53 protein-coding genes are annotated in these 53,283 nt (G+C 71.7%); 31 read left to right on the plus strand and 22 right to left on the minus strand.

The genetic code is table 11. The annotated features are described in order from the left end of the window. The coding region (locus tag MBSD_RS02090; RefSeq protein ID WP_425478087.1) for a hypothetical protein at positions 1-287 on the minus strand (287 nt) is incomplete at its 3' end. Beyond that, positions 263-841 (minus strand): RNA polymerase sigma factor, encoded by a 579-nt coding sequence (locus MBSD_RS02095; protein ID WP_062534604.1) that lies wholly within the window; start codon positions 839-841, stop codon positions 263-265. The genes MBSD_RS02095 and MBSD_RS02090, both read right to left, overlap by 25 nt. A gap of 191 nt (positions 842-1,032) precedes the next feature. Between MBSD_RS02095 and MBSD_RS02100 the strand changes: the two genes are divergently transcribed. The 13 genes from MBSD_RS02100 to MBSD_RS02160 all read left to right on the plus strand — a co-directional run bounded on the left by MBSD_RS02100 (position 1,033) and on the right by MBSD_RS02160 (position 15,144). Next, complete coding sequence (locus MBSD_RS02100; protein ID WP_062534606.1) at positions 1,033-1,725, plus strand: MarR family winged helix-turn-helix transcriptional regulator; 693 nt, start codon at positions 1,033-1,035, stop codon at positions 1,723-1,725. Next, entirely contained in the window at positions 1,722-2,462 is a 741-nt protein-coding gene (locus MBSD_RS02105; protein ID WP_062534608.1) for a hypothetical protein, read from the plus strand. Before MBSD_RS02100 ends, MBSD_RS02105 begins: the two co-directional genes overlap by 4 nt. 1 nt (position 2,463) lies before the next feature. After that, a complete protein-coding gene (locus tag MBSD_RS02110) occupies positions 2,464-2,943 on the plus strand; it encodes a redoxin domain-containing protein (RefSeq protein WP_062534611.1) in 480 nt (159 codons plus the stop codon). Between the two features lie 168 nt (positions 2,944-3,111). Then, positions 3,112-4,386, plus strand: a complete 1,275-nt coding sequence (locus MBSD_RS02115; RefSeq protein ID WP_062534613.1) for an efflux RND transporter periplasmic adaptor subunit — start codon at positions 3,112-3,114, stop codon at positions 4,384-4,386. Positions 4,387-4,430: 44 nt separating this feature from the next. Then, positions 4,431-5,147 carry an ABC transporter ATP-binding protein gene (locus tag MBSD_RS02120; RefSeq protein WP_062534615.1) on the plus strand — a complete coding sequence of 239 codons (717 nt, stop codon included), beginning with the start codon at positions 4,431-4,433 and terminating at the stop codon, positions 5,145-5,147. A gap of 10 nt (positions 5,148-5,157) precedes the next feature. Further along, on the plus strand, positions 5,158-6,465 hold the full coding sequence (locus MBSD_RS02125) for an ABC transporter permease (protein WP_062534617.1): 1,308 nt from the start codon (positions 5,158-5,160) through the stop codon (positions 6,463-6,465). A 10-nt stretch (positions 6,466-6,475) separates the two neighbouring features. Then, positions 6,476-7,690, plus strand: coding sequence for an ABC transporter permease (locus MBSD_RS02130; protein ID WP_062534619.1), 1,215 nt, complete (start codon positions 6,476-6,478; stop codon positions 7,688-7,690). A 119-nt stretch (positions 7,691-7,809) separates the two neighbouring features. Then, positions 7,810-9,630, plus strand: a complete 1,821-nt coding sequence (locus MBSD_RS02135) for a DUF885 domain-containing protein (RefSeq protein WP_062534621.1) — start codon at positions 7,810-7,812, stop codon at positions 9,628-9,630. A gap of 124 nt (positions 9,631-9,754) precedes the next feature. Continuing rightward, complete coding sequence (locus MBSD_RS02140; protein ID WP_062534623.1) at positions 9,755-11,110, plus strand: sigma-54-dependent transcriptional regulator; 1,356 nt, start codon at positions 9,755-9,757, stop codon at positions 11,108-11,110. A gap of 24 nt (positions 11,111-11,134) precedes the next feature. Further along, positions 11,135-12,451 (plus strand): sensor histidine kinase, encoded by a 1,317-nt coding sequence (locus MBSD_RS02145; RefSeq protein WP_062534625.1) that lies wholly within the window; start codon positions 11,135-11,137, stop codon positions 12,449-12,451. A 53-nt stretch (positions 12,452-12,504) separates the two neighbouring features. Beyond that, positions 12,505-13,461 (plus strand): SPFH domain-containing protein, encoded by a 957-nt coding sequence (locus MBSD_RS02150; RefSeq protein ID WP_062534627.1) that lies wholly within the window; start codon positions 12,505-12,507, stop codon positions 13,459-13,461. 10 nt (positions 13,462-13,471) lie between these two features. After that, positions 13,472-13,921 (plus strand): NfeD family protein, encoded by a 450-nt coding sequence (locus MBSD_RS02155; RefSeq protein WP_062534629.1) that lies wholly within the window; start codon positions 13,472-13,474, stop codon positions 13,919-13,921. Then, on the plus strand, positions 13,918-15,144 hold the full coding sequence (locus tag MBSD_RS02160; RefSeq protein ID WP_062534631.1) for a threonine/serine exporter family protein: 1,227 nt from the start codon (positions 13,918-13,920) through the stop codon (positions 15,142-15,144). The genes MBSD_RS02155 and MBSD_RS02160 overlap by 4 nt, the downstream gene beginning before the upstream one ends. Before the next feature lie 79 nt (positions 15,145-15,223). Here MBSD_RS02160 and MBSD_RS02165 read toward each other — a convergent pair whose 3' ends face one another. The 5 genes from MBSD_RS02165 to MBSD_RS02185 form a co-directional block, all read right to left on the minus strand. Next, positions 15,224-15,547, minus strand: coding sequence for an H-NS histone family protein (locus tag MBSD_RS02165; protein ID WP_062534633.1), 324 nt, complete (start codon positions 15,545-15,547; stop codon positions 15,224-15,226). 200 nt (positions 15,548-15,747) lie between these two features. Continuing rightward, positions 15,748-16,968: a beta-ketoacyl synthase N-terminal-like domain-containing protein gene (locus MBSD_RS02170; protein ID WP_062534635.1), complete on the minus strand. Its 1,221-nt coding sequence runs from the start codon at positions 16,966-16,968 to the stop codon at positions 15,748-15,750. A 2-nt stretch (positions 16,969-16,970) separates the two neighbouring features. Continuing rightward, the gene (gene fabA, locus MBSD_RS02175) at positions 16,971-17,486 is read right to left on the minus strand and encodes a 3-hydroxyacyl-[acyl-carrier-protein] dehydratase FabA (protein ID WP_062534637.1); all 516 of its coding nucleotides are present in this window, start codon (positions 17,484-17,486) and stop codon (positions 16,971-16,973) included. Between the two features lie 178 nt (positions 17,487-17,664). Then, on the minus strand, positions 17,665-19,380 hold the full coding sequence (locus MBSD_RS02180) for a proline--tRNA ligase (protein ID WP_062534639.1): 1,716 nt from the start codon (positions 19,378-19,380) through the stop codon (positions 17,665-17,667). Between the two features lie 105 nt (positions 19,381-19,485). Further along, positions 19,486-19,920, minus strand: a complete 435-nt coding sequence (locus MBSD_RS02185) for a DUF4124 domain-containing protein (RefSeq protein ID WP_062534641.1) — start codon at positions 19,918-19,920, stop codon at positions 19,486-19,488. Positions 19,921-20,046: 126 nt separating this feature from the next. On the opposite strand from MBSD_RS02185, the gene MBSD_RS02190 reads away from it, so the two are divergent. From MBSD_RS02190 to rimI, 3 genes are read left to right on the plus strand one after another with little or no spacing between them, the layout of a single operon-like run. Then, on the plus strand, positions 20,047-20,835 hold the full coding sequence (locus tag MBSD_RS02190; RefSeq protein WP_062534643.1) for a CDP-alcohol phosphatidyltransferase family protein: 789 nt from the start codon (positions 20,047-20,049) through the stop codon (positions 20,833-20,835). 13 nt (positions 20,836-20,848) lie between these two features. Next, complete coding sequence (locus tag MBSD_RS02195) at positions 20,849-21,346, plus strand: hypothetical protein (RefSeq protein ID WP_062534645.1); 498 nt, start codon at positions 20,849-20,851, stop codon at positions 21,344-21,346. Positions 21,347-21,371: 25 nt separating this feature from the next. After that, positions 21,372-21,827 carry a ribosomal protein S18-alanine N-acetyltransferase gene (gene rimI, locus MBSD_RS02200; RefSeq protein WP_062534648.1) on the plus strand — a complete coding sequence of 152 codons (456 nt, stop codon included), beginning with the start codon at positions 21,372-21,374 and terminating at the stop codon, positions 21,825-21,827. A gap of 3 nt (positions 21,828-21,830) precedes the next feature. Here the strand turns inward: rimI and MBSD_RS02205 are convergent, their stop codons facing one another. From MBSD_RS02205 to MBSD_RS02225, 5 genes are all read right to left on the minus strand, one after another. Beyond that, positions 21,831-24,644 (minus strand): valine--tRNA ligase, encoded by a 2,814-nt coding sequence (locus MBSD_RS02205; protein WP_062534650.1) that lies wholly within the window; start codon positions 24,642-24,644, stop codon positions 21,831-21,833. Positions 24,645-24,758: 114 nt separating this feature from the next. Next, complete coding sequence (gene hemE, locus MBSD_RS02210) at positions 24,759-25,838, minus strand: uroporphyrinogen decarboxylase (protein ID WP_062534652.1); 1,080 nt, start codon at positions 25,836-25,838, stop codon at positions 24,759-24,761. Next, a complete protein-coding gene (locus tag MBSD_RS02215) occupies positions 25,828-26,088 on the minus strand; it encodes a WGR domain-containing protein (protein WP_062534654.1) in 261 nt (86 codons plus the stop codon). Before MBSD_RS02215 ends, hemE begins: the two co-directional genes overlap by 11 nt. A gap of 193 nt (positions 26,089-26,281) precedes the next feature. Continuing rightward, complete coding sequence (gene aroB / locus MBSD_RS02220) at positions 26,282-27,379, minus strand: 3-dehydroquinate synthase (protein WP_062534655.1); 1,098 nt, start codon at positions 27,377-27,379, stop codon at positions 26,282-26,284. After that, the gene (locus tag MBSD_RS02225; protein WP_062534657.1) at positions 27,376-27,924 is read right to left on the minus strand and encodes a shikimate kinase; all 549 of its coding nucleotides are present in this window, start codon (positions 27,922-27,924) and stop codon (positions 27,376-27,378) included. The genes aroB and MBSD_RS02225 overlap by 4 nt, the downstream gene beginning before the upstream one ends. A gap of 56 nt (positions 27,925-27,980) precedes the next feature. On the opposite strand from MBSD_RS02225, the gene MBSD_RS02230 reads away from it, so the two are divergent. The 3 genes from MBSD_RS02230 (at position 27,981) to MBSD_RS02240 (ending at position 30,207) form a co-directional block, all read left to right on the plus strand. Further along, entirely contained in the window at positions 27,981-28,832 is an 852-nt protein-coding gene (locus MBSD_RS02230; protein ID WP_062534659.1) for an NAD-dependent epimerase/dehydratase family protein, read from the plus strand. Between the two features lie 332 nt (positions 28,833-29,164). After that, positions 29,165-29,863, plus strand: coding sequence for a response regulator transcription factor (locus MBSD_RS02235; protein ID WP_201797442.1), 699 nt, complete (start codon positions 29,165-29,167; stop codon positions 29,861-29,863). 26 nt (positions 29,864-29,889) lie between these two features. Next, complete coding sequence (locus tag MBSD_RS02240; protein ID WP_114693183.1) at positions 29,890-30,207, plus strand: YbjQ family protein; 318 nt, start codon at positions 29,890-29,892, stop codon at positions 30,205-30,207. Here MBSD_RS02240 and MBSD_RS02245 read toward each other — a convergent pair. After that, complete coding sequence (locus tag MBSD_RS02245) at positions 30,158-31,078, minus strand: kinase (RefSeq protein WP_237071725.1); 921 nt, start codon at positions 31,076-31,078, stop codon at positions 30,158-30,160. The two genes, MBSD_RS02240 and MBSD_RS02245, sit on opposite strands and share 50 nt — an antisense overlap. A 64-nt stretch (positions 31,079-31,142) precedes the next feature. On the opposite strand from MBSD_RS02245, the gene pdxH reads away from it, so the two are divergent. The 3 genes from pdxH to MBSD_RS02260 are packed head-to-tail and all read left to right on the plus strand — an operon-like array spanning position 31,143 to position 32,983. Further along, complete coding sequence (pdxH, locus tag MBSD_RS02250) at positions 31,143-31,730, plus strand: pyridoxamine 5'-phosphate oxidase (protein ID WP_062534663.1); 588 nt, start codon at positions 31,143-31,145, stop codon at positions 31,728-31,730. Then, the gene (locus MBSD_RS02255; RefSeq protein WP_062534665.1) at positions 31,727-32,167 is read left to right on the plus strand and encodes a secondary thiamine-phosphate synthase enzyme YjbQ; all 441 of its coding nucleotides are present in this window, start codon (positions 31,727-31,729) and stop codon (positions 32,165-32,167) included. The genes pdxH and MBSD_RS02255 overlap by 4 nt, the downstream gene beginning before the upstream one ends. A 3-nt stretch (positions 32,168-32,170) precedes the next feature. Next, entirely contained in the window at positions 32,171-32,983 is an 813-nt protein-coding gene (locus tag MBSD_RS02260; RefSeq protein WP_062534667.1) for an ABC transporter substrate-binding protein, read from the plus strand. 12 nt (positions 32,984-32,995) lie between these two features. Here MBSD_RS02260 and MBSD_RS02265 read toward each other — a convergent pair whose 3' ends face one another. The 4 genes from MBSD_RS02265 to MBSD_RS02280 form a co-directional block, all read right to left on the minus strand. Beyond that, positions 32,996-33,451: a DUF4426 domain-containing protein gene (locus tag MBSD_RS02265; RefSeq protein WP_062534668.1), complete on the minus strand. Its 456-nt coding sequence runs from the start codon at positions 33,449-33,451 to the stop codon at positions 32,996-32,998. 88 nt (positions 33,452-33,539) lie between these two features. Further along, the gene (locus MBSD_RS02270; protein ID WP_062534671.1) at positions 33,540-34,115 is read right to left on the minus strand and encodes a YggT family protein; all 576 of its coding nucleotides are present in this window, start codon (positions 34,113-34,115) and stop codon (positions 33,540-33,542) included. A gap of 32 nt (positions 34,116-34,147) precedes the next feature. Beyond that, entirely contained in the window at positions 34,148-34,966 is an 819-nt protein-coding gene (proC, locus tag MBSD_RS02275) for a pyrroline-5-carboxylate reductase (RefSeq protein WP_062534673.1), read from the minus strand. A 31-nt stretch (positions 34,967-34,997) separates the two neighbouring features. Then, positions 34,998-35,669 carry a YggS family pyridoxal phosphate-dependent enzyme gene (locus tag MBSD_RS02280; RefSeq protein ID WP_062534674.1) on the minus strand — a complete coding sequence of 224 codons (672 nt, stop codon included), beginning with the start codon at positions 35,667-35,669 and terminating at the stop codon, positions 34,998-35,000. Positions 35,670-35,765: 96 nt separating this feature from the next. Here MBSD_RS02280 and MBSD_RS02285 point away from each other — a divergent pair, with 96 nt between their 5' ends. Both MBSD_RS02285 and MBSD_RS02290 read left to right on the plus strand, forming a co-directional pair. Then, the gene (locus MBSD_RS02285) at positions 35,766-36,803 is read left to right on the plus strand and encodes a type IV pilus twitching motility protein PilT (RefSeq protein WP_062534676.1); all 1,038 of its coding nucleotides are present in this window, start codon (positions 35,766-35,768) and stop codon (positions 36,801-36,803) included. A 160-nt stretch (positions 36,804-36,963) separates the two neighbouring features. After that, on the plus strand, positions 36,964-38,112 hold the full coding sequence (locus MBSD_RS02290) for a PilT/PilU family type 4a pilus ATPase (RefSeq protein ID WP_062534678.1): 1,149 nt from the start codon (positions 36,964-36,966) through the stop codon (positions 38,110-38,112). Between the two features lie 223 nt (positions 38,113-38,335). On the opposite strand, the gene MBSD_RS02295 is transcribed toward MBSD_RS02290, so the two are convergent. The 5 genes from MBSD_RS02295 to gshB form a co-directional block, all read right to left on the minus strand. Beyond that, positions 38,336-39,250, minus strand: a complete 915-nt coding sequence (locus tag MBSD_RS02295) for an aspartate carbamoyltransferase catalytic subunit (protein ID WP_062534680.1) — start codon at positions 39,248-39,250, stop codon at positions 38,336-38,338. Next, positions 39,247-39,669: a Holliday junction resolvase RuvX gene (gene ruvX / locus MBSD_RS02300; RefSeq protein ID WP_062534682.1), complete on the minus strand. Its 423-nt coding sequence runs from the start codon at positions 39,667-39,669 to the stop codon at positions 39,247-39,249. Before ruvX ends, MBSD_RS02295 begins: the two co-directional genes overlap by 4 nt. Next, the gene (locus MBSD_RS02305; RefSeq protein WP_062534684.1) at positions 39,666-40,229 is read right to left on the minus strand and encodes a YqgE/AlgH family protein; all 564 of its coding nucleotides are present in this window, start codon (positions 40,227-40,229) and stop codon (positions 39,666-39,668) included. Before MBSD_RS02305 ends, ruvX begins: the two co-directional genes overlap by 4 nt. Positions 40,230-40,372: 143 nt before the next feature. Next, on the minus strand, positions 40,373-41,233 hold the full coding sequence (locus tag MBSD_RS02310; protein WP_062534686.1) for an energy transducer TonB: 861 nt from the start codon (positions 41,231-41,233) through the stop codon (positions 40,373-40,375). After that, positions 41,230-42,177, minus strand: coding sequence for a glutathione synthase (gene gshB / locus MBSD_RS02315; RefSeq protein ID WP_062534688.1), 948 nt, complete (start codon positions 42,175-42,177; stop codon positions 41,230-41,232). The genes MBSD_RS02310 and gshB overlap by 4 nt, the downstream gene beginning before the upstream one ends. A gap of 286 nt (positions 42,178-42,463) precedes the next feature. Between gshB and MBSD_RS02320 the strand changes: the two genes are divergently transcribed. From MBSD_RS02320 to MBSD_RS02350, 7 genes are all read left to right on the plus strand, one after another. Then, positions 42,464-42,820 carry a response regulator gene (locus MBSD_RS02320; RefSeq protein ID WP_062534690.1) on the plus strand — a complete coding sequence of 119 codons (357 nt, stop codon included), beginning with the start codon at positions 42,464-42,466 and terminating at the stop codon, positions 42,818-42,820. 33 nt (positions 42,821-42,853) lie between these two features. Then, on the plus strand, positions 42,854-43,225 hold the full coding sequence (locus MBSD_RS02325) for a response regulator transcription factor (protein WP_062534692.1): 372 nt from the start codon (positions 42,854-42,856) through the stop codon (positions 43,223-43,225). A gap of 13 nt (positions 43,226-43,238) precedes the next feature. Further along, complete coding sequence (locus MBSD_RS02330; RefSeq protein ID WP_062534700.1) at positions 43,239-43,784, plus strand: chemotaxis protein CheW; 546 nt, start codon at positions 43,239-43,241, stop codon at positions 43,782-43,784. 29 nt (positions 43,785-43,813) lie between these two features. Then, positions 43,814-45,847, plus strand: a complete 2,034-nt coding sequence (locus MBSD_RS02335) for a methyl-accepting chemotaxis protein (RefSeq protein ID WP_062534694.1) — start codon at positions 43,814-43,816, stop codon at positions 45,845-45,847. Between the two features lie 146 nt (positions 45,848-45,993). Next, positions 45,994-46,866, plus strand: coding sequence for a CheR family methyltransferase (locus MBSD_RS02340; protein WP_237071727.1), 873 nt, complete (start codon positions 45,994-45,996; stop codon positions 46,864-46,866). Positions 46,867-46,875: 9 nt separating this feature from the next. Then, positions 46,876-52,875 (plus strand): hybrid sensor histidine kinase/response regulator, encoded by a 6,000-nt coding sequence (locus MBSD_RS02345; RefSeq protein WP_062534696.1) that lies wholly within the window; start codon positions 46,876-46,878, stop codon positions 52,873-52,875. Further along, on the plus strand, positions 52,868-53,283 hold a 416-nt coding region (locus MBSD_RS02350; RefSeq protein WP_484502471.1), incomplete at its 3' end, for an ANTAR domain-containing protein. The genes MBSD_RS02345 and MBSD_RS02350, both read left to right, overlap by 8 nt.

The following is a 53,283-nucleotide window of genomic DNA, read 5'->3' on the forward strand; positions in this document are numbered from 1 at the left end:
GCGGCGCCGGCATGCGCCGGGGCGGGCGCGGCCGCGGTCGCCGGCAGGGACGGCCGGACCCCGGGGCCAGGGCCGCGCAGCGCGGCGGGAAGCACCAGCGCCAGCGCGAGCGCCGCGGCGAGCGCCGCCGGCACGGCGAACAGGGCGAGGCGCCGGTGCTGCCGGCGCCGGCGGACGCGCGCGGCCAGCAGCGGCCACGGGTCGCGTTCGGGGGCGGGCGGCGGCAGTCCGCGCAGCGCGGCGGCCAGCGCGGCGTGGGCGCTCAGGCGGTCGGTGCGATCAGACATGGCGATGCCTCCGGGGTGTTCACCAGCAGCTCGCGCAGACGGCGGGTGCCGCGCGCGAGCTGCGACTTCGAATAGCTGACCGTGCGCGCGCAATGCGCCGCGATCTCGACGTGGGTCAGGCCCTCGACGTGGTACAGCCAGAGCACCGTGCGCGTTGCCGGCGGCAGCGCGGCCAGCGCGCGCTCGAGCGCGCCGCGGTCGGCCAGCGCCCACGCCGGCGGCGCGTCCTCGTCGATCGGCTCGTCATCCAGCGGCTCCGGCCCGAAGCGGCGCTCGCGGCGCAGGCGCATCAGCGCCTCGTTGATCGCCAGCTGGCGCAGCCAGGCCCAGAACGGCGCCTCGCCGCGGTACTGGCCGACGCGCTCGTAGGCTTTCAGCATGGCGTCCTGCAACACCTCGTGCGCGGCGTCGCGGTCGCCGAGCAGACGGCAGGCCAGCGCGTACACCGGGCGCTCGAACAGGCGGTAGATGCGCTCGAACGCGCCGAGGTCGCCGCGGCGCAGCGCATCGACGGTGCCGGGGTCGACCTCGTGCTGGAACGGGGATGGCTCCATGCCGGATAGATGCGCACGCGCCGGCGATGGTCGCAAGCGCCGATGCGGGCGACCGGCCTCGTGCCGCGAATGCGGTCGTGGCGGCGTGCCAGCGGCTACGGGGCGGGCTTGCCAGGGGTCTTGCGGATCTGTAAATTAGGACTCCTAATTATTTGCCGCCATGCGATGCGCCGCCTCGGCGCAGGACCGCGATGAAATCGCCGCGCTACTTCGACCGCCATTCCGTGCCGCTGCCGCAGCGCACCGTCGCCGCGCTGGAGCGGCTGGGCCGGGTGCTGCGCCAGGACGCCTGGCGCCGCGGCGGCGCGCTCGATCTCTCGCCGACCCAGCAGCGGGCACTGGACGAGCTGGCCGCCGTCGGCGCCGAGGGGCTGGGCCTCGGCGCGCTGGCGCAGCGCCTGGCGGTGAGCGCGCCGACGGCCAGCGACGCCGTCGCCGCGCTGGCGCGCAAGGGCCTGCTGGAGAAGCGCGCGGACGCCGCCGACGCGCGCCGCAAGCGCCTGCTGCTGACCGCCGCCGGCCGCGCGGCGGCGGCCGCGCACGCCGGCCCGGCCGAGGTGGTGCTGGCCGCGCTCGGCGCGCTGGACGCGACCACGCAGGAGGCCGTGTATCGCGCGCTGCTGCTGACCATCCGCCGCCTGCAGGCCGAGGGCCGCATCGAAGTGGCGCGCATGTGCCTCGATTGCGCGCACTTCCGCCCCTTCGCGCACCCCGGCCTGCCGGCCACGCCGCACCACTGCGCGCTGGTCGACGCGCCGTTCGGCGAGCGCCACCTGCGCATCGACTGTCCCGATCACCACGCTGCCGCGCCGGCGCAGCGGGCGCGCAACTTCGCCCGCTACGCCGGCGCGGCGGATTCCACCACGGAGGAGCAGCCGTCATGAGCAAGACCACCCTCGCACTGGCCTGCGCGCTCGCGCTCGGCGCCGGCGCCGCCGCGGCGCACGGCATCGACGCCAGGCCCGGCAACGCCCAGGCCGCCGACTTCGACATCGTGCGCACCAGCGTCAGCGCCGGCGACCGCTATCTCGTCTTCGACATGCAGGTCAGCGGCAGGGCCGGCGCCACGCATCCGGCGAAGAGCGGCAAGCTGGCCGGCAGCACGGTGTTCTCCTACGTCTGGCCGACGAAGATCGACACCGCCGAGGTCGGCTTCGACGCCGACCAGGGCACGCTGGCGCTGGCGGTGACCGCGCATCCCGATTTCGACGACACGCCGTGGATCGACGAGAACGGCGACGGCAACCCCGACAACGACGGCGACGTCTGGCACTCGCACTGGGTGGTGCTGGTGCCGGACGACGCCTGCGGCAAGGGCATGCTGAAGGTGAAGGACATCGCCGAGGGCAGCCACCCGAAGCTGCCGCCGACCTGGCCGGGCCTGCCGATCCTGATCGACTCGCCGGGCTACACGCCGCTGATCGACGGCCGGCACGTGCGCGTGCGCGTGCCGTTCCGCGACCCCCAGCGCATGCTCGGCAGCGCCTTCGACGGCGTCACCGCCGGCCTGCGCGTCAACGCCAATGTGCACGCGCCGCTGCTGTGCGTGGTCGACGTCAAGGACGTGGCTTCGGGCGATCTGTCGCTGCCCGGCAAGATCGAAGCGGCATCGGCGAAGTGAGATGGCCGCGCTGCAGGCAGCGCCGGAATGGCAGGTGGCGCGCTGGTTCAACGGCGCGCCGCCGACGCTGGCCGGACTGCGCGGCCGCGTGGTGCTGCTGCACGCCTTCCAGATGCTGTGCCCGGGCTGTGCGATGCACGCGCTGCCGCAGATGCAGCGCGTGCATCGCGCCTTCCCGCGCGAGCGCCTCGCCGTGATCGGCCTGCACACGGTGTTCGAGCATCATGCGGCGCAGGGACCGGCGGCGCTGGCGGCGTTCCTGCACGAATACCGCTACGAATTTCCGGTCGGCGTCGACGCGCACGACGCCGGCGATCCGCTGCCGCGCACCATGCGCGCCTACGCCATGCAGGGCACGCCGACGCTGGTGCTGATCGATGCCGCCGGGCGCCTGCGCCGACAGCACTTCGGCGTGCTCGACGACCTCGCCCTCGGCGCCGCCCTGGGCGGCCTGCTGGCCGCGGCGTCCGCGGACGCCTGACCGCTGTCCGCACTGTCCGCGGCGCTGTCCGCGGACACCGCCGCGGGACCGGGCCGCGCGCAACGAAGGCTTGCCGATCAGCGGCTTGCGCGCGGGCGGCGGGCTGGCATGCCCGTTGCTGAGACAGGCTCGACATCGCGCCGCGCGTCGCGGCGCCCGGGAGCCTGCATGATCCGCGACACCTCCGCCCAGGACCGCCTGATCGTCCCCGAACGCAGCTCGAAGCTGCGCCGCTGGCTGTGGCCCGGCGTGGCCGCGGCGGCGGGCCTCGTGCTGCTGCTGTGGCTGCTGCCGGCCGCGCTGCGCACGCTGGCGGCAGGCGCGTCGGTCAGCGCCACGCGCCTGCGCATCGCCACCGTGCAGCGCGGCACGCTGGTGCGCGACGTGTCGGTGCAGGGGCGCGTGGTGGCGGCGGTCAGCCCGACGCTGTACGCGCCGGCGCCCGGCACGGTGACGCTGGACGTGGTTGCCGGCGACAAGGTCGAGAAGGGCCAGGTGCTGGCCGAGCTGTACAGCCCCGAGCTGACCAACCGCCTCGCCCAGGAGCAGGCCGCGTTGCAGGGCATGGAGGTCGACTACGAGCGCGCGCAGATCGAAGCGCGGCGCAAGCGCCTCGACACCCAGCGCGCGCTGGACCAGGCGGCCATCGACCGCAAGACCGCCGAGCGCGAGGTCGAGCGCACCACCAAGGCGTTCAAGCTGGGCGCGCTGCCCGAGATCGACGTGCTGCGCGCGCAGGACGCGCTGGAGAAGGCCGACATCGCGCTGGACAATGCGCGCAAGGGCGTCGCGCTGGACCACGACGGCCTCGCCTTCGAGGTGCAGGCGAAGAAGCTGGCGCGCGACCGCCAGCAATTGCTGGTGGCCGAACTGCAGCGCCAGGTCGATGCGCTGAAGATCCGTTCGCCGGTGGCCGGCCAGGTCGGCCAGGTGCAGGTGGCGCAGAAGGCCAACGTGGCGCTGAACGCGCCGCTGCTGAGCGTGGTCGACCTCTCCGCGCTGGAGCTCGAGGTGCAGGTGCCGGAGGTGTTCGCGCACGACATCGCCATCGGCATGCCGGCCGAGATCCAGGACACCAGCGGCATGTACAAGGGCGAGGTCGGCGCGGTGTCGCCGGAAGTGGTCAACGGCCAGGTCACCGCGCGCGTGCGCTTCGGCAAGACCAAGCCGGCCGGCCTGCGGCAGAATCAGCGTCTCACCACGCGCATCTTCATCGACACGCATCCGAACGTGCTGATGGTCGAGCGCGGCCCGTTCGTCGACGCCGGCGCCGGCCGCGTCGCCTACGTCGTGCACGGCGACGTCGCCGAACGCACGCCGATCCAGGTCGGCGCGATGAGCCTGAACGCGGTGGAGATCGTCTCCGGCGTCAAGCAAGGCGACCGCATCGTGATCTCCGGCACCGACGAGTTCAACGGCGCCGAGCGCGTCACCATCCACTGAAATCCCGCCCCCCGACAGCCCCCTTTGCCCCGAGAGGAATCGCCATGCTGGTCATGACGCATCTGCAGAAGGTCTACCGCACCCACCTGATCGAGACGCACGCGCTGCGCGACTTCTCGATCCATGTCGGCGAGGGCGAGTTCGTGGCGGTGACCGGTCCGTCCGGCTCCGGCAAGACGACTTTCCTCAACATCGCCGGCCTGCTCGAGGAGTTCACCGGCGGCGAGTACAAGCTCGACGGCGTCGACGTCGGCGGCATGAACGACGCCGAACGCTCGCGGCTGCGCAACGAGAAGATCGGCTTCATCTTCCAGGGCTTCAACCTGATCCCCGATCTCAACCTGTTCGACAACGTCGACGTGCCGCTGCGCTACCGCGGCTTCGACGCCGCCGAGCGCAAGCGCCGCATCGAGGAGTCGCTGACCCGCGTCGGCCTGGCTTCGCGCATGAAGCATTACCCCTCGGAGCTGTCCGGCGGCCAGCAGCAGCGCGTGGCGATCGCGCGCGCGCTGGCCGGCTCGCCGCGCCTGCTGCTCGCCGACGAGCCCACCGGCAACCTCGACTCGCTGATGGCGCGGGGCGTGATGGAACTGCTCGAGGAGATCAACCGCCAGGGCACCACCATCGTGATGGTCACCCACGACCCGGAGCTGGCGGCGCGCGCGCAGCGCAACGTGCACGTGATGGACGGCCAGGTCACCGATCTCGGCGAGGCGCCGCGCTTCCGCAAGACGCCGCACGCCGCGGCGGCCACGGCCTGAGGAACGCGCCATGTTCGGCTACTACCTGCAGCTCGGCCTGAGGAGCCTCAGGCGCAACCCGGTGCTGACCGCGCTGATGGTGCTGGGCATCGCCCTCGGCATCGCCGCCAGCATGACCTCGCTGACCCTGTTCCACATGATGGGCAGCGACCCGATCCCGTGGAAGAGCGACAAGCTGCACTACGTGCAGATGGACAACTGGGATCCGAACCAGCCCTACGGCAGCGACGGCAGTCCGCCGGACCAGGTGACCTACCGCGACGCCGTCGCGCTGATGCAGGCCGGCAAGGCCGACCGGCAGGCGGCGATGTTCCGCGTGATGCTGCCGGTGCAGCCGGAGAACCCCGAGGTCAAGCCCTACCTCGCCGTCGGTCGCGCGACCTTTGCCGATTTCTTCGCCATGTTCGAACCGCCGTTCGAGTACGGCGGTCCGTGGGACCACGGCGCGGACGCGCAGCACGCGCGGGTGATGGTGCTCAGCCACGACACCAACGAGAAGCTGTTCGGCGGCCAGAACAGCGTCGGCAGGAAGGTGCGCGCCAACGACGTCGACTACACCGTGGTCGGCGTGCTGAAGGAGTGGCGGCCGCGCGTCAAGTTCTTCGATTTGAGCAGCGGTCCCTTCTACGAAATGGAGGACGCCTACCTTCCGTTCAACACGGCGATCGAGCTGCAGATGCAGTCGGTCGGCAACAACAGCTGCTGGAACAACTTCGGCGACGGCTGGGACGCCTACCTGCAGTCGGATTGCATCTGGATCCAGTTCTGGGCGCAGCTGGACTCGTCGTCGCGACTCGCCGAGTACAAGTCGTTCCTGGACAGCTACGTCGGCGAGCAGAAGAAGCTCGGCCGCTTCCAGCGTCCGCTGAACAACCGCCTCCCCGACGTCAACCAGTGGCTGGCGAACCAGAAGGTGGTGCCGAAGGACGTCACCGTGCAGGTCTGGCTGGCGTTCGCCTTCCTCGCGGTCTGCCTGATCAACACGGTCGGCCTGCTGCTCGCCAAGTTCATCCGCAAGTCCGGCGAGATCGGCCTGCGCCGCGCGCTCGGCGCCAGCCGCGGGCAGTTGTTCGCGCAGCACGTGGTCGAGTCCGGCGTGATCGGCATCAGCGGCGGCTTGATCGGCCTGCTGTTCACGGCCTTCGGCCTGATGCTGGTGCGCGCGCTGTACGAGAACTACCAGAACGTCGCCCATCTCGACTGGACCATGGTGGCCACCACCGTGCTGCTGGCGATCGGCGCCGCCGTGCTGGCCGGCCTGTTTCCCACCTGGCGCGCATGCCAGACCGCGCCTGCGGCGCAGCTGAAGACGCAGTGAGGTGAGCATCATGGAGATCCGTCCGATCCTTTCCGCGCTGATGCGCAGCAAGGTGGCGCTGGTGCTGATCGGCGTGCAGATCGCGCTGACCCTCGCCATCGTCTGCAATGCGCTGTTCATCATCAGCCAGCGCATCGACAAGATGGGCCGCCCGTCCGGCATGGACGAGGCCAATACGTTCGAGGTCGGCAGTCTGGGTTTTGGCGCCGCGTTCGACATGCGCACCACGGTGCAACAGGACCTGGCCACGCTGCGCGGCCTGCCCGGCGTGCAGGACGTCACGCCGATCAACCGCGTGCCGATGGGAGAGGCCGGCTGGTCGACCGGCATTCAACTGCAGCCCGCGCAGAAGACTGCGACCACGTCGACGGCGATCTACTTCGTCGACGAGCACGCCCTCGACGCGATGGGGGTGAAGCTGGCGGCGGGACGCAACTTCCGCGCCGACGAGATCGGCTTCGAACCCGACTTCCGCAACAACGGCTGGCCGCCGGTGGTCATCATCACCAAGGCGCTGGCCGAGCGCCTGTTCCCCGGTCAGGACGCGGTCGGCAAGCAGTTCTACCTCGGCAAGGACCAGCCGCCGCAGACCGTGATCGGCGTGGTCGAACGGCTGCAGGCGCCCTGGCTCGACTGGAAGGAGGTCGAGTATTCGACGCTGATCCCGCAGATCCGGCCGTACTCCACCGACATCCGCTACGTCGTGCGCGCGCAGCCGGGGCGCCGCGACGAGGTGATGAAGCTGGCCGAGGCCAAGCTCGGCGAGATCAACCGCAGCCGGCTGGTGCGCAACGTCGAGAGCATGGAGAAGGTCCGCGCCGAGGGTTATCGCGCGGACCGCGCGATGACCATCATCCTCTGCATCGTGATCGTCTGCCTGCTGACCATCACCGCGCTCGGCATCGTCGGCATGGCGAGCTTCTGGGTCACCCAGCGCACCAAGCAGATCGGCACGCGGCGCGCGCTGGGCGCCACCCAGTTCGACATCCTGCGCTATTTCCTGACCGAGAACTTCCTGATCACCTCGCTCGGTCTGGCGGCGGGCGCGGTGCTGACCTACGCCTTCAACGTCTGGCTGATGACCCACTACGAGGCGCCGCGCCTGCCGTGGTACTACGTGCCGGTCGGCTTCCTCTGCCTGTGGACGCTGGGCCAGATCGCCGTGCTGGGGCCGGCCACGCGCGCCTCGCGCGTGCCGCCGGCGGTGGCCACGCGCAGCGTGTGAACGCGCGGATGCGGCGCGGGCCATGCCTTCCGGCCCGCGCCGGCCGCGACGGTCGCCTGCAGAATGCCCTGCGCGCGCTGGGGAACGGCGCGCCTCCCGTCACCCGAACGAGAACCGTCATGCCGCATCCGCTTTCGAAATCCCTGGGACTTGTGCTCGCCGCCGCGCTGGCGCTGTCGGCGGGCGTGCCCGCCGCGCACGCGGCCGACGACGTCGCCGCCCGCGTCAAGGCGCTGAATGCGCTGCTGGCCGAACAATGGCAGTGGCAGATGCAGCAGTCGCCGGAGTTCGCCACCGCGATCGGCGACTACCGCTACAACGACCGCTGGAGCGACCTGTCGCTGGCGCACGTCGCCGTGCAGAAGCGCGAGACCGAGGCCTTCCTCAAGCGCTTCGAGGCCATCGATACCACCGGTTTCGCCGAGCAGGACCGCCTGAACCAGCAGCTGATGGTGCGCCAGCTCAGGGACAACCTGCGCGGCATCGCGCTGAAGACCTACGAGATGCCGCTCGACCAGTTCGTCGGCCTGCACCTGCAGCTGGCGCAGTTCGTCGCCATCATGCCGTTCGACAGCACCAAGCATTACGAGGATTACGTCGCGCGCCTGAATCAGGTGCCGGCCGTGTTCGACCAGTTGATCGGCGTGCTGAAGCAGGGCGAGAAGGACGGCCTGATGCCGCCGAAATTCCTGCTGGAGAAGGTGGTCGCGCAGTGCCGTGCGATCGCCAAGCCGGCGGGCGAGGCCAGCGTGTTCGGCCAGCCGGTGACGAAATTCCCCGACGCCGTGCCCGCCGCCGACCGCGCGCGGCTGCACGACGCGGTGATCCAGGCGGTCGACGAGAAGGTGCGGCCGGCCTACCTCAAGCTCGCCGACTTCGTCGAGAAGCAGTACGCGCCGAAGGGGCGCACCGGCCTGGGCCTGTGGGCGTTGCCCGACGGCGCCGCCCGCTACCGCTTCGCCATCGAGCAGATGACCACCACCGACATGGCGCCGGAGAAGATCCATGCGCTCGGCCTGTCCGAGGTGGCGCGCATCGAGGCCGAACAGGACGCGATCGCGCGCAAGCTCGGCTACAAGGATCTCGCGGCGTTCCGCGCGGCGCTGAAGAGCGACCCGAAGATCAAGCCGGCCTCGCGCGAGCAGATCCTCGATCTCTACCGCAAGTACATCGCGCAGATGGAGCCGAAGCTGCCGCAGCTGTTCGGCCTGCTGCCCAAGGCCAGGCTGGAGGTGCTGCCGGTGGAGGCGTTCCGCGAGAAGGAGGCCTCGGCCGCGCAGTACACCACCGGCACGCCCGACGGTTCGCGGCCGGGCAAGGTGTGGGTGAACACCGGCGACTTCGAGCACCGCAACCTGCTCGAGGTGGAGTCGACCGCCTATCACGAGGGCGTGCCCGGCCACCACATGCAGCTTTCGATCGCGCAGGAGCTGCCGAGCCTGCCGCCGTTCCGCCAGCAGGGCGGCTACACCGCCTATGTCGAGGGCTGGGCGCTGTATGCCGAACGCCTCGGCAAGGAGGTCGGCTTCTACACCGATCCCTACAGCGACTACGGCCGCCTGTGCGACGAGCTGCTGCGCGCCGACCGGCTGGTGCTGGACACCGGCGTGCACGCCATGCATTGGACGCGGCCGCAGATGGTCGACTTCTTCCGCCGGCACTCCTGCGAAACCGAGCCGGACATCCAGGCCGAAACCGACCGCTACATCGCCTGGCCGGCGCAGGCGCTGGCCTACAAGCTCGGCCAGATGAAGTTCCTCGAGCTGCGCGCGCGCGCGCAGAAGGAACTCGGCGACAAGTTCGACATCCGCGCCTTCCACGACGAGATGCTGAACGGCGGCGCCTTGCCGCTGGACGTGCTGGACGCGCGCACCGACGCCTGGATCGCCGCGGTCGAGGCCGGCGCGGCGCCGGCGCACCCGGTGGCGGCCGCACAGTAAGTGCGAAATCCGCGGCCGCGCGGCGCACCGTGGTGCGCCGCGCCGTCGCTGGGCGATGATGTAGCCGACCGGCCTGCAACCCTTCGGCCCGCCGCCGCATCCATGCGGCATGCGTGAGAGAAAGATGCGCACCGTCCTGGTGATCGACGACAACCCCGCGGTAGGCACCGCGCTGGAACTGCTGTTCGACCTCAGCGAGATCCGCACGCTGCGCGCGCCGACGCCGCAGGAGGGGCTGGACGTGCTCGCCCGCGAGGACGTCGACCTGGTCGTGCAGGACATGAACTTCAGCGCCGACACCACCTCGGGCGAGGAGGGCGTGGCGCTGTTCCGTGCGATCCGCGCCGCGCACCCGGACCTGCCGATCATCCTGCTGACCGCGTGGACCCATCTCGAGACCGCGGTGGAGCTGGTCAAGGCCGGCGCCGCCGACTATCTCGCCAAGCCGTGGGACGACCCCAAGCTGCTGGCCACCGTCGAGAACCTGCTGGAGCTGTCCGAGGCCACACGCGAGGTCAGCCGCGTTCGCGGCGAGCGGCAACGCGCGCGCCGCGACCTCGAATCGCGCTACGACCTGTGCGGCCTGGTGTTCGCCGCGCCGGCGATGCAGCGCGTGGTCGAGCTGGCCTGCCAGGTGGCGCGCGCCGACGTGCCGGTGCTGATCACCGGCCCGAACGGCGCCGGCAAGGAGCGCATCGCCGAGATCGTGCACGCCAATTCCGGCCTGCGCGGGCCGTTCGTCGCGGTCAACTGCGGCGCGCTGCCGGCCGAGCTGATCGAGGCCGAGCTGTTCGGCGCCGAGCAGGGCGCCTACACCGGCGCGCAGCGCGCGCGCGAGGGCCGCTTCGAGCTGGCCGACGGCGGCACGCTGTTCCTCGACGAGATCGGCAACCTGCCGCCGGCCGGGCAGATGAAGCTGCTGCGCGTGCTGGAAACCGGCCAGTTCGAGCGTCTGGGTTCCAGCCGCACGCGCAGCACCAAGGTGCGCGTGGTCAGCGCCACCAATGCCGACCTGCCGGCGATGATCCGCGCCGGCACGTTCCGCGAAGACCTCTACTACCGCCTGAACGTGATCGAGCTGCGCGTGCCGCCGCTGGCCGAACGGCCCGAGGACGTGCTGCCGCTGGCCGAGCATTTCCTCGCCGGCCGCGCGCGGCTCGACGCCGGCGCGCGCGCGGCGCTCGCCGCGCACGCCTGGCCCGGCAACGTGCGCGAGCTGAAGAACGCCATCGAGCGCGCGCTGCTGCTGAAGCGGGGCGACGCGCTGACCGCGCAGGACCTCGGCCTCGCCGCCGCCGCGCCGCGCACGCACGCGCGCCTCGCTCCCGAACAGGAACCCGACCGCGCTACCATCGAGGCCGCGCTGCGCCGCTGCCGCGGCGTGATCAGCCAGGCGGCGGCGGAGCTGGGCCTGAGCCGGCAGGCGCTGTACCGGCGGATGGACAAGCTGGGCATCGTCGTCGGCGCGGATTCCGCCTGAGCCGGCGCCCGGCGAGGGAGGCGGATGCGGCTGACATCGCTGGAGGGCAAGCTCGCCCTGCTGCTGGCGCTGGTCGCGCTGGCGGCGGCCGCGGTGGCCGCGTGGGCGGCGCGCGCGTTCGACACGGCGGGCGCCGGCATCCTCGTCGCGGCGGTGGCGCTGGTCGCGCCTTTGCTGGCGGCCGCGCACTTCGCCGCGCGGCCGGTGATCGCGCTGTTGCGCGCGCTGGCCGGCAGCGTCACCGCCTTCCGCGACGGCGACTTCAGCTTCTCGCTGCACAACAGCCGCCGCGACGAGCTCGGCGACCTGGTCGCCGCGCACAACGAACTGGGCCGCGTGCTGCGCGAGGAGCGCCAGCACCTGTTCCAGCGCGAGCTGTTGCTCGACACCATCGTGCAGAACACGCCGACCGCGCTGCTGCTGGTCGAGCCGGGCGGCCACATCGTCTACGCCAACGTCGCTGCGCGCCAGCTGCTGAACGCCGGCCGCGCGCTGGCCGGCGAGCGCTTCGACGCCGTGGTCGCCGCCGGCCCGCCGGCGCTGGCGCAGGCGTTGCAGCGCGGCGCCGACAGCCTGTTCACCGTCGCCATCGACGGCGAGGACGAAACCTTCCACTTGACCCAGCGCGAGTTCAACCTGCAGGGACGCCGCCACCGGCTGGTGCTGCTGCGCCGCCTGACGCGCGAGCTGGCGCGCCAGGAAGTGGCGACCTGGAAGAAGGTGATCCGCGTGATCAGCCACGAGCTGAACAATTCGCTGGCGCCGATCCGATCGCTGGCGCATTCCGGCCGCGAGCTGGCGCGCAAGGGCGACGGCGAGCGGCTGGCTACGGTGTTCGACACCATCGAGGAACGCACGCGCCACCTGGAAGGCTTCATCCAGGGTTACGCGCGCTTCGCCAAGCTGCCGCAGCCGCGCATCGAGGCGGTGGGCTGGCGGCAACTGCTCGACGGCATCGGCCGCCACTATCCGTTCCGCCTGGCCGGCGGCCTGCCCGACGCGCCGCTGCACGCCGACCGCGCGCAGGTCGAGCAGGTGCTGATCAACCTGCTGAAGAATGCGCACGAGGCCGGCGGGGCGGCCGATGCGGTCGAGATCGCCGTGCTCGACCACGGCGCGGACTGGCGCATCGAGGTGCGCGACCGCGGCGCCGGCATGAGCGAGACCGTGCTGGCGCACGCGCTGCTGCCGTTCTACTCGACCAAGCGCAGCGGCACCGGGCTGGGTCTGGCGCTGGCGCGCGAGATCGCCGAGGCGCACGGCGGCCGCATCGCGCTCGCCAACCGCGAGGGCGGCGGCCTGCAGGCGGCGCTGAACCTGCCGAAGGCCGCGCGCGCCTGAAACCCGCGCTCGCCTATACTCGGCCGCGGCATTCGCCGATAGGGAGGGGGAACATGCCGGGTCTATTCGCTCTGGTGCTGGTGCTGGTGGCGGTGATCGTGCTGGCCAAGCTGGTGCGCATCGTGCCGCAGGGTTACGAGTGGACGGTCGAGCGCTTCGGCCGCTACACGCGCACGCTGCAGCCGGGCCTGCACTTCCTGGTGCCGTTCATCTACAGCGTCGGCCGCAGGATGAACATGATGGAACAGGTGCTGGACGTGCCCTCGCAGGACGTCATCACCAAGGACAACGCGGTGGTGCGCGTCGACGGCGTGGTGTTCTACCAGGTGCTGGACGCGGCCAAGGCGGCCTACGAGGTGGCCAACCTGCAGACCGCGATCATCAACCTGGTGATGACCAACATCCGCACCGTGCTGGGCTCGCTGGACCTCGACGAATCGCTGTCCAAGCGCGACGAGATCAACGCGCGCCTGCTGAAGGTGGTCGACGAGGCCACGCATCCGTGGGGCCTCAAGGTCACGCGCATCGAGCTGAAGGACATCCAGCCGCCGCGCGACCTGGTCGACGCGATGGCGCGGCAGATGAAGGCCGAGCGCGAGAAGCGCGCCAACATCCTCGAGGCGGAAGGCTTGCGCCAGGCGGCGATCCTCAAGGCCGAGGGCGAGAAGCAGTCGGCGATCCTCGCCGCCGAGGGCGAGAAGGAGGCCGCGTTCCGCCAGGCCGAGGCGCGCGAGCGCCTGGCCGAAGCGGAGGCGAAAGCCACGGCGATGGTGTCGGAATCGATCGCCAAGGGCGACGTCAACGCGCTCAACTACTTCGTCGCCAACAAGTACGTCGAGGCGCTGAAGGCGATGGCCGATTCGCCGAACCAGAAGATGCTGCTGCTGCCGATCGAGGCCACCGGCGTGCTCGGCTCGCTGGCCGGCATCGCCGAGCTGGCCAAGGAGTCGCTGGGCCGCCAGCAGGCGCAGGCGGCATCGCGGCAGCCGCCCGCCGCGCCGCGCGCATGAGGCCCGCGCCATGAACCTCGACGTGTCCGCGCATTACGTGTGGTGGGTGCTGGCGCTGCTGCTGATCGGCGGCGAGGTGGTCGTGCCCGGCTATTTCCTGCTGTGGATCGGCATCGCCGCCGGCGCGATGGGGCTGATCGTGCTGGCGCTGCCGCAGCTCGGCCTGCTGCCGCAGGCGGTGCTGTTCGCCATCCTCGCCTTCGTCTCCTGCTTCGCCTACTGGAAGCTGCTGCGGCCGCGGCTGGAGCGCGACGCGCCCGACGCCGCCGGCCTGAATCGCCGCGCCGAACGCCTGATCGGCCAGCGCTACGTGCTGGAGACCGCGATCGAGCACGGCCGCGGCAAGGCGCGCGTCGGCGATTCGCTGTGGCTGGTCGAGGGCCCCGACCTGCCCGCCGGCGCCACCGTGGAGGTGGTCGGCGTGGACGGCAGCACGCTGAAGGTGAAAGCGGCCGGATGAGCGCGGCACCGCTGCACGCGCGCGTTGCCTTCGTGGTCGAGCTGGCGCGCCGGCTGCACCAGTACGGCACCGCCGCGCCGCGCCTCGAACAGGCGATCGACAAGGTCTCGCGCCGCCTCGGCCTGAACAGCGAGGTATGGTCCAGTCCGACCGCGATCATCCTGTCGTTCTCGGAAGCGGGCGGCGACGGCCTGGCGCAGATGACGCAGGTGATGCGCCTGCCGCCCGGCGACGTGCACCTGGCGCGGCTGTGCCAGGTGGACGCCATCGCCGACCGCGTGATCGCCGGCGAACTCGGCATCGACGAGGGCGCGCGCCGGCTGCGCGCGCTGGCGCAGCCGGCAGGGCGCGGCGCGCTGGCGGCGCTGGTCGCCAGCTACGGCCTCGCCGCCGGCGCGATCGCCACGCTGCTGCACACGTCCTGGGCGGACATCGCCGTGGCCGGCGCGATCGGCGTGCTGATCGGCCTGATCGCCGTCGCCGGCGCCGCGCGGCCGCGCCTCGCCGCCGCCGGCGAGGCGATCGCCGCGCTGGTGGCGACCCTGCTGGCGACCCTGCTCAGCGCCTTCGTGGTGCCGCTGGCGATCCGCTCGGTGGTGCTGGCGGCGCTGATCGTGCTGATGCCGGGCATGACGCTGACCACGGCGGTGCGCGAGCTGTCCAGCCAGCATCTGGTGTCCGGCGTCGCGCGCATGTCCGGCGCGCTGGCCACCCTGCTCAAGCTGACCTTCGGCGCGGTGGCGGCGACGCAGCTCTGCCGCGTGCTCGGCGTGCAGCCGCCGCTGCACGCGCTGGCGCCGGTGCCGGCGTGGACGGAATGGCCGGCGGTGCTGGTGGCGGCGTTCTCGTTCGCCATCCTGTTCCAGGCCGCGCGGCGCGACTGGCTGCTGGTGATGGCGGCGGTGGCGATCAGCTACGCCGCGGCGCGCGCCGGCGGCGCCACCTTCGGCGCTCCTTTCGGCGTGTTCATCGGCGGACTGCTGATCGGCGGACTCAGCAACGCCTATGCGCGCTGGGCGCACCGCCCGGGCGCGCTGGTGCGCGAGCCCGGCATCATCCTGCTGGTGCCCGGCAGCGTCGGTTTCCGCAGCGTCAGCTATCTGCTCGAACGCGACGTCACGCTGGGCATGGATACCGGCCTGCTGCTGCTGACCCTGCTGGTCGCGCTGGTGGCGGGTTTGCTGTTCGGCGACCTGGTGGTGGCGCCGCGGCGCAGTTTGTAGCGTTGCGCCATTGCCGAATCGGCGAATGAACGAAAACGCCGGCATTGCGCCGGCGTTTTCACCTGTGCCCCAGGATCGCTTACTTGATCAGCAGGTCGCGTTCCTTCTTGCCCGCCGCCAGCGCCGCGCTGAACCAGCGCGGACGCTTGCCGCGGCCGCTCCAGGTCATCGCCGGATTTTCCGGGTTGCGGTATTTCGGCTTCACCGTGCCGGTGCGGCGGGTGCGGCGGCCGAGGCGCGGATAGACGTCCTCGAGGGTGAAACCTTCCGCCTTGATCATGGCTTCAATCTTGTCGCGCAGTTTCGCCGCCTTTTCCTTGCGCAGATCGTCCTGGCGCTGCTGGGCCTTGCTGATCAGCTCCTTGAGCTGATTGTGATTGAGATTCTTCAGGTCGATGGCCATGGGCGTCTCCAAACGGATCTCGATGGGTGGTCGTACGGGGCGATCTTGCGGCCGGTGCGCCGTGGGCCGAAAAAAACCGGCCATGCGCCGTGATAAACCGCTTAACCTCGATAATTGTCGCCCAAAATGCCCGGACAGGCAAAAGCGGCCCGTGGCGACGGCGGCCGCACGGGTTTTCAGCGGGGCTATTTAGCTTCGATTTAGGTTGCGTGGCGCCGGAACACCAAGCTGGCATTGGTGCCGCCGAAACCGAAGCTGTTGGACATCACCGTTTCCAGCCGCGCATGGCGGCTGGCGCGCGCGATCGGCATCGACGCCGCTTTCTCGTCCAGCCGCTCGATGTGCGCGGAGCCGGCGATGAAGCCGTCGCGCAGCATCAGCAGGCAATAGATCGCCTCGTGCACCCCGGCCGCGCCCAGCGCGTGGCCGGACAGCGCCTTGGTCGAGGACAGCGGCGGGCAGTCCTCGCCGAACGTCGCCCGCAGCGCCTCCAGTTCGACCAGATCGCCCAGCGGGGTGGCGGTGCCGTGGGTGTTGACGTAGTCCGGCCGCGCGCCGGCCTCCGCCAGGGCCATGCGCATGCAGCGCACCGCGCCCTCGCCCGAAGGCGCGACCATGTCGGCGCCGTCGGAGCTGGCGCCGTAGCCGGCCAGTTCGGCGTGGATGCGCGCGCCGCGGCGCAGCGCGTGCTCGCGCTCCTCCAGCACCAGCATGCCGGCGCCGCCGGCGATCACGAAGCCGTCGCGGTTGGCGTCGTAGGGGCGCGAGGCGCGCGCGGCGTCGCCGTTGAAGCGCGAGGACAGCGCGCCCATCGCGTCGAACTGCGCGGTCAGGCCCCAGTGCAGCTCCTCGCCGCCGCCGGCGAAGACGATGTCCTGGCGGCCGCCGCGGATCAGTTCGGCGGCGGCGCCGATGCAGTGCGCCGAGGTGGCGCAGGCGGCGGACAGCGAATGGCTGATGCCGCGGATGGCGAAGGCCGTGGCCAGGTTGGCCGAGACCGTCGAGCACATCGTGCGCGCCACCATGTACGGGCCGATGCGGCGCACGCCGCGGCTGCGCAGCAGGTCGGCGACGTCGATCTGGTGGCCGCTGGAGCCGCCGCCGGAGCCGGCGACCAGGCCGGTGCGCTCGTCGCTGACCTGCGCCGGCGCCAGCGCGGCGTCGTGGATCGCCTCGCGCATGGCGACGTAGCTGTAGGCGGCGGCGTCGCCCATGAAGCGGCGCGTCTTGCGCTCGATCTCGGCGTCCAGGTCGATCTGCGGCACGCCGGCCACCTGGCTGCGCAGGCCGAGTTCGGCGTATTCCGGCATCGGCCGGATGCCTGAGCGGCCCTCGCGCAGCGCGCGCGCGACGCTGTCGGGATCGTTGCCGAGACAGGACACGATGCCCATCCCGGTCACCACCACGCGGCGCCCCTGCATGCTCAGAAGCCCGCCGTGGAGGTGAACAGGCCGACGCGCAGGTCCTCGGCGGTGTAGATCTCGCGGCCGTCCACCAGCACGCGGCCGTCGCCGATCGCCATCGCCAGCTTCTGCCGCATCACGCGCTTGATGTCGATGACGTAGCTGACCTTGCGCGCGCTCGGCAGCACCTGGCCGAAGAAGCGCACCGCGCCGACGCCCAGCGCGCGGCCGCGGCCGGGTTGGCCGAGCCAGGCGAGGAAGAAGCCGAGCAGCTGCCACATCGCGTCCAGGCCGAGGCAGCCGGGCATCACCGGGTCGCCCTGGAAATGGCAGTCGAAGAACCAGAGGTCGGGGCGGATGTCCAGCTCGGCCTCGACGCAGCCGCGGCCGTAGCGGCCGCCCTTGGGGTCGATGTCGACCACGCGGTCCATCATCAGCATGTTGGGCAGCGGCAGACGTGCGTTGCCGGGACCGAACATCTCGCCGCGGCCGCAGGCCAGCAGTTCGTCCCGGCTGAGGGAGGTGCCTGGGGTCATGGCGCATCTCGGAGGTGGAGATGCGCGAGTGTCGGCGCGGCCGTCCGGCACGGCCCTGACGCGCGTCAAAATCGCCCGGACATGCGCGCGCGAACGGCGCCGGCGGCGCTGCGGCGGATGGTCGCAGCGCGGCGGGCGCGGAGCGGAGGCAGGCGCGGCGGCGCTGCCCGCCGCGGCGTCACGACGCCGCGGCCGTCGCCTCGAACAGCGCCAGCACGGCGGCGCGGTCGAGCGCGCGGCTCTCGCTCTCGTCGCGGCGGCGGTATTCGAACGTGCCGGCGGCGACGCCGCGCTCGCTGACCACGACGCGGTGCGGGATGCCGATCAGCTCGATGTCGGCGAACATCGCGCCGGGGCGCAGGCCGCGGTCGTCCAGGGCGACGTCCACGCCGCGCGCCAGCAAGTCGCGGTACAGGCCCTCGGCGGCCTCGGCCACCTTCGCGTCGTTCTTCGGATTGATCACGCAGATCGCGGCGCGCCACGGCGCCATCGCTTCCGGCCAGACGATGCCGGCGTCGTCGTGGTTCTGCTCGATCGCCGCGGCGACGATGCGGCTGACGCCGATGCCGTAGCATCCCATGTACATGACGCGCGCCTTGCCCTGCTCGTCGAGCACGCTGGCGCCCATCGCCTCGGCGTATTTCTGGCCGAGCTGGAACACGTGGCCGACTTCGATGCCGCGCGCGATCGACAGCGTGCCGCGTCCGTCGGGCGAGGGGTCGCCCTCGACCACCTTGCGCAGGTCGGCGACGCGCGTGACGCGCGCATCGCGCTCCCAGTTCGCGCCGCGGTAGTGCGTGTCGTCGGCGTTGCCGCCGCAGACGAAGTCGGCGAGCGCGGCGGCGCTGCGGTCGACGATCACCGGGATCGCCTCCGGCAGGCCGACCGGGCCGATGAAGCCGGGGCGCGTGCCGGTGGCGGCGACGATCTCAGCCTCGCCCGCCAGCACCGACTCGCCGGGCAGCTCGGGCAGCTTCGCCGCCTTGATCTCGTTGAGCTCGTGGTCGCCGCGCAGGCACAGCGCGACCAAGCCCTCGCGGCCGCGCACCAGGATGGTCTTCAGCACGCGCTGCGCGGGGATGCCGAAATGCGCGCTGACGTCCTCGACCGTGCGCACGCCCGGCGTGGGCACGCGCTCCAGCGCGGCGGCGGGCGCGGGGCGCGGCGCCGCCGGCGCCAGCGCCTCGGCCAGTTCGACGTTGGCCGCGTAGTCGGAGCCGCTGGCGAAGGCGATGGCGTCCTCGCCGGAGTCGGCGAGCACGTGGAATTCGTGGCTGGCGTTGCCGCCGATCGCGCCGGTGTCCGCCTGCACGGCGCGGAACTTCAGGCCGAGCCGGGTGAAGATGCGCGCGTAGGCGTCGTACATCACGCGGTAGGTGCGGTCCATGCACTCGGCCGTCAGGTGGAACGAGTACGCGTCCTTCATCAGGAACTCGCGCGCGCGCATCACGCCGAAGCGCGGGCGGATCTCGTCGCGGAACTTGGTCTGGATCTGGTAGAAGTTGACCGGCAGCTGCCGGTAGCTCTTCAGCTCGTTGCGCGCGAAGTCGGTGACCACTTCCTCGTGCGTGGGGCCGTAGCAGAACTCGCCGTCCTTGCGGTCCCTGATCTTCAGCAGCTGGCCGCCGAACTTCTGCCAGCGGCCGGTTTCCTCCCACAGCTCCTTCGGCTGGATCGAGGGCATCAGCATCTCGATCGCGCCGGCGCGGTCCATCTCCTCGCGCACCACGCGTTCGACGCGGCGCAGCACGCGCAGGCCGAGCGGCGTCCAGGTGTAGATGCCGGCGGCGAGCTTGCGGATCATCCCGGCGCGCAGCATCAGCCGGTGGCTGACGATTTCCGCATCGGCGGGGACTTCCTTGACGGTGGCGATATGGAACTGGCTGAGGCGCATGGACGGTTCCGCGGCATGCGCGCGGCGCGCGCAGGAGGAAAGCGCGCGATTGTAGCGGCGCCGCCGGACGCGGCCAAACGCCGCGCCGGACCGATGGCGGCGCCCTCAGCGGCCGCTGCAGTAGCGCTGGTACTGGTCGCGCTCGGTGGCCAGCTCCTGGCTGCGCCGCGCGGCGTCGAGGCTCTGCTGCTTGCTGCCGTCGGCACCCATGGCCAGCGGCTGGTCGCTTTCCAGCAGCGCGATGTTCTTGCGCAGGTCGGCGCACAGCTTGGCGCGGTTGTCCGGCGTATCGGCGACGTGCGCCGTGGAGGCCGCGGCGGACGCGGCGCCGCCGCCGGCGGCCGGCTGGGCCGGGCCGGCCGCCGGCGGCTCGGGCGCTTCCACGCCGGCGCCTTCCACGCGCACGCGGCTGTAGCGCGCGCCCTGGGGCGGCGGCGAATCCGAGTAGTGGACCGTGCCCTTGGCGTCGGTCCACTTGTAGACCTGCCCGGCGAAGGCGGGCAGGGCGAGCATCAGGGCGATGGGCAGCAGCCTGCGCATCACGGGTCTCCTCCTCGTCAGTGCGGCTGCGGCCGCGGACCCCCGTGTGTCCGGATACTACCCCACGCGGCCGGGCCGGGGCGTGGCATGGTTTACACTTGTGGCGGCTCCGTCACGGGATCCGGCATGACCGCCACCGCACCGACGCCCGCCCGCCCGCGGCGCGGCATCTACCTGCTGCCCAACCTGTTCACCACCGGCGCGATGTTCGCCGGCTTCTACGCGATCGTCGCCGCGATCGGCGGCCGTTACACCGACGCCGCCATCGCCGTGTTCGTGGCCGGCCTGCTCGACGGCCTGGACGGCCGCATCGCCCGCCTGACCCACACGCAGAGCGAGTTCGGCGTGCAGTACGACTCGCTCTCCGACCTGGTCAGCTTCGGCCTGGCGCCGGCGCTGGTGCTCTACACCTGGTCGCTGGCCGGGCTGAAGGACTACGGCCCGCTGTGGGGCAAGATCGGCTGGGCGGCCGCCTTCATCTATGCCGCCTGCGCGGCGCTGCGGCTGGCGCGCTTCAACACCCAGGTGGGCGTGGTCGACAAGCGCTATTTCCAGGGCCTGGCCAGTCCGGCCGCGGCCGGGCTGTGCATGGCCTTCGTGTGGTCGGCCGAAAACAGCGGCTTCAGCGGCGCCGACGTCTGCTTCTTCACGCCGTTCCTGGCGGTGGCGGCCGGCCTGCTGATGGTCAGCCGCATCCGCTACTTCAGCTTCAAGAGCTGGCCGGTCAGCGAGCGCGTGCCGTTCCTGTGGATCATCGCCGTGGTGCTGATCCTGGTGCTGCTGGCGGTGGATACCGCGCGCGTGCTGCTGGGCATGGGCGTGGCCTACGTGCTGTCCGGCCCGATCGTCACGCTGTGGGGCCTGCGCAGCTCGCGCCGCCGCCTGCGCGGGCCGCGCGGCGAGCCGCCGGCCTGAGGAGCGCGTCCGCATGCAGGCCGCCGTCCGTCCCGCCGCCGACCCTGCCGCCCGCCGCGGCGCGCTGCTGCGGGCGCTGGGGCTGACGCCGTATCGCCTGCGCGCCGCCGCGCCGGCGATGCAGGCGGCCGCCGAACCCGCCGCCGCTGCATCCGCCACGGTGCCTGCCGCCACGCGCCTCGCCGTGGTGCTGCCCGCGGCCGTGCTCGAGACGCCGCGCCAGCGCGCGCTGGTCGACGCGGCGCTGGCCTGGCTCGGCGCCGGCGCCGACGACATCGCCTGGCTGCCGGTGCGCAACGGCGCGTCGATCGCGCCGCCGCCGCAACTGCCCGCCTACCTCGTGTTCGGCGAGGCGCAGGCGCTGGGCCGCGAACTGCCGGCGGCCGCGCAGGCGCGGGCGACGATCGCGCTGGCCGACACGCCGGCCGAGCTGCTCGCGCAGCCGGCGCGCAAGCGCGAGCTGTGGCGCGCGCTGAAGACGCTGCGGCGCGCGTTGCGCGGGGACGGCTGACGTGGCCGCGGTCGTCGCGTCGGGTATGCCCGAACTGCGCGCGATGCGCCGCGACGATCTCGCGCAGGTGGCGGCGATCGAGGCCGCCGCCTACGAATTCCCCTGGACGCCCGGCATCTTCCGCGACTGCCTCAACGCCGGCTACAGCTGCTGGGTGCTGGCCGACGGCACGCGCGTGATCGGCTACGGCATCCTCTCGGTGGCCGCCGGCGAGGCGCACGTGCTGAACGTGTGCGTGACGCCGGCCGAGCAGGGCAGGGGCCACGGTCGCCGCCTGCTGCAGCGGCTGATCGACCTCGCGCGCTGGCACGGCGCCGAGCGCGTGTTCCTCGAGGTGCGCCCGTCCAACGCGCACGCCATCGCCATGTACGAGCGCGCCGGCTTCAACGAGATCGGCCGCCGTCCCAACTACTACCCCGCCGCCCGCGGCCGCGAGGACGCGATCGTGATGGCGATGGAGCTGCTGCCGCCGGACGCGTGACGACTACAGTGCCGCCAGCCGCGCCGCCTGCTCGCGCAGACCGGCCAGGGCGGCGGTGAAGTCGGCGAGGCGCCGCTGCTCCTGCTCGACCACCGCGGCGGGCGCGTTCTGCACGAAGTTGGCGTTGCCGAGCTTGCCGTTGCATTTGGCGATCTCGGCCTCGACGCGCCTGATCTCCTTGTCCAGGCGCGCGCGCTCGGCGCCGACGTCGATCAGCCCGGCCAGCGGGATCAGCACGCGCAGCTCGCCGACGATCGCCACCGCGCTGGCCGGCTCGGCCTCGCGGTCGTCCAGCCAGCGCTGCGTCTCGATGCGGCCGAGGAAGCCGATCTGCGGCGCGAACTTGGCCGCGCGCAGGTGGTCGTCGGCGCTGCCGCCGGCGAACAGCAGCGGGATGGCGCGGCCGGGCGTGATGTTCATCTCGCCGCGGATGCGGCGGATGCCGGTCAGCACCGCCTTCAGCCACTGGATCTCGGCCTCGGCGGAGGCGTCGGCGGCGATCGCGCCGGCCTCGGGATAGGGCTGCAGCATCACCGTGTCGCCGGCGATGCCGAGCTTCGGCGCGACTTCCTGCCAGATTTCCTCGGTGACGAACGGGATCAGCGGGTGCAGCGCGCGCAGCAGCGTCTCCAGCGCGTACAGCAGGGTGTGGCGCGTCGAATCGGCGGCGGCGCGGTCGGTGCCGTTCAGGGCCGGCTTGGCCAGCTCCAGGAACCAGTCGCAGAACTCGTTCCAGGTGAACTCGTACAGCGCCTGCGCGACCAGATCGAAGCGGTAGGCGACGAACTGCGCGTGCACCTCGGTGAGCGTGCGCGCCAGCCGCGCCAGGATCCAGCGCTCGGCTTCGGTGACGGCGGCCGGGACGACGCCCCCTTGCGCCCTGCGGCCGCCTTCCCCCGCGGGCGGGGGAAGGGCGAAGTCCGCGCAGTTCATCAGCACGAAGCGCGCGGCGTTCCACAGCTTGTTGCAGAAGTTCCGGTAGCCGCCGCAGCGGTCGAGGTCGAACTTGATGTCGCGGCCGTGCGTGGCCAGCGAAGCGAAGGTGAAGCGCAGCGCGTCGGCGCCGAAGGCCGGGATGCCGTCGGGGAATTCCCTGCGCGTGGCCGCCTCGATCTTCTTCGCCATCTGCGGCTGCATCAGGCCGGAGGTGCGCTTGGCCACCAGCGACTCGAGGTCGATGCCGTCGATCAGGTCGATCGGGTCGAGGATGTTGCCCTTCGACTTCGACATCTTCTGGCCGTCCTTGTCGCGGACGAGACCGGTGATGTAGACGTCGCGGAACGGCACGCGGCCGGTGAAGTGGTCCGTCATCATGATCATGCGGGCCACCCAGAAGAAGATGATGTCGAAGCCGGTGACCAGCACCGAACTCGGCAGGTAGCGCTCGAAGCCGTACTTCGCCATCGCGGCAGGTTCGGGCCAGCCCAGCGTCGAGTGCGACCACAGCGCCGAGCTGAACCAGGTTTCCAGCACGTCCTCCTCGCGTCGCAGGGTGGGCCGCTGGCCGCCGTGGCGCGCCGCCGCCTGCGCCAGCGCCTCTTCCTCGCTGCGGGCGACGTAGACGTTGCCGGCTTCGTCGTACCACGCCGGGATGCGATGGCCCCACCAGAGCTGCCGGCTGATGCACCAGTCCTGGATGTTGGCCAGCCAGTGCCGGTAGGTGCTGACCCAGTTCTCCGGCACGAAGCGCACGCTGCCGTTCTCGACCAGCTCGAGGCCGCGCTCGGCGAGGCCGTCCATCTTCACGAACCACTGCCAGGTGAGGTACGGCTCGATCACCTGTCCGGTGCGGTCGCCGCGCGGCACCATCAGCTTGTGCTTCTTCTCCTCGACCAGCAGGCCGGCGGCGGCGAGGTCGGCGAGGATCGCCTTGCGCGCCTCGTAGCGGTCGAGGCCGCGGTACTTGGCCGGCGCGGCGTCGTTGATCCTCGCGTCGTCGGTGAAGATGTTCAGCAGCGGCAGCGGGTGGCGCTGGCCCACCGCGTAGTCGTTGAAGTCGTGCGCCGGCGTGACCTTGACCACGCCGGTGCCGAAGTCGCGGTCGACATAGTCGTCGGCGATGATCGGGATCTCCCGATCGGCGAGCGGCAGGCGCACGCGCTTGCCGACCAGGTGCGCGTAGCGTTCGTCCTGCGGATGCACCATCACGGCGACGTCGCCCAGCATGGTCTCCGGGCGCGTGGTGGCGACCACCAGCTGCCCCGAGCCGTCGGCCAGCGGGTAGGCGATCGACCACAGCTTGCCGTCCTCCTCCTCGTTGACCACCTCGAGGTCGGAGATCGCGGTCTTCAGCACCGGATCCCAGTTGACCAGGCGCTGGCCGCGGTAGATCAGCCCTTCCTCGTACAGCCGCACGAAGGTCTCGACCACGGCGCGCGACAGGCCTTCGTCCATGGTGAAACGCTCGCGGCTCCAGTCGCCGGACACGCCGAGGCGGCGCATCTGCCGGCCGATGGTGTCGCCGGACTGCGCCTTCCACTGCCAGATGCGCTCGACGAACTGCTCGCGGGTGAAGTCGTTGCGGGACTTGCCTTCGGCGGCGAGCTGGCGCGTCACCACCATCTCGGTGGCGATGCCGGCGTGGTCGGTGCCGAGCTGCCACAGCGTGTCGTAGCCGCGCATGCGGTGATAGCGGATCAGCGTGTCCATGATGGTGTGCTGGAACGCGTGACCCATGTGCAGCGTGCCGGTGACGTTCGGCGGCGGCAGCATGATGCAGTAGGGCTGGCCCGTGCCGGACGGCTTGAAGTAGCCGTGCTGTTCCCAGCGGGCGTACCACTTCGACTCGATCGGGGCGGGCTCGAAACTCTTGTCCATGCGTGCGTGGCTGGCAGGCGCCGCGGCGGCGGCGCGCGCGAAAAGAGCGGGGAAGGGCCGATTGTACGGGGGCGCGCCGGGATGCCCAAGCGGCGGCGGGACCCGGCGCGGCGTCTATCCGCGCGTGCCGCGGATGCGCCGCCCGGCCTCGTGCACGGCGTCGACCAGCGTGCGCACGTGCTCGGGCTCGACGCCGGGGGTGATGCCGTGGCCGAGGTTGAACACGTGGCCGGGATGCGCGCCGAAGTCGGCGATCGCCGCCTCGACCTCGGCGCGGATCGCCTCCGGCCGCGCCAGCAGGAGCGCCGGGTCGACGTTGCCCTGCAGCGCCACCCGCGCGCCGACGCGTGCGCGCGCCTCGCCCAGCGTGATCGTCCAGTCGAGACCGAGCGCCGCGCAGCCGGTGTCGGCCAGCGCCTCCAGATGGCCGTTGGCGCCCTTGGCGAACAGGATCAGCGGCACCGTGCGCGCCGCCGGGTCGGCGCGCAGCGCGGCGGCGACCTCTGCGTGGTAGCGCAGCGAGAACTCGCGGAACTGCGCCGGCCCCAGCAGGCCGCCCCAGGTGTCGAACACCATCAGCGCCTGCGCGCCGGCGGCGGCCTGCGCGGCGAGGTAGCGCGCCACCGCCTGCGCCACCGTGTCGAGCAGGCGGTGCATCAGCGCCGGCTCGTTCCAGGCCAGCGCCTTGGCGCGCGCGAAGTCGCGCGAGCCTTCGCCCTCGATCATGTAGCAGGCCAGCGTCCACGGGCTGCCGGCGAAGCCGATCAGCGGCACGCGGCCGTCCAGTTCGCGGCGGATCAGGCGCACCGCGTCCATCACGTAGCGCAGCTCGGTCTCCGGATCGGGCACGTGCAGCCGCGCGATGTCGTCGGCGCCGCCGACCGGGCGCTCGAACTTCGGCCCCTCGCCGTCGGCGAAGTAGAGGCCGAGGCCCATCGCGTCGGGCACGGTGAGGATGTCGGAGAACAGGATCGCCGCATCCAGCTCGAAGCGTGCCAGCGGCTGCAACGTCACTTCGCAGGCCAGCTCCGGCGTCTTCGCCAGGGCCAGGAAGCTGCCGGCGCGGGCGCGCGTGGCGCGGTATTCCGGCAGGTAGCGGCCGGCCTGGCGCATCAGCCAGACCGGCGTGGTGTCGGTCGGCTCGCGGCGCAGCGCGCGCAGGAAGCGGTCGTTGCGCAGGGTGTCACTGGCCATGCGGCGGCTCCAGACCCTGCGCGAACATCACCTTGTAGCCGCGCTTCAGCTGCGCGTCGCGGGCGTGCTCGAAGGCATTCAGCGCGGCGTCGCGCTCCAGATAGACCTCGCGCTTCAACGAGGCGCGCCCGCCCTGCTGGCCCCACTCGCGGTACAGCGTCCAGCCGCCGAGCAGGTCCTGCTCGAGCACGAGCTGGTAGTACCGCGGCGCCTCGTCGGCGACGGGCTTGGTCTGCATGTAGATGCGCATCGGCGAATTGTAGCGGGAGCGGGGAGTGGGGAGCAGGGAGCAGGGCGGAGAGAAGGGAACGGAGGGCAGGGGGTGGAGAGCGGGGCGGACAACGACATCGGTCGGTTCGGTCGGACCGTCCTCGGGGGTGGAAGGCGTGTGCGCGATGCCGGCGCCGGGGCCACTCGGCATGCGCCACGCTCTTCCCCGCTCCCTATGCCCTGCGCCCCGCTCCCTGCTCTTCAAGCACGGCGCGCACCGCGCCCGCATCGACGCCGGCGGCGATCTCCGCGCGGCCGATGCCGCGCCAGAGGATCAGACGCAGGCGGCCGGCCTCGTTCTTCTTGTCCAGCGCCATGCGCGCCAGCAGCGCGTCGGCGCCGGCGCCGGGCGGCGCATCGACCGGCAGGCCGAGCCGCGTCAGCAGCGCGCGCAGACGTTCGGCGTCGGCCGTGCCGGCCAAGCCGAGGCGCGCCGACAGCCGCGCCGCCAGCAGCATGCCGATCGCCACCGCCTCGCCGTGCAGCAGCGTGCCGTAGCCGAGCTCCGCTTCCAGCGCATGGCCGAAGGTGTGGCCGAAGTTGAGCAGCGCGCGCTCGCCCTGCTCGGTCTCGTCGCGCGCGACCACGCCGGCCTTGCGCGCGCAGGCGTGGGCGATCGCCTCGATCAACGCGTCCGACGCGCGGCCGGCGAGCGCATCGGCGTGCGCCTCCAGCCAGGCGAAGAAGGCGGCGTCGCCCAGCGCGCCGATCTTCGCCACCTCGGCCAGACCGGCGCGGTACTCGCGCGCGGGCAGGGTGGCCAGGGTGTCGGTGTCGGCCACCACCGCGCGCGGCTGGTGGAAGGCGCCGACGAGATTCTTGCCCGCCGGCAGGTTGACCGCGGTCTTGCCGCCGACCGAGGAGTCCACCATCGCCAGCAGCGTGGTCGGCATCTGCACGAAGTCGATGCCGCGCATCCAGCACGCCGCGGCGAAGCCGGCGAGGTCGCCGATCACGCCGCCGCCCAGCGCCAGCACGCAGGCGTCGCGGGTGGCGCCGAGCGCGGCCAGCGCATCGAACACGCGCGCGCAACTGTCCAGCGTCTTGAACGACTCGCCGTCCGGCAGCACCAGCGCGTCGTGCGCCAGCCCGGCGAGGCCGGCGCGCACGCGCTCGAGGTAGAGCGGCGCCACCGTCGCGTTCGTCACCACCAGCGCGTGGCGGCCGCGCATGCGCGCGCGCCAGCGCGCCGCGTCGCCCAGCAGGCCGGGGCCGATCCAGATCGGATAGCGGCGCGCGCCCAGCGCCACCTCGAGTTCGCGCACGCTCACGCGGCCTCCGTCGGCGCGAGACGCTGCCAGTGCGCGTCGAGCAGCGCGACCGCGCGCGCGCATGCGAGCGGCACCGTCTCGCGCCGGCCGGGCACGACCAGGTCGGCGACGGCGCGGTACAGCGGGTCGCGCGCGCGGTTCAGCGCATCGAGGCGTTCGCGGCGGTCGGCGTGGGCCAGCAGCGGCCGCAGGCGGTCGCGCGCCAGCCGTTCGAGCTGGTCCTCGAGACGCGCTTCCAGGTAGACCACGAAGCCGCGCGCGGCGAGCAGGCAGCGGTTGGTTTCGGCGAGCACGGCGCCGCCGCCGGTGGCCAGCACCACGCCGCTGCGGGCGCTAAACTCCTCGAGCAGCGCCGCCTCGCGCCGGCGGAAGCCCGCCTCCTGCTCGAGCTCGAAGATCAGCGGGATGGCGGCGCCGGTGCGCGCCTCGATCTCGTGGTCGAGATCGACGAACGCCATGCCGTAGTGCGTCGCCAGCGCGCGGCCGATCGAGCTCTTGCCCGCGCCCATCGGGCCGATCAGGAACAGGTTGGACGAAGGATTCATATGACGATGCTAGCAGTGCGCGGCGTTGTCGCGTCGGCGCGGGACGGAGATGGCGCATGCAACGCGTGCTGATCGCCGGCTGCGGCGACGTCGGCACGCGCCTGGCGGCGCGGCTGCTCGCCCGCGGCGCGGCGGTGTGGGGCCTGCGCCGCAGCGCGCGGCCGCTGCCGCCGGGCGCGCTGGCGCTGCGCGCGGACCTGAGCGATCCGGCCACGCTGCGCGAGCTGCCGCGGGGCATCACCCACCTGGTCTACGCGGCGGCGCCGGCGGCGCGCGACGAGGCCGCCTACCGCCGCGCCTTCCTCGACGGCCCGCGCCATCTGCTCGCCGCGCTGGACACCGCGGCGCTCGTGCGCATCGTGTTCGTCTCCTCCAGCGCGGTCTACGGCGAGCACGGCGGCGGCTGGGTGGACGAGGCGACGCCGCCGGATCCGCCCAGCTTCAACGGCCGCGTGCTGCTGGAAGCGGAGGCCGCGCTGGCGGCGCAGCGCTGGCCGGCGACCGCATTGCGCCTGGCCGGCCTGTACGGCCCCGGCCGCACGCGCCTGATCGAGCAGATCCGCGCCGGCCGCGCGCGCGCGCCGCGCGATCCGCCGTTCTGGTCGAACCGCATCCACGTCGACGACGCCGCCGCGGCGCTGGATCTGCTGCTCAAGTTGCCGGCGCCGGCGCCGATCTACGTCGGCGTGGACGACACGCCGCTGCCGCTGCACGAACTGTATGCGGCGCTGGCGGTGCACCTCGGCGCACCGCCGCCGGCGGAAGGACCGCCGCCGTCCGGCATCGGCAGCAAGCGTCTCTCCAACGCCCGGCTGCGCGCGGCCGGCTTCGCGCCGCGCTGGCCGGATGCGCGATCCGGCTATGCCGCGGTGATCGATGCCGCCGCGGCGTCGACGGCATCGCGCTGACCGTGCGACATATTTTGTTACACTCGCCGTGCAGGGGCGGTCGGACGGCCTGCGGCGGCCGCGGAGGCGGGAGACGATGACGATCGCCGGGGTGATCGAGATCAGCGCGCCCCCACCCAGGGGCATCGAGGATACCGTGCGGCACGGACGGGCGCGGTGTCGAAAACGGTCGGGAACCTCAAGGGCGTCCGGGTCGACGACATCGAGATCGAAGCCGGCGACCATGGCGCGATCCGCGAGTGGCGGGCCGGCAGGCGCGTCGGCCTCGCGGCCGATCGAACCGCCCGTCGCGGCGACGGAAGCCGGTCTACGCAAAGGGGAATGAGAGCGCGATGAACATGCGCGGTTGGGTGGTCGGGTTTCTCGAGGACGACCCGGACCAGGCGGGTCTGATCGAACTGTGGTTGCAGCACGCGGGCTACCGCACCAGCCTGTTCTCCAGCGCCGCCGAGTTCCGGCGCCGTCTCGGCAGCGAGGCGGTCGACCTGCTGTTGCTGGACTGGATGCTGCCCGACGCCAGCGGCGTGGAAGTGCTGGAGTGGATCCGCCACTCCGCCAACAGCGACCTGCCGGTGGTGTTCCTCACCGCGCGCGCGGCCGAATCCGACATCGTGCGCGGCCTCGAGGCCGGCGCCGACGACTATGTGGTCAAGCCGCCCAAGCAGGCGGAACTGCTGGCGCGCGTCGCGGCGGTGCTGCGCCGGCACGTCGGCGAGCCGGAGACGCCGACGACGCTCGAGCTGGCACCGTACACGTTCGACCTGCCACGCCGCCGCGTCGCCATCGACGGCCGCGAGGTCGAGTTGACCCAGCGCGAATTCGACCTGGCCAGCTACCTGTTCCGCCGCCACGGCCGCATCGTCAGCCGCGATGCGCTGCTGGAGAACGTGTGGAATCTCGGCCCCAGCATCACCACGCGCACGGTCGACACCCACGTCAGCCGCCTGCGCAAGAAGCTGGAGCTGAACGGCGAGCACGGCTGGCGGCTGACCGCCGTCTACCAGCACGGTTACCGTCTGGAGCAGGCCTGAGCGTGGCGACGCCGGTCGCCCGCCACATGGTCACCACCGGCACCGAGCTGGCCGGCCATCGCGTCGTGCGCCAGCTCGGCGTGGTGCGCGGCATCACCGTGCGCTCGCGCAGCGTGATCGGCAACATCGGCGCCGCGCTGCAGACCCTGGTCGGCGGCAACATCAGCCTGTACACCGAGCTGTGCGAGCGCGCGCGCGAGGACGCCTTCGAGCTGATGCTCGAGCACGCCGCGGTGCTGGGCGCCAACGCGGTGATCGCGATGCGCTACGACGCCAACGAGGTGATGCAGGGCGTCACCGAGGTGCTGGCCTACGGCACGGCGGTGGTGGTCGAGCCGGCTTGATGCCAGGGATGCTGCGATCCATTCCGCGCGGGCGGCATGATGTGCCGAAGGCTCGCAACACGCGCCGCGCGGCGTCCAGTTCGATGCGCACGTCCGCCCGCGGCGGCAGGGTCGCCAGCGCGTGCCGGCCGAGGCGCTCGTAGTGGGCGATGAAGCGGTCGAGCGCCGCCGCGTCCATCGCGCGCGGCGCGCCGCGCCGGCGCAGCGCGCGCTCCTGTTCGCCGCGCCAGCGGCGCACCACCGCGAACGACGGCGCCGCCAGCAGCACCAGCGCATGCAGACGCCGCCACAGCGGCTGGTAGGCGCGCAGCGCGCGGTCGACGGCGCGGCGCCAGCGGCCGTCCGCATCCTCGCGGCGCTCCAGCGCGTTGACCGGAACGGAAAGCGCTTGCGCGCGCTGCGGCCGCAGGCCGAGGCACCAACCCTCCAGCACGATCAGGTCGGGCGCGCGCGCGACGCGCGGCCAGTGCGACGGCGGCTTGCGCGTGTCGCGGCCCTTGTCGAAGCGCGGCAGGCGCGCCGGGCGGCGCGGCGAGGCGCGGGCGAGCGCCTCGAGCGTGCGCGTCAGCAGGGCGAGGTCGTGCGTGCCCGGCACGCCGCGCGTGGCGAACAGCGGGTGCACGCGGCGCGCCAGCGCGGCGCGCGCGCGGCGTCCGTGATAGACGTCGTCCAGCGACAGCGCGACCGCGGAGAGGCCCCGGCGCCGCGCCTCGCGCAGCAGCGCCCGCGCCAACGTGCTCTTGCCGCTGCCCTGCAGGCCGGAGATGCCCAGCACGAACGGCCGCCGCGCCCGCGCGATGCGCGCGGCGTAGTACCGCAGCAGCGGCGCCGCGAGCGCCGCCGGGCCCGTGCTAGCATCTCCGCCGATCATGCGTCCCCCGCCGGTCGCGGCGAGCATACCGGCGCGGACGCCGCCACCGCATCCGCGAGGCCGCATGCTGAGCCCCGAAATCCTCGATACCTTCCGCACCCTGCTGACCGAGGCCAGCGCCGCCGGCGATCCCGAGCCGACCGCGATGACCCTGGCCACCGCCGACGACGATGGCCGCGTCTCCGCGCGCATCGTGCTGCTGAAGGGCGTCGACGCCGACGGCTTCCGCTTCTTCACCAACTACACCAGCGCCAAGGGCGCGCAGATCGCCCGCCATCCGCAGGCGGCGCTGTGCTTCCACTGGAAGACGCTGCGCGAGGGCGTGCAGGTGCGCGTCGAGGGCGCGGTCGAGCCGCTGCCGGCGGCCGACTCCGACGCCTATTTCGCCACGCGCCCGCGGCTCAGCCAGATCGGCGCCTGGGCCTCGCTGCAGTCGCAGACCCTGCCCGACCGCGCCATTTTCGAGCAGCGCGTCGCGCACTACGAGCGCGAGTTCGCCGGCCGCGACGTGCCGCGGCCGCCGCACTGGGGCGGCTATCGCGTGGTGCCGGATCGCGTCGAGTTCTGGTACGGCGCGCAGTTCCGCATGCACGAGCGCGTGCTGTGGGAATACGTCGACGGCCGCTGGCAGCGCCGCGAGCTGTATCCATGAGCCACGCCCAGCCCGCCACCCACGTCGCGCAGTCCAGCTTCGGCGTGCACACGCGCGGGCGCGGCTTCACCGAGATCACCGAGCGCGTGCGCGAGGCGCTGCTGCAGAGCGGCGTGCACACCGGGCTGGCGCACGTGTTCGTGCACCACACCAGTTGCTCGCTGATCCTCTGCGAGAACGCCGATGCGACCGTGCGCGGCGACCTCGAGCGCTGGTTCGCGCGCCTGGTGGTCGACGGCGACGCGCTGTTTGAGCACGACGCCGAGGGTCCGGACGACATGTCGGCGCACGTGCGCTCGGTGCTGACCGGCGTCTCGCTGTCGCTGCCGGTGCATGCCGGCAAGCTGCTGCTCGGCACCTGGCAGGGCGTGTTCCTGTGGGAGCACCGCACCGAGCCGCACCAGCGCAAGGTCACGGTCACCGTGGTCGGGCACTGAGCGATGGGCGATCCCTACCCGCAGCGCATCGTCTGCCTGACGGAGGAGCCCACCGAAGTGCTGTACGCGCTCGGCGAGCAGCGGCGCGTCGTCGGCATCTCCGGCTTCACCGTGCGGCCGCCGCAGGCGCGGCGCGAGAAGCCCAAGGTCAGCGCGTTCACCAGCGCCAGGATCGACGAGATCCTGAAGCTGCAGCCGGACCTCGTGATCGGCTTCTCCGACATCCAGGCCGACATCGCGCAGGCGCTGATCCGCGCCGGCGTCGAGGTGTGGATCAGCAACCACCGCAGCGTCGACGGCATCCTCGGCTACATCCGCCGCCTCGGCGCGATGGTCGGCGCGGCGGAACGCGCCGAGGCCTACGCGCGCCGGGCGGAAGCGCACCTCGATGCGGTGCGCGCGGCGGCGGCGCGGTTGCCGCGGCGGCCGCGCGTGTACTTCGAGGAATGGGACGCGCCGATGATCTCCGGCATCCGCTGGGTCGCCGAGCTGATCCGCATCGCCGGCGGCGACGACGTGTTTCCCGAGCTGGCCGAACGCCCGCTGGCGCGCGACCGCATCCTCGCCGATGCGGACGAGGTGGCGCGCCGCCGGCCGGACCTGATCCTCGCCTCCTGGTGCGGCAAGAAATTCCGCCCCGAACAGATGGCCGCGCGTCCCGGCTGGCAGGCGATCCCGGCGGTGCGCGACGGCGAACTGCACGAGATCAAGTCGCCGATCATCCTGCAGCCCGGCCCGGCCGCGCTGTTCGACGGGCTGGACGCGCTGCATCGGATCATCGCCACCTGGGCGACGCGCAGCGATGGGCGAAGCTGAGCGCGACGGCGCTCAGTCGGTGACGTAGTTCTGGCTGAAGCTGAGCGTGTGCGTGGCGCCGCCGGCCGGCGTCACCTTCAGCTCGAAGCGCATGGTGTCGGCGCCGCTGACCGGGAATTCGCCGAGGTAGTAGATCGCGTCGCCGTCGCGGACTTCGCGGAAGCGCACCGTCGTGCGCTGGTTGGCCAGGTTGGTGGCGCTGCCGCTGACCTCGGCGGCGACCGCGACGGCGGTGGCGTCGGCGGCGCCGCGCTTGACCGCGACGTTCAGCAGGCCGCGGTGGCTCGAGCGCACGAAGCCGTAGGTCTTCGCCACTTCCGGCGGCAACTGGTCGGTGGCGAGCGCGCTGTAGTAGACGATGTAGTCGCCGAAGCGCTCGGCCTGCGCGGCGGCGGCGCCGCGCGGCACCAGCAGGAGCAGCAGCGCCAGCGCGGCGCCGATCAACGTGATGCGCAGGGCGTGTTTCATGACCCGGGCCTCCCGTGGCGACCTGTCCGAATCATACACCCGCGACCGGCGGGCTCCCCGAACGTGGAACGGGCCGGAGACGCGGGGCTTACAGCGCCAGCCGGCGGCCGAAGTCGAACAGCGGCTCGACCAGCAGCACGCGCGCCAGCACGATCGCCAGCATCGCCACCGCCGGCGAGAAATCCAGGCCGCCCAGCGCCGGCAGCCGGCGCCGCAGCGGACGCAGCAGCGGCTCCACCAGCCGGCCGACCAGCGGGATCAGCGGATGGCCGGCGTCGACGGAGAGGAAGCTCATCAGCGCCCAGGCGAACACCAGCGCGAGGTAGAGCACCAGCAGGAAATCGATCAGCTCGGCCAGCGCCATCACCACCAGGCCGAGCAATCCCGGCAGCACGCCCGCGGCCAGCGCGAACAACAGCACCAGCTTCAGCACCTCGACCAGCCAGGCGACCAGCAGCGCGGCGAGGTTGATGCGGCGGAACGTCGGCACCACGCGGCGCAGCGGCGTCAGCACCGGGTTGGTGGTGCGGTAGAGGAACTGGCAGATCGGGTTGTAGAAGTCCGCGCGCACCGCCTCGGCGAGCATGCGCAGCACGAACAGTCCGATGATCGCGCCGAACACGAACTGGATCAGGATCTGTGCGGCGTTGGCGAAGTAGCCCATGTCGAGTCCCGCGGGTTGGCAAGCGAATGATGTCAGTCGCCGAGCTGCGCCGACAGCTCGGCGCCGCGGCGGGTGGCGGCGGCGACGGCGTCGGCGACCAGCGCCGCGAAGCCGCCGGCGGCGAAGGTGTCCAGCGCCGCCTGGGTGGTGCCGCCGGGCGAGGTGACGCGCCGGCGCAGCGCGGCGGGCGGCTCGCCGCCCTCGGCCAGCATGCGGCCGGCGCCGAGGCAGGTCTGCACGGCGAGACGGCGCGCGGTCTCGCGCGGCATGCCCTGCTTCGCGGCGGCGTCTTCCAGCGCCTCGACCAGCAGGAAGAAGTAGGCCGGACCGGAGCCGGACAGCGCGGTGACGGTGTCCATCTGCGCCTCGTCGTCGATCCACACCGCCAGGCCGGCGGCGCCGAGCACGTGCTCGGCCTGGGCGCGCTGCGGCGGGCCGACGCGCAGGTTGGCGACCATGCCGGTGGCGCCGGCGCCGATCAGCGCCGGCGTGTTCGGCATGCCGCGCACGATCGGCAGGCGGCCGCCCAGCCAGCGCTCGAGCTGGGCGAGGCGGATGCCCGCGGCGACCGAGATCACCAGCGGGCGGGCGGCCTGCACGGCCGGCGCCAGCCCTTCGCAGACCCGGCGCATCACCTGCGGCTTCACCGCCAGCACCAGCACGTCGGCGCCGCGCGCGGCCTCGGCGTTGTCGGCATAGGCGGCGACGCCGAACTCGCGCGCCAACGCCTCGCGCGCATCGGCGAGCGGTTCGGCCACGGCGATCGCCGCCCCGGCGGTGCCGGTGCGCACCAGGCCGCCGATCAGGCTGCGCGCCATGTTGCCGCCGCCGATGAACGTGATGCGATTCATTGCACGTTTTCCCTTGCGTGGATGGCCTAGCTTAGCCGCGCGGCCCGAACAGGGCGCTGCCGACGCGCACCATGGTGGCGCCCTCGGCGATGGCCAGCTCGAAGTCGTCGGACATGCCCATCGACAAGGTATCGACGTCGGCGTGGTCGCGGGCGAGCGCGTCGAACAGCGCGCGCATGCGCGCGAATGCGGCGCGCCGCCGTGCCGGTTCGGCCGGCTGCGGGATCGCCATCAGCCCGCGCAGGCGCAGGCCGGGCGCGGCGGCGGCAGCGGCGGCGAGACGCGGCACGTCGGCGGGCGCGCAGCCGGACTTGCTGGCCTCGGCGTCGATGTTGACCTGCACCAGCACGTTCAGCGGCGGCAGGTCGGGCGGGCGGTGGCGCGACAGCGGTTCGATCAGTTTTTCGCGGTCGAGGCTCTGCAGCCAGGCGAAATGCGCGGCGACTTCGCGGCACTTGTTGGATTGGAGGGGACCGATGCAATGCCATTCCAGCGCGAGATCGGCCAGCTCGCGCTGCTTGGCCAGGGCTTCCTGGACATAGTTCTCGCCGAACGCGCGCTGGCCGGCCGCGGCGAGCGCGCGCACGGCGGCGGCCGGCTGGGTCTTGGACACCGCGACCAGCGCGACCGGATGCCCCGCCCGTGCCGCCGCCTCGTCGATGCGCGCACGTACCGCGGCCAGCGCCGCCGCCGGCGCGCTCATGCGTCCTCCGCGCCGCGCGCCGCGGGCGTTGGGCTGTGGTTATACTGCCCGCGGCGAGGGGCGCGCGTTTCTTGTTCGAACCTGGGGGTGCCGTACATGGATATCGCCGAGCTGCTGGCGTTCTCCGTCAAGAATAAGGCTTCGGACCTGCATCTGTCCGCAGGCCTGCCGCCGATGATCCGCGTCGACGGCGACGTGCGCCGCATCAACATCCCGTCGCTCGACCACAAGCAGGTGCACTCGCTGGTGTACGACATCATGTCGGACAAGCAGCGGCGCGACTACGAAGAATTCCTCGAGGTCGACTTCTCGTTCGAGATCCCCGGCCTGGCGCGCTTCCGCGTCAACGCGTTCAACCAGAACCGCGGCGCCGGCGCCGTGTTCCGCACCATTCCCTCCGAGGTGCTGACGCTGGAGGACCTCGGCGCGCCGAAGATCTTCAAGGAGCTGATCGCGCAGCCCCAGGGCTTGATCCTGGTCACCGGCCCGACCGGTTCCGGCAAGTCGACCACGCTGGCGGCGATGATCGACCACATCAACAAGAACGAGTACGGGCACATCCTCACCATCGAGGACCCGATCGAGTTCGTGCACACCGCGCAGAAGTGCTTGATCAACCAGCGCGAGGTGCACCGCGACACGCACGGCTTCAACGAGGCGCTGCGCTCGGCGCTGCGCGAGGACCCCGACTACATCCTGGTCGGCGAGATGCGCGACATCGAGACCATCCGCCTGGCCCTGACCGCCGCCGAGACCGGCCACCTGGTGTTCGCCACCCTGCACACCTCGTCGGCCGCCAAGACCATCGACCGCATCATCGACGTGTTCCCCGCCGGCGAGAAGCCGATGGTGCGCTCGATGCTGTCGGAGTCGCTGCGCGCGGTGATCTCGCAGTCGCTGCTGAAGAAGGTCGGCGGCGGCCGCATCGCCGCGCACGAGATCATGGTCGGCATCCCGGCCATCCGCAACCTGATCCGCGAGGACAAGGTCGCGCAGATGTATTCCTCGATCCAGACCGGCCAGCAATACGGCATGCAGACCCTGGACCAGTGCCTGCAGGACCTCGTCAAGCGCGGCCTGGTGACGCGACAGCAGGCGATGGAGTACGCCAAGAACAAGGAAATCTTCAAGTGAGGGCGGGACTCGGGACTGGGGACCCGGGACTCGAAAGGCGGCGCGAAAGGCCGCCGATGCAATTCAGCGCAGGGATTGGACGTACGGCTTCGGAACACGCTTGGCGAGAATCGCTTTGCCGAGTCCCGAGTCCCGAGTCCCGAGTCCCGGGAGCGACACCATGAGCGACATCGATTTCACCTCCTTCCTCAAACTGATGGTGCACAAGAAGGCGTCCGACCTGTTCATCACGGCCGGCGTCGCGCCCAGCATGAAGGTCAACGGCCGCATCGTGCCGATCACGCAAAACGCGCTGACGGCGCAGCAGTCGCGCGACATGGTGCTGAACGTGATGACGCCGGCGCAGCGCGAGGAGTTCGAGAAGACCCACGAGTGCCAGTTCGCCATCAGCGTCACCGGCGTCGGCCGTTTCCGCGTCTCGTGCTTCTACCAGCGCAACTGCGTCGGCATGGTGCTGCGCCGCATCGAGACCAAGATCCCGACGATCGAGGAGCTGAACCTGCCGCCGATCATCAAGCAGCTGGCGATGACCAAACGCGGCATCATCATCTTCGTCGGCGCCACCGGCACCGGCAAATCGACCTCGCTGGCGGCGATGGTCGGCTACCGCAACCAGAACTCGACCGGCCACATCATCACCATCGAGGACCCGATCGAGTACGTGCACAAGCACGAGGGCTGCATCATCACCCAGCGCGAGGTCGGCATCGATACCGACAGCTGGGAAAACGCGCTGAAGAACACCCTGCGCCAGGCGCCCGACGTGATCCTGATCGGCGAGGTGCGCACCCGCGAGACGATGGAGCACGCCATCAACTTCTCGGAAACGGGCCACCTGTGCCTGTGCACGCTGCACGCCAACAACGCCAACCAGGCGATCGACCGCATCATCCACTTCTTCCCCGAGGACCGGCGGCCGCAGCTGTTCATGGACCTGTCGCTGAACCTGAAGGGCATCGTCGCGCAGCAGCTGATCCCGACGCCGGACGGCAAGGCGCGCCGCGTGGCGATGGAAGTGATGCTGGGCACGCCGCTGGTCGCCGACTACATCCGCAAGGGCGAGATCCACAAGCTCAAGGACGTGATGAAGGAGTCGACCAACCTCGGCATGAAGACCTTCGACCAGAGCCTGTTCGAGCTGTACCAGGCCGGCGAGATCTCCTACGAGGACGCGCTGCGCCACGCCGACTCGGCCAACGAGGTGCGCCTGCGCATCAAGCTGGCGCAGGGCGGCGACGCGCACACGCTCAGCCAGGGGCTGGACGGCGTCGACCTGGTCGAATCCAACGATCCCGGCCGGCGTTTCTGAACCGCCGCGCGTCCGCCGCATGAACGACGAAGGCCGCCCGCGGGCGGCCTTCGCGTCTGCGGACGCCGCCGCGCGGCGAGGGCATGGGCCCGAGCCACCCGCAACTCGCGCAGCTTCGGCCTCGGCGGCGCCAGCGCGAATTCGACCCTGCCGCCCCGTCGGCGGCGGCCATGCCCGGCACCGGCTGGCGCGGGTTGCGCAGCGCGGCGGCGGCGTGCCGACCTCAGCGACCCAGCAGTTCGGCCAGCACCGCCATGCGCACGAACACGCCGTTGGCGACCTGGTCGAGGATGCGCGACTGCGGCCCGTCGGCCACTTCGTCGGCGATCTCGATGCCGCGGTTGATCGGGCCGGGGTGCATCACCAGACAGCCCGGCCGCGCCAGCGCCAGGCGGCGCGCGTCCAGGCCGTAGCGCAGGAAGTAGGCGCCGTCGTCGGGCAGCGCGTCGGCGATGCGCTCCTTCTGGATGCGCAGCATGATCGCCACGTCGGCGCCGGCCAGCGCCGCGTCGAAGTCGTCGAAGATGCGGCAGCGCGGGAATTCCGCCGGCTGCGGCTGCAGCGCCGGCGGCGCGCACAGGCGGATCTCGCCGACGCCCAGCGTGGCGAGCGCGTGCACGTCGGAGCGCGCCACGCGCGAATGGCGGATGTCGCCGCAGATCGTCACCGTGAGGCGGTCGAGGTCGGGGCGGTGCTGGCGGATGGTCAGCGCGTCCAGCAGGCCCTGGGTGGGATGCGCGCGGCGGCCGTCGCCGGCGTTGACCACGGCGACCGCGCTGCGCGCATGCCGCGCCAGCAGGTCCGGCGTGCCGTCCTCCCGGTGCCGCACCACCAGCGCGTCGAGGCGCATCGCCTCCAGCGTGTGCAGGGTGTCGAGCAGCGATTCGCCCTTGTGGGTCGAGGACAGCGCGACGTCGAAGTTGACCACGTCGGCGCCGAGGCGCTTCGCCGCCAGTTCGAACGAGGTGCGTGTGCGCGTCGAGTGTTCGAAGAACAGGTTCAGCACGGTGCGGCCGGCGAGCAGGTCGCGCGGCGCGCCGTCGCGGCGGATCGCCTCGGCGCGGTCGAGCAGGCGCGTCAGCGTGGCGCGGTCGAGGCCTTCGAGGGTGGTGAGGTGGCGCAGACGTTCGGTGGTCATGGGTGGGAGGCGAGCCAGCTTTCCAGGATGACGGCGGCGGCCAGCGCGTCGATCGCCTGCGCGTCGCGGCGGCGTTTCAGGCCGGCGGCGCGCTGCGCGGCGAAGCGCTGCGCCGCCTCCTGCGAGGTGTGGCGTTCGTCGACGAGGTGCACGGGCAGGCGGTAGCGCCTCTCCAGCCGGCGCGCGAACGCGCGTGCGCCGCGGCTGGCGGGCTGCTCGCCGCCGTCCAGCGTCAGCGGCAGGCCGACCACCAGTGCGTCGGGTTTCCATTCCGCCAGCAGCGCGTCGAGGCGCGCCCAATCGGGCTCGCCGCGCGGCGCGGCCAGCGCCGCGAGCTCGCGCGCGCCGCCGGTGAGCCGATGGCCCACCGCGATGCCGATCATCCGCGTGCCGTAGTCGAATCCGAGCACGCAGCTCATGCGTGCCCGGCGTAGCCGGTGAGCTGCGAGAGGTCGATGCCGACCAGCGCCGCGGCGGCGCTCCAGCGCTGCTCCAGCGGCGTCTCGAACAGGATCTGTTCGTTGGCCTCGACGGTCAGCCAGCTGTTCTCGCGCATTTCCTGTTCGAGCTGGCCCGGGCTCCAGCCGGCATAGCCGAGCGCCACCAGCGCGCGGCGCGGGCCGCGGCCTTCCGCCATCGCCGCCAGGATGTCGCGCGAGGTGGTGACCGCCAGCCGCTCGTTGATGCGGAAACTCGAGTCCCAGTTGCCGCCCGCCTCGTGCAGCACGAAGCCGCGTTCCGGCTGCACCGGCCCGCCGAACAGCACCGGCGCCTCGTTGATGTGGCTGTCCTCGCACGGCAGTTTCATCTGCGCCAGCACGTCGCCCAGGCAATAGTCGGACACGCGGTTGACCAGCAGCCCCATCGCCCCCTCCTCGCCGTGCTGGCAGAGGAAGGTGACGCTGCGCGCGAACTGCGAGTCGCCCAGCGACGGCATGGCGATCAGGAAATGGCCGGACAGGAAGGTGGCTTCGCGCATGGCGTTATTGTACGCGGAGCAGGGAGCGGGGTTGAGGGAGCGGGGAAAGTGCGGGCGGCGCGGGAAGGGGGCGTGCGAAAGGGATCATCGAAGCGACGCGTCCGGCACCGCCCCTGTTCCCTCAACCCTGCTCCCCGCGCGCCTCACCGATTCCGCAGGACATCGCCCGGCAGGAACTGCCAGGTGCGGGTGATGTACAGCTCGTCGATGCGATCCCCGGCGTGCGGGATCGGCGGGAACGGCGCGGCCAGGCGCACGATGCGCATGGCGGCGTCGTCCAGCACCTTGTGGCCGCTGGACTGGATCACGTCCATGCTCTTGATCGTGCCGTCGCGGTTCAGGCCGACGGTCAGCACCAGGTCGCCGTGCAACTGGCGGCGGCGCGCCTCGTCGGGGTAGTTCAGGTTGCCGATGCGCTCGATGCGGGTCACCCAGGCCTTCATGTAGGCGGCGTAGGCGTACTCGCGGGTGTTGGCGGAGATGAACTTCTTGCGCGGACGCTTGGCCAGCGCCTCGGATTCCTGCCGCACCTCGGCGGCCAGCCGCGCCATCTCCAGGCGGCGGTCCACGGTCAGCTCGGAGCGCTGCTGCGCCTGCACCGGCTGCGCGCGCCGGTCGGGGTCGCTCGGCGCCTGGTAGTCGGAGCGTGCGCGGGTGAGCACCTGCGGCCCGCCGGCGTCGCTGCGCTTGGGCGCCGCGGGCGAAAGCGGCCGCGGCGCGATGCCGGCGTCCGGCTTCGGCAGCGGGCTGGAGAACGTCTGCGAAGGGCGCCGCGCGCGGTCGGCGTCGCCGCCGCCGCGGTTGTTGGCCTGGGCGAGGAAGTCGGCCTTGTCCGGCGCCTCGGCGTTGGCGGCGTTCACCAGGGTCACGTCCAGCGCCGGCAGGCTGGGCGCCGGCTTGGCGAACTCGAAGGTGAGGCCGAGCGCCACCACCGCGTGCACGATCAGCGAGAACAGCAGGGTGACGCCGAAGCGGTCGGCGCTGGTGCGGGCGGCGTGACTCACGAACGGGCGGCTTCGATCGCGTCGAACAGCGTTCCGGCGATATTAATGCCGAACTGCGCGTCCAGCTCGCGGATGCAGGTCGGCGATGTGACGTTGATCTCGGTCAGCCAGTCGCCGATCACGTCGAGGCCGACGAAGATCAGGCCGCGTCGCTTCAACTCGGGGCCGACCTGGGCGGCGATCCAACGGTCGCGTTCGCTCAGCGGAATACCCTCGCCGCGGCCGCCGGCGGCGAGGTTGCCGCGGAAATCGGTGCCCTGCGGGATGCGCGCCAGCGCGTAGGGGATCGGCTCGCCGTTCACCATCAGGATGCGCTTGTCGCCCTTGACGATGTCCGGGATGTAGCGCTGCGCCACCGCGAGCTGGCTGCCGTCGCCGACCACGGTCTCCAGGATCACGTTGAGGTTGGGGTCGTCGTGACGGGTACGGAAGATGCCGCGGCCGCCCATGCCGTCCAGCGGCTTGACCACGATCTCGCCGTGCTCGGCGGCGAAACGCTTCAGCTCGCCGCGGTCGCGCGCCACCAGCGTGGGCGGGCAGCACTGCGGAAACTGCAGCGAGAACAGCTTCTCGTTGGCGTCGCGCAGGCCCTGCGGGTCGTTGACCACCAGCACGCCGCCGCGCTGGGCGAGTTCCAGCACCATGGTGTCGTACACGTACTGGGCGTCGACCGGCGGGTCGCGGCGCGCCAGGATCACGTCGACCTCGCGCAGATCCTGCCAACGCGCGTCACCCAGCTCGAACCAGCCGGCGGGGTCGTCGCGCACGCCGAGCGGCGCCAGGCGTGCCCAAGGTGTGCCATCGCGCACGGCAAGCCCGCCCATCGTCGTGTATACGAGGCGGTGTCCGCGCCGCTGCGCTTCCAGCAGCATGGCGAAGGTGGAGTCCTTGCGGATCTTGATCTTCTCGATCGGGTCCATCAGGACGGCGACGGTCAGCGGCATGGTCGGTCTCCGGCGGTTGGGGCGGTGCGAGAAGCGTTGGCTGGCAGTCGCTTAGGGACTCAACTTGACAGCTTTGATAAACATTGGTTAAACAGCCGACATCGGTCATCGGGCGATGCATGCGGGCCGCGGACGCGAAGGCGCTGCGGCCCGTCGTGGCCGTGGGCGCGAGCGACTGCGGCGGCACGCGACTTGCAAGCTTACTTTGCCGAACCCTTGAGGTGGCGGCTGGGGGTCGAGAGTGGAAGACAACGCAAAACAGGGTGGCCTCTCCGGGCTGCGCGTCATGGTCATCGACGATTCCAAGACCATCCGACGCACCGCCGAGACCCTGCTCAAGAAGGAAGGCTGCGAGGTTGTGACCGCGGTGGACGGCTTCGAGGCCCTCTCCAAGATCTCCGACCTGCAGCCGCACATCATTTTCGTCGACATCATGATGCCGCGTCTGGACGGCTACCAGACGTGCGCATTGATCAAGAACAACCAGATGTTCCGCTCGACGCCGGTCATCATGCTCAGCTCCAAGGACGGCCTGTTCGACAAGGCGCGTGGACGCATCGTCGGTTCGGAACAGTACCTGACCAAACCGTTCACGCGCGAGGAACTGCTCGGGGCGATCCGCCGGCACGTCGAGCTGAAGTGACCGCTGCGGACGCGCGTATCACAGGGGGTACTCATGGCACACATCTTCATCATCGACGACTCGCCCACCGACGTACGCGTGTTCACCACGCTGCTCGAGAAGGCCGGCCACAAGGTGTCCAGCGCGTCCAGCGCCGAGGAAGGCATCGCCGCGGTCAAGCGCGCGAAGCCGGATTTGGTGATCATGGACGTGATCATGCCGGGCATGAACGGCTTCCAGGCGACGCGCACCCTGTCGCGCGACCCGGACACCGCGAACATCCCGATCCTGATCATCACCACCAAGTCGATGGAAACCGACCGCGTCTGGGGCCTGCGCCAGGGCGCCAAGGACTTCCTGACCAAGCCGGTGAGCGAGAAGGAGCTGCTGGCGCGCATCCACAACCTGCTCCCGCATGCTGCATGAGGCCGCCGCGACGATGAGTGCTGGCACGCCGCTGATGCCGTTCGAGCTGCTGGCCGCGTACGAGCGGCGCAGCCTGGCGCACGTCGCCGGCATGCCGGAGCAGATCGAGGCGCCCGGCTTATGGCGCGGCATCGGTTTCCGCGTCGGCGAGCGGTATTTCGTCAGCAGCATCGCCGAGGTGAACGAAATCCTGACCATGCCGACGCTGGCGCCGGTGCCGGGCACGCGCGGCTGGCTGCTGGGCGTGGCCAACGTGCGCGGCAATCTGGTGCCGGTGATCGACCTGCGCCAGTTCCTCACCGGCGAGCGCGGCCATATCGCCGATCAGAGCCGCGTGCTGCTGGTGCGCCAGCAGGGCGGCAGCGTCGGGTTGCTGGTGGACGAGGTGCTGGGCCAGCGCAATTTTTCCGAGGAGCAGCGCGCCGGCGCCGACGCCGAGGAAGACGAGCGGCTGGCGAGGTTCGTGGTGGAGAACGTGATGTTGGGGGAAACGCGCTGGGGCATGTTCAGCATGACCAACCTGGTGCGTGCGCCGGATTTCCAGCAGGCTGCGGCATGAACCCGGCTTGCGACAGGGTGAGGTGAAGCATGAGCACGACGTCGGGGGCAATCGGTAAGGAACGCAGCCATGGTCTGCTGATTTTCGTCATGGTGCTGGCGTTCCTGGTCGCCGTGGTGGACTTCGTCTGGTTGAACATCAAGAACGACCAGGAACGCCAGGCGGCCCAGTTGGCGGCGCAGATCCAGGTGGTCTCGCAGCAGATCTCGAAGTACGCATTCGAGGCGGCCGGCGGCAACATCGAGTCGTTCAACGAGCTCGACAGCACCCGCAACGCGCTGGATTCGGACGTGCAGCGCCTGAACAAGGGCGACCCGAAGACCGGCATGCCCGGCTACGCCACCGCCGCGGCCGGCGTCGGCACCTCGCTGGCCGCGCTGACCCAGGCCTGGAACCAGTTGAACGGCGACGTCAGCAAGGTGCTGGCCGCGCGCGCGCTGGTGCTGAACTCGGCCGATCAGGCCGGCCAGTTCGCGCGGCAGATGCCGATCCTGAACTCGCGCATGGACGAGGTGGTGAACATCCTGCAGCAGCGCAACGGCAGCGCCGCGCAGACCTTCACCGCCGCGCGCCAGATGCTGCTCGCCGACCGCATGATCCGCCGCGTGCAGGAGATCCTGCAGGGCGGCGAGGGCGCCGCCACCGCCGCCGACGGCCTGTCGCGCGACGCGCAGCTGTACAGCGCGGTGCTGAAGGGCCTGATCGAGGGCAACTCCGACTTCAACATCCGTGCGATGGACAACGCCAGCGCGCGGCAGATCCTCGAGGACATCCAGAAGACCTGGACCCAGCTCGGCGATCCGGTGCAGAAGCTGATCACCGCCGCGCCGACCTTGCAGGACGTCAAGGACGCCGCCAACCAGGCCTCGCTGGATTCGCAGAACGTGCTGCTGCGCGCCAACGAGGTGGCGACCAACCTCGGCAAGCTGCCGACGCTGCGGCCGTTCCCGAATCTGATCATCGGCGCGATCGCCGCGCTGATCACGCTGGTCTGCGCGGTCGTGCTGGCGGTGGCGCTGATCAACGACCAGCGCCGCCGCAGCCAGGTCACCGCCGAGCTGAACCAGCGCAACCAGGAGGCGATTCTGCGCCTGCTGGACGAAATGGGATCGCTCGCCGAAGGCGACCTGACGGTGAAGGCGACGGTGACCGAGGACATCACCGGCGCGATCGCCGACTCGGTGAACTTCGCGGTGGAAGCGCTGCGCAGCCTGGTGACGACGATCAACGAGACCGCCGTGCAGGTGTCGGCGGCCGCGCAGGAGACGCAGGCGACCGCGATGCACCTCGCCGAGGCCGCCGAGCACCAGGCGCAGCAGATCACCTCCGCGTCGGCGGCGATCAACGAGATCGCGGTGTCGATCGACGAGGTGTCGAAGAACTCGGCGGAATCGGCGGAAGTGGCGCAGCGCTCGGTGCAGATCGCCTCCAAGGGCGCCGGCATCGTGCGCCAGACGATCCAGGGCATGGACTCGATCCGCGAGCAGATCCAGGAGACCTCGAAGCGCATCAAGCGCCTCGGCGAGTCCTCGCAGGAAATCGGCTCGATCGTCGAACTGATCAACGACATCGCCGAGCAGACCAACATCCTGGCGCTGAACGCGGCCATCCAGGCCGCCTCGGCCGGCGAGGCGGGCCGCGGCTTCGCGGTGGTCGCCGACGAGGTGCAGCGCCTCGCCGAGCGCGCCTCCAACGCCACCAAGCGCATCGAGACGCTGGTGCAGACGATTCAGTCCGACACCAACGAGGCGGTCAGCTCGATGGAGCAGACCACCGCCGAGGTGGTCGCCGGCGCGCGCCTGGCCGAGGACGCCGGCACCGCACTGGGCGAGATCGAAAAGGTGTCGAACGACCTCGCCGACCTGATTCAGAACATCTCCGAGGCGGCGCGCCAGCAGTCGGCCGCGGCGACCAACATCTCGGCGACGATGAACGTGATTCAGGAAATCACCGCGCAGACCTCGGTCGGCGCCAGCCAGACCGCCGAGTCGATCGGCAACCTGGCGCAGCTCGCCGCCGACCTGCGCCGTTCGGTCGCGGACTTCAAGCTGCCGAACTATTGACGGAGGAACGTCCGCATCGTGTGCACCGGTTCCCGCGAACGCCGCCCCGACCGCCGCCGCGCCGACGTCGCGCGCGGCGCCAGGCCGACGTGCGCGGCGCGCGCATGCGCAGGCGGCGCGGCTTGATTGCGGAGGATGGTCCAGGCATGGCGCTCGCGTTCGGCCCGCTGTCGTCCCATCCGTCGCTGCCGCCGATGGACGACGCCGAATTCGCCCGCTGGGTGCGCCTGCTGGAAGCGCGCACCGGCGTCGTCGTCGCGCCCGAGCGCAAGCCGTTCCTGGTCGGCGCGGTGCGCGCACGCATGCGCGAGGCCGGCTTCGCCGACTACGCCAGCTATTACGCGCATGTCGCCGCCGAAGGCAGCGGCCTGGTCGAGTGGACCACGCTGGTCGACCGCCTGACCGTCCACGAGACGCGCTTCTTCCGCCATCCGCCCTCGCTGCAGCTGATCGGCGAACGCTGGCTGCCGGAGCAGCTGCGCGCCGGCGCGCGCGCGCTGCACGCGTGGAGCATCGGCTGCGCCAGCGGCGAGGAGGCCTACAGCCTCGCCATGGTGCTGGATCGCAAGCTCGCGCTGAGCGGCGCGGAGGCGCAGACCTACGTCGGCGTCACCGCCACCGACGTCAGCCATGCGGCGCTGGCGGCGGCGCGCGCCGCCGTCTATCCCGCCTCGCGGCTCGGCGAGATCCCGCCGGAATACCGCGCCGGCTACGTCGAGATGGTCGGCGAGGACAGCTTCACCGTGGTCGAGCGCCTGCGCCGCCGGGTCGGCTTCGCGATGCTCAACCTGCTCGACGCCGGCCGCGCGCCGCTGAAGCAGCTCGACCTGATCTACTGCCAGAACGTGCTGATCTACTTCGCCCGCGAACGCCGCCGCGAGCTGCTGGCGCAGCTCGCCGGCCTGTTGCGGCCCGGCGGCCTGCTGCTGCTGGGCGCCGGTGAGGTCACCGCATTCGCGCACCCGCTGCTCACCCGCGTGGCCTGTCCCGGCACGCTCGCTTACCTGCGCAACCGCTGAGGCACGCGCATGCGACTCGAAGAAGACATCGACTTCACCACGCTCAACTGGGTCAAGGCGGAACTCGACGAGACCCTGAAGCAGGCGCGGCAGGCGCTGGAGACCTACGTCGAGGATCCGGCCGACGCCAGCCTGATGCGCTTCTGCGCGACCTACCTGCACCAGGTGCAGGGCACGCTGCGCATGGTCGAGCTGTACGGTGCGGCGATGGTCGTCGAGGAGATGGAGCGCCTCGCCCAGGCGCTGCTCGACGACCAGGTGCGCCAGCGCGACGAGGCCTACGGCGTGCTGATGCGCGGCATGGTGCAGATGCCGGACTACCTCGAGCGCCTGCAGAGCGGCCACAAGGACATCCCGATCGTCCTGCTGCCGCTGCTGAACGACCTGCGCGCCTGCCGCGGCGAGAAGCTGCTGTCCGAGAACGTGCTGTTCACGCCGAACCTGAAGGCGCCGCTGCCGCCCGACGTGCCGGGCGCGGCGACGCCGGCGGACGCGGCGACGCTGAAGCGCGAGGTCGCCGCGCTGCGCGTGCGCTTCCAGCCGGCGCTGCTGGGCTGGTTCCGCGGCCAGGGCGACGCCGCGGCGCACCTCGCGCAGATGCGCGGCGTGCTCGACGGCGTCACCGCGCTCTGCCACACGCTGCCGCCGCGCCGCATGGCCTGGGTGGCCGGCGGCGTGCTGGAAGCGCTGGAGCACGGCCGGCTGACCGCCGACAGCTCGGCGCTGAAGCAGTTGGTCGGCCGCGTCGACCGCGCGCTGCGCCAGCTCGGCGAACGCGGCGAGGACGCGCTCGCCGACGCCGACGGCGAGGAACTGGTGCGCAACCTGCTGTACTACGCCGCGCAGGCGACGCCGGCCAGCGGCCGCGTCGCGCAGATCCGCCGCACCTACCGCCTCGACCAGCTGCTGCCCAGCGAGAAGGAGATCGAGCACGCCCGCGGCTCCATCTCCGGCCACAACCGCGCGCTGCTCGACACCGTCGCGCACGCGATCAAGGAAGACCTGCTGCGCGTCAAGGAATCGCTGGACATTTTCCTGCGCCAGCGCGACGAGGACCCGTCGCGGCTCGGCGCGCAGGCCGAGCTGCTCGACCGCGTCGGCGACACCCTCGGCATGCTCGGCCTGGGCGTGCCGCGGCGCGTGGTCGGCGAACAGCGCCGCATCGTCGAGGAGATCGCCACGCGCGTGCGTCCGGCCGACGAGGGCACGCTGCTCGACGTCGCCGGCGCGCTGCTGTACGTCGAGGCCTCGCTGGACGACCACATCGACCGCCTCGGCGCCAGCGTCGAGAACACCGGCGAGGCGGAGACGCTGCCGAAGGCCGAGGCGCGCAAGATCCTCGAAGCGCTGATGCGCGAGGCCGCGCAGAACCTCGGCAAGGTGAAGGAGGACATCGTCGCCTTCATCGAATCGCCGTGGGACCACGCGCGCGTCGAGCAGATCCCGCGCCTGCTGGAGGAGATCGCCGGCGCGCTGCGCATGCTCGACGTCGACCGCCCGGCCGACCTGCTGGCCGGCATCGGCCGCTTCGTCGACAACGAACTGATCATCGACCGCCGCATCCCCACCGCGGAGCAGATGGACAAGCTGGCCGACGCGCTGGCGTCGATCGAGTACTACCTCGAAGCGGCGCGCGAGCACCGCGGCGGACGCGACCGCATCCTCGAAGTGACGCAGCAGAGCCTCGCCGCGCTGGGCTACTGGCCGGTGCCGCCGCGGCGCGAAGCCACGACGCCGCCGGAAGTGCCGGCCGCGTCCGGCGATTTCCCGCAGTGGGGCGACAGCCTGCCGCAGGGCCGCAGCGCCTCGCTGCGTCCGAGCGACGCGGGTGCCGCCGACGACAGCCTGGACCTGAGCGGCCTCGAGCTGCAGCGCCGTGCGGACGGCGAAGACGCGGCGCCGTTCGAGCCGGTCAGCATCGCGCCCGGCCGGGGCATCGAGGACCTGGTCGTCGGCGAGGCGCACACGCCGGGACCGTACGCCGAGCCGCTGCGCGGCCTGAAGCTGGCCGAGACCGAGCCGACCGCGCCGCCGGCGGATGCCGGCCACGACGACTGGATCGAGATCGAGGAAGAGGTCGAGGAGGACGTGCCGGTCGAGGCCGAACTGGCGGCGCACGCCGGTTTCGAAACCGCCTCCGGCGAGATCGACGCCGAGATCCGCGAGGTGTTCGTCGAGGAGGTGCAGGAGGAGATCGAGAACCTGCGCCGCCACCTGCCCGCGTGGACCTCCGATCCGGAGGATCTCGAGGCGCTGAAGCCGGTGCGCCGTTCCTTCCACACGCTGAAGGGCTCCGGCCGCCTGGTCGGCGCGTTGACCCTGGGCGAGTTCAGCTGGAAGGTCGAGAACATGCTGAACCGCGTGCTCGACGGCACGATCGCGCCCAACGAGGACGTGCGCGCCCTGGTCGGCCATGCGGTCGATGCATTGCCCGGCCTGCTCGCCGCGTTGCGCGGCGAAGGCGCGCCGAGCGCGCCGCTGGCTTCGATCATGAGCGTGGCCGACCGGCTCGCTGCCGGCGAAAGCGCGCGCGTCGAGCAGGTCGCCGCGCCGCGCACGCAGAAGGTCAAGCGCATCGTCAAGCGCCGCGTGCCGCGTCCGCGCGCGCAGGCGGCGGAAATCCCGACGGCGACGCTGGCCGGCGTCGCCGGCGCGGATTTCGCCGCGCCGGCGGCCGCGTCCGCCGCGGCCGTGCTGCCGCCGGTCGATCCGCTGCTGCTGGACATCCTGCGCAGCGAAGTCGGCCAGCATCTCGGCAGCGTGCGCGCCTACCTCGCCCAGTGCGCCACCGAGGCGCCGGCGGTGGGCGAGCCGCTGCTGCGCGCGGTGCACACGCTGAACGGCGCGATCGCGATGGTCGACATCCCGGTGATCGGCCACGTGCTGGCGCCGCTGGAGTCCTACCTGAAGCGCCTGCGCGCGCTGGAAACCGCGCCCGGCGCCGACGGCGTGGCCGTGCTGCGCGAAGCGGCCGACCTGGTCGACCACGTGATGGCGCAGTTCGACGCCGAGCGCCCCGAGCTGCCCGCCTCGGACGCGCTGGCCGCGCGCATCGCCGCGCTGCGCGACGCGCTGCCGGAGCCGACGGTCGCGCACGTGTTCTACGAACCCGAGGCGGCCAACGAGGAGGCCAACGAGGAGGCCGCGCCCCCGCCTGCCGACGACGAGACCGCGACGGGCGCCGACAGCATGGCGCTGCCGGAAGCCGGCGCCGCGGACGAGGACCTGACGGCCGCGTTGATGGCCGCGCTGGACGACACCGCCGCTTCCGGCGAGACGCCGGCGGAGCACGGCATCGGCCTCGACCTCGGCGAGTTCGCCGATTTCGGCGAGGCGATCGTGCTCAGCTCGTCGCCCGCGGATGCGCCGCCGGCGGAAGAACCGTCCGCTACGGAAGCGGCGGACGACGCGTCCGCGCAGCAGGCCGCGGTCATGCCGGCGCCCGATGCCGTCATCGACGCTCTCGACCTCGCCGCGAGCGCGGCGCAGGAAGGCTCCGTTGCCGAGACGCCGCCCGCAGCCGTGACGGCGGCGCCCGCCGAGGAGGCGCCCGCGGCGCCGGTCGCGGCCGCGCGGCCCGCCGTGCCGTTCCCCGACGATCCGCATCCGGAGGGGCCGCTCGACCTGCCCGACCTCGACACCGACCTGCTCGAGATCTTCGTGCAGGAAGGCACCGACATCCTCGACCATTCCGACACGCTGATGGCGAAGCTGCGCGAGGCGCCGCACCAGCGCGAGCTGGTCGGCGGCCTGCAGCGCGACCTGCACACGCTGAAGGGCGGCGCGCGCATGGCCGGCCTGGCGCCGATCGGCGACCTCGCCCACGCCATGGAGACCCTGCTCGAGCAGATCGGCGAGGGCCGCCGCCAGGCCGATCCGTTGGTCGTGGAATCGCTGGAGCGCGGCTTCGATCGCCTGCACGGCATGGTGCAGCGCGTCGCCCACGGCCGCGCCATCGCCATGCCGGACAACGCGATCGCGCGCTTCGAGGCCCTGGCCGAAGGCCGGCCGCTGGAAGCGCCCGCCGCCATGGCGCCCGTGCCGCCGGCCGCGGCCGAGGCGCCGGCGCCGCAGCCTGCCGCCGAAGCGAAACCGGCCGCGCAGCGTCCCGCGCCGCGGCCGGCGCCGGAACCGTTCGAGGAGCCGGCGCGCGCGCCGCAGGAAATGATCCGCGTGCGCTCCGAGCTGCTCGATTCGCTGGTCAACTACGCGGGCGAGGTGTCGATCTACCGCTCGCGCCTGGAGCAGCAGATCTCGACCTTCCGCTTCAATCTGGTCGAGTTCGAGCAGACCGTCAGCCGCCTGCGCGAGCAGTTGCGCAAGCTCGAGATCGAGACCGAGGCGCAGATCCTGTCGCGCTACCAGCGCGAGCACGAGGCCGGCCGCGACTCCACCTTCGACCCGCTCGAGCTGGACCGCTTCTCGCAACTGCAGCAGCTCTCGCGCGCGCTGGCCGAGTCGGTCTCCGACCTGGTGTCGATCCAGGGCCTGCTGGACGACCTCACCCGCCAGTCGGAAACCCTGCTGCTGCAGCAGTCGCGCGTCAGCTCCGACCTGCAGGAAGGCCTGATGCGCACCCGCATGGTGCCGTTCGACTCGCTGGTGCCGTCGCTGCGCCGCACCCTGCGCCAGGCGGCGCAGGAGGTCGGCAAGCACGCGCAGCTGCGCGTCGAGGGCGCGCAGGGCGAAATGGACCGCAACCTGCTCGAGCGCATGAAGGCGCCGTTCGAGCACATGCTGCGCAACGCGCTGGCGCACGGCATCGAGACGCCGGCCGAGCGCCGCGCCGCCGGCAAGCCGGAGGAGGGCACGGTCGTCATCCGCGTCAGCCGCGAGGCGACGGAAGTGGTGATCCGCGTCTCCGACGACGGCCGCGGCTTCGACCGCGACGCCATCCGCCGCAAGGCGATCGAGCGCGGGCTGATGAAGCCGGACGCGCAGCTCTCCGACCGCGACCTGTTCGGCTTCGTGCTGGAAACCGGCTTCTCCACCGCGGAGTCGGTGACGCAGCTCGCTGGCCGCGGCGTCGGCATGGATGTGGTGCACAGCGAGATCAAGCAGCTCGGCGGCACGCTGGCGATCGATTCCGAACGCGGCCGCGGCACCACCTTCACCATCCGCCTGCCGTTCACCCTGGCGGTGACGCAGGCGATCCTGGTGCGTCTCGGCGAGACCACCTACGCGATCCCGATGTCGTCGGTGCAGGGCGTGGTGCGCATCGCCCGCGACGACCTCGACCGCCGCCTCGCCGAAGCCGATCCCAGCTACACCTATGCCGGCGAGACCTTCGCCATCCACGACCTCGCCCAGCTGCTCGGCGTGCCGGCCGCGCACCTCGGCGACGAGACGCAGCTGCCGCTGCTGATGACCCGCACCGGCGACCAGCGCGCCGCGGTGCGCATCGACGCGGTGATCGGCTCGCGCGAGGTGGTGGTGAAGTCGGTCGGCCCGCAGGTCAGCTCGGTGCCCGGCATCTTCGGCGCCACCATCATGGGCGACGGCTCGGTGGTGATGATTCTCGACCTGGCGCCGCTGGTGCGCCGTTCCGCCGCGCTGCGCGAGCGCGCGGAAGTGGAAGGCGTGGCGTTGGAGCCGGCGCTGCCGCAGGCGCCCGCCGTCACGCAACCGCGCCGCCAGCCGCTGGTGATGGTGGTCGACGACTCCATCACCATGCGCAAGGTCACCGGTCGCGTGCTGGAGCGCCACGACATCGAGGTGGTCACCGCGAAGGACGGCCTCGACGCCGTGGAGAAGCTGCAGGAACGCGTGCCCGACCTGATGCTGCTCGATATCGAAATGCCGCGCATGGACGGCTACGAGCTGGCCACCTACATGAAGAACGACCCGCGCCTGAAGGACGTGCCGATCATCATGGTCACCTCGCGCACCGGCGAGAAGCACCGCCAGCGCGCGATGGAAATCGGCGTCGAGCGCTACCTCGGCAAGCCGTACCAGGAAATGGATCTGGTGCGCGAAGTGCAGGCCGCGCTGAAGGCGAGCCGTGTCTGAGATGACGGCCCATCCGCCTACCGTCGCGCTGCTGTTCGAGGATCCCGAGCTGGGCGCGCCGCTGCGCGCGGCGCTGACCGAGCTCGGCGCGCGCATCGCCCACGAGGGCGCGCCGACCGCGCTGGCGGCCGACGCGCTGGCCGGCGTCGACGTCGTGGTGGTCAACCTCGACGCCGCCGTCGAGGCGCAGATCGACCGCGTGCAGGACCTGCTGGACGCCAGCGCCTGCCGCGTGGTGTTCAACGACGCCGACGCCAGCCGCGGCCTCGAAGGCTGGGCGCGGGCGCGCTGGGCGCGCCACCTCGCCGCCAAGATCCTCGGCCGCGCCGACGTCGATCCGCCGCGGCCGGCGGACGCGCGGCCGGTGGATGTCGACGCGGGCGCCGATGCCGCGCCGGCGGCGGCCGG

Origin of the sequence: Mizugakiibacter sediminis (genome assembly GCF_000953855.2) — a bacterium.
GTDB lineage: Bacteria > Pseudomonadota > Gammaproteobacteria > Xanthomonadales > Rhodanobacteraceae > Mizugakiibacter > Mizugakiibacter sediminis.

Excerpts from the sequence above, each read along its gene's own strand:
- MBSD_RS02345 (WP_062534696.1), top strand. The coding sequence starts at position 46,876 with ATGCGACTCGAAGAAGACATCGACTTCACCACGCTCAACTGGGTCAAG.
- MBSD_RS02205 (WP_062534650.1), bottom strand. The coding sequence starts at position 24,644 with ATGGACAAGAGTTTCGAGCCCGCCCCGATCGAGTCGAAGTGGTACGCC.
- MBSD_RS02120 (WP_062534615.1), top strand. The coding sequence starts at position 4,431 with ATGCTGGTCATGACGCATCTGCAGAAGGTCTACCGCACCCACCTGATC.
- MBSD_RS02240 (WP_114693183.1), top strand. The coding sequence starts at position 29,890 with ATGGTCACCACCGGCACCGAGCTGGCCGGCCATCGCGTCGTGCGCCAG.
- MBSD_RS02255 (WP_062534665.1), top strand. The coding sequence starts at position 31,727 with ATGAGCCACGCCCAGCCCGCCACCCACGTCGCGCAGTCCAGCTTCGGC.
- ruvX (WP_062534682.1), bottom strand. The coding sequence starts at position 39,669 with ATGAGCTGCGTGCTCGGATTCGACTACGGCACGCGGATGATCGGCATC.
- MBSD_RS02160 (WP_062534631.1), top strand. The coding sequence starts at position 13,918 with ATGAGCGCGGCACCGCTGCACGCGCGCGTTGCCTTCGTGGTCGAGCTG.
- MBSD_RS02285 (WP_062534676.1), top strand. The coding sequence starts at position 35,766 with ATGGATATCGCCGAGCTGCTGGCGTTCTCCGTCAAGAATAAGGCTTCG.
- MBSD_RS02325 (WP_062534692.1), top strand. The coding sequence starts at position 42,854 with ATGGCACACATCTTCATCATCGACGACTCGCCCACCGACGTACGCGTG.
- MBSD_RS02155 (WP_062534629.1), top strand. The coding sequence starts at position 13,472 with ATGAACCTCGACGTGTCCGCGCATTACGTGTGGTGGGTGCTGGCGCTG.
- MBSD_RS02305 (WP_062534684.1), bottom strand. The coding sequence starts at position 40,229 with ATGCGCGAAGCCACCTTCCTGTCCGGCCATTTCCTGATCGCCATGCCG.
- MBSD_RS02215 (WP_062534654.1), bottom strand. The coding sequence starts at position 26,088 with ATGCGCATCTACATGCAGACCAAGCCCGTCGCCGACGAGGCGCCGCGG.
- MBSD_RS02245 (WP_237071725.1), bottom strand. The coding sequence starts at position 31,078 with ATGATCGGCGGAGATGCTAGCACGGGCCCGGCGGCGCTCGCGGCGCCG.
- MBSD_RS02105 (WP_062534608.1), top strand. The coding sequence starts at position 1,722 with ATGAGCAAGACCACCCTCGCACTGGCCTGCGCGCTCGCGCTCGGCGCC.
- hemE (WP_062534652.1), bottom strand. The coding sequence starts at position 25,838 with ATGGCCAGTGACACCCTGCGCAACGACCGCTTCCTGCGCGCGCTGCGC.
- MBSD_RS02265 (WP_062534668.1), bottom strand. The coding sequence starts at position 33,451 with ATGAAACACGCCCTGCGCATCACGTTGATCGGCGCCGCGCTGGCGCTG.
- pdxH (WP_062534663.1), top strand. The coding sequence starts at position 31,143 with ATGCTGAGCCCCGAAATCCTCGATACCTTCCGCACCCTGCTGACCGAG.
- MBSD_RS02110 (WP_062534611.1), top strand. The coding sequence starts at position 2,464 with ATGGCCGCGCTGCAGGCAGCGCCGGAATGGCAGGTGGCGCGCTGGTTC.
- MBSD_RS02290 (WP_062534678.1), top strand. The coding sequence starts at position 36,964 with ATGAGCGACATCGATTTCACCTCCTTCCTCAAACTGATGGTGCACAAG.
- fabA (WP_062534637.1), bottom strand. The coding sequence starts at position 17,486 with ATGACCCCAGGCACCTCCCTCAGCCGGGACGAACTGCTGGCCTGCGGC.
- MBSD_RS02150 (WP_062534627.1), top strand. The coding sequence starts at position 12,505 with ATGCCGGGTCTATTCGCTCTGGTGCTGGTGCTGGTGGCGGTGATCGTG.
- gshB (WP_062534688.1), bottom strand. The coding sequence starts at position 42,177 with ATGCCGCTGACCGTCGCCGTCCTGATGGACCCGATCGAGAAGATCAAG.
- MBSD_RS02100 (WP_062534606.1), top strand. The coding sequence starts at position 1,033 with ATGAAATCGCCGCGCTACTTCGACCGCCATTCCGTGCCGCTGCCGCAG.
- MBSD_RS02340 (WP_237071727.1), top strand. The coding sequence starts at position 45,994 with ATGGCGCTCGCGTTCGGCCCGCTGTCGTCCCATCCGTCGCTGCCGCCG.
- MBSD_RS02170 (WP_062534635.1), bottom strand. The coding sequence starts at position 16,968 with ATGCAGGGGCGCCGCGTGGTGGTGACCGGGATGGGCATCGTGTCCTGT.
- MBSD_RS02320 (WP_062534690.1), top strand. The coding sequence starts at position 42,464 with ATGGTCATCGACGATTCCAAGACCATCCGACGCACCGCCGAGACCCTG.
- MBSD_RS02260 (WP_062534667.1), top strand. The coding sequence starts at position 32,171 with ATGGGCGATCCCTACCCGCAGCGCATCGTCTGCCTGACGGAGGAGCCC.
- MBSD_RS02270 (WP_062534671.1), bottom strand. The coding sequence starts at position 34,115 with ATGGGCTACTTCGCCAACGCCGCACAGATCCTGATCCAGTTCGTGTTC.
- MBSD_RS02225 (WP_062534657.1), bottom strand. The coding sequence starts at position 27,924 with ATGAATCCTTCGTCCAACCTGTTCCTGATCGGCCCGATGGGCGCGGGC.
- MBSD_RS02330 (WP_062534700.1), top strand. The coding sequence starts at position 43,239 with ATGAGTGCTGGCACGCCGCTGATGCCGTTCGAGCTGCTGGCCGCGTAC.
- MBSD_RS02235 (WP_201797442.1), top strand. The coding sequence starts at position 29,165 with ATGAACATGCGCGGTTGGGTGGTCGGGTTTCTCGAGGACGACCCGGAC.
- MBSD_RS02140 (WP_062534623.1), top strand. The coding sequence starts at position 9,755 with ATGCGCACCGTCCTGGTGATCGACGACAACCCCGCGGTAGGCACCGCG.
- MBSD_RS02230 (WP_062534659.1), top strand. The coding sequence starts at position 27,981 with ATGCAACGCGTGCTGATCGCCGGCTGCGGCGACGTCGGCACGCGCCTG.
- MBSD_RS02185 (WP_062534641.1), bottom strand. The coding sequence starts at position 19,920 with ATGCGCAGGCTGCTGCCCATCGCCCTGATGCTCGCCCTGCCCGCCTTC.
- MBSD_RS02095 (WP_062534604.1), bottom strand. The coding sequence starts at position 841 with ATGGAGCCATCCCCGTTCCAGCACGAGGTCGACCCCGGCACCGTCGAT.
- MBSD_RS02335 (WP_062534694.1), top strand. The coding sequence starts at position 43,814 with ATGAGCACGACGTCGGGGGCAATCGGTAAGGAACGCAGCCATGGTCTG.
- MBSD_RS02295 (WP_062534680.1), bottom strand. The coding sequence starts at position 39,250 with ATGACCACCGAACGTCTGCGCCACCTCACCACCCTCGAAGGCCTCGAC.
- MBSD_RS02165 (WP_062534633.1), bottom strand. The coding sequence starts at position 15,547 with ATGGCCATCGACCTGAAGAATCTCAATCACAATCAGCTCAAGGAGCTG.
- proC (WP_062534673.1), bottom strand. The coding sequence starts at position 34,966 with ATGAATCGCATCACGTTCATCGGCGGCGGCAACATGGCGCGCAGCCTG.
- MBSD_RS02280 (WP_062534674.1), bottom strand. The coding sequence starts at position 35,669 with ATGAGCGCGCCGGCGGCGGCGCTGGCCGCGGTACGTGCGCGCATCGAC.
- MBSD_RS02190 (WP_062534643.1), top strand. The coding sequence starts at position 20,047 with ATGACCGCCACCGCACCGACGCCCGCCCGCCCGCGGCGCGGCATCTAC.
- MBSD_RS02180 (WP_062534639.1), bottom strand. The coding sequence starts at position 19,380 with ATGCGCCTCAGCCAGTTCCATATCGCCACCGTCAAGGAAGTCCCCGCC.
- MBSD_RS02145 (WP_062534625.1), top strand. The coding sequence starts at position 11,135 with ATGCGGCTGACATCGCTGGAGGGCAAGCTCGCCCTGCTGCTGGCGCTG.
- MBSD_RS02130 (WP_062534619.1), top strand. The coding sequence starts at position 6,476 with ATGGAGATCCGTCCGATCCTTTCCGCGCTGATGCGCAGCAAGGTGGCG.
- MBSD_RS02195 (WP_062534645.1), top strand. The coding sequence starts at position 20,849 with ATGCAGGCCGCCGTCCGTCCCGCCGCCGACCCTGCCGCCCGCCGCGGC.
- MBSD_RS02115 (WP_062534613.1), top strand. The coding sequence starts at position 3,112 with ATGATCCGCGACACCTCCGCCCAGGACCGCCTGATCGTCCCCGAACGC.
- MBSD_RS02135 (WP_062534621.1), top strand. The coding sequence starts at position 7,810 with ATGCCGCATCCGCTTTCGAAATCCCTGGGACTTGTGCTCGCCGCCGCG.
- MBSD_RS02125 (WP_062534617.1), top strand. The coding sequence starts at position 5,158 with ATGTTCGGCTACTACCTGCAGCTCGGCCTGAGGAGCCTCAGGCGCAAC.
- rimI (WP_062534648.1), top strand. The coding sequence starts at position 21,372 with ATGCCCGAACTGCGCGCGATGCGCCGCGACGATCTCGCGCAGGTGGCG.